The 56992-nt window shown below is 67.7% G+C and carries 49 protein-coding genes and 2 pseudogenes (2 of these 51 cut by a window edge); 34 read left to right on the forward strand and 17 right to left on the reverse strand.

All coding sequences use genetic code 11. From position 1 onward, the window contains the following. Together hpnA and O1Q03_RS10845 are read right to left on the reverse strand one after the other, a co-directional pair. Positions 1–476, reverse strand: partial view of a hopanoid-associated sugar epimerase gene (hpnA, locus tag O1Q03_RS10840; protein ID WP_124826714.1) — the 5' end (the start) only. 532 nt of this gene lie to the left of the window's left edge; 476 of the gene's 1008 nt are visible here — the first part of the coding sequence; the start codon lies at positions 474–476; the stop codon falls past the left edge of the window. Then, a complete protein-coding gene (locus tag O1Q03_RS10845) occupies positions 469–927 on the reverse strand; it encodes a hypothetical protein (protein ID WP_269503317.1) in 459 nt (152 codons plus the stop codon). Before O1Q03_RS10845 ends, hpnA begins: the two co-directional genes overlap by 8 nt. A gap of 92 nt (positions 928–1019) precedes the next feature. On the opposite strand from O1Q03_RS10845, the gene O1Q03_RS10850 reads away from it, so the two are divergent. The 3 genes from O1Q03_RS10850 (at position 1020) to O1Q03_RS10860 (ending at position 3738) form a co-directional block, all read left to right on the forward strand. Further along, on the forward strand, positions 1020–1316 hold the full coding sequence (locus O1Q03_RS10850; protein ID WP_040140867.1) for an acylphosphatase: 297 nt from the start codon (positions 1020–1022) through the stop codon (positions 1314–1316). A gap of 12 nt (positions 1317–1328) precedes the next feature. Continuing rightward, positions 1329–2228, forward strand: a complete 900-nt coding sequence (gene rarD / locus O1Q03_RS10855) for an EamA family transporter RarD (RefSeq protein WP_269503320.1) — start codon at positions 1329–1331, stop codon at positions 2226–2228. 385 nt (positions 2229–2613) lie between these two features. Further along, on the forward strand, positions 2614–3738 hold the full coding sequence (locus O1Q03_RS10860) for an OpgC domain-containing protein (protein WP_269503322.1): 1125 nt from the start codon (positions 2614–2616) through the stop codon (positions 3736–3738). Positions 3739–3793: 55 nt separating this feature from the next. Here the strand turns inward: O1Q03_RS10860 and O1Q03_RS10865 are convergent, their stop codons facing one another. Next, positions 3794–4000: a hypothetical protein gene (locus tag O1Q03_RS10865; RefSeq protein ID WP_269503323.1), complete on the reverse strand. Its 207-nt coding sequence runs from the start codon at positions 3998–4000 to the stop codon at positions 3794–3796. Positions 4001–4120: 120 nt separating this feature from the next. Continuing rightward, positions 4121–5644 (reverse strand): peptide MFS transporter, encoded by a 1524-nt coding sequence (locus O1Q03_RS10870; protein ID WP_269503325.1) that lies wholly within the window; start codon positions 5642–5644, stop codon positions 4121–4123. Positions 5645–6143: 499 nt separating this feature from the next. Here O1Q03_RS10870 and O1Q03_RS10875 point away from each other — a divergent pair, with 499 nt between their 5' ends. From O1Q03_RS10875 to O1Q03_RS10905, 7 genes are all read left to right on the forward strand, one after another. Then, entirely contained in the window at positions 6144–6722 is a 579-nt protein-coding gene (locus O1Q03_RS10875) for a cupin domain-containing protein (protein WP_269503326.1), read from the forward strand. Between the two features lie 178 nt (positions 6723–6900). Beyond that, positions 6901–8514: a peptide ABC transporter substrate-binding protein gene (locus tag O1Q03_RS10880; RefSeq protein WP_269503327.1), complete on the forward strand. Its 1614-nt coding sequence runs from the start codon at positions 6901–6903 to the stop codon at positions 8512–8514. Positions 8515–8525: 11 nt separating this feature from the next. Continuing rightward, complete coding sequence (locus tag O1Q03_RS10885) at positions 8526–9464, forward strand: ABC transporter permease subunit (RefSeq protein WP_269503328.1); 939 nt, start codon at positions 8526–8528, stop codon at positions 9462–9464. Positions 9465–9477: 13 nt separating this feature from the next. After that, positions 9478–10380 (forward strand): ABC transporter permease, encoded by a 903-nt coding sequence (locus O1Q03_RS10890; RefSeq protein ID WP_269503330.1) that lies wholly within the window; start codon positions 9478–9480, stop codon positions 10378–10380. A 1-nt stretch (position 10381) separates the two neighbouring features. Further along, positions 10382–11374 (forward strand): ABC transporter ATP-binding protein, encoded by a 993-nt coding sequence (locus tag O1Q03_RS10895; protein WP_269503331.1) that lies wholly within the window; start codon positions 10382–10384, stop codon positions 11372–11374. Continuing rightward, a complete protein-coding gene (locus tag O1Q03_RS10900) occupies positions 11371–12411 on the forward strand; it encodes an ABC transporter ATP-binding protein (protein ID WP_269503332.1) in 1041 nt (346 codons plus the stop codon). The genes O1Q03_RS10895 and O1Q03_RS10900 overlap by 4 nt, the downstream gene beginning before the upstream one ends. 159 nt (positions 12412–12570) lie before the next feature. After that, positions 12571–14040: an OprD family porin gene (locus tag O1Q03_RS10905; RefSeq protein ID WP_269503333.1), complete on the forward strand. Its 1470-nt coding sequence runs from the start codon at positions 12571–12573 to the stop codon at positions 14038–14040. Positions 14041–14115: 75 nt separating this feature from the next. On the opposite strand, the gene O1Q03_RS10910 is transcribed toward O1Q03_RS10905, so the two are convergent. Together O1Q03_RS10910 and O1Q03_RS10915 are read right to left on the reverse strand one after the other, a co-directional pair. Beyond that, a complete protein-coding gene (locus O1Q03_RS10910; protein ID WP_269503334.1) occupies positions 14116–15108 on the reverse strand; it encodes a DedA family protein/thiosulfate sulfurtransferase GlpE in 993 nt (330 codons plus the stop codon). Positions 15109–15264: 156 nt separating this feature from the next. After that, a complete protein-coding gene (locus O1Q03_RS10915; protein WP_096507826.1) occupies positions 15265–15534 on the reverse strand; it encodes a hypothetical protein in 270 nt (89 codons plus the stop codon). A 1057-nt stretch (positions 15535–16591) separates the two neighbouring features. On the opposite strand from O1Q03_RS10915, the gene O1Q03_RS10920 reads away from it, so the two are divergent. After that, positions 16592–17092, forward strand: a complete 501-nt coding sequence (locus O1Q03_RS10920) for a GNAT family N-acetyltransferase (protein ID WP_269503336.1) — start codon at positions 16592–16594, stop codon at positions 17090–17092. Between the two features lie 253 nt (positions 17093–17345). Here O1Q03_RS10920 and O1Q03_RS10925 read toward each other — a convergent pair whose 3' ends face one another. Together O1Q03_RS10925 and O1Q03_RS10930 are read right to left on the reverse strand one after the other, a co-directional pair. Further along, positions 17346–17603, reverse strand: a complete 258-nt coding sequence (locus O1Q03_RS10925; protein ID WP_269503337.1) for a DUF4148 domain-containing protein — start codon at positions 17601–17603, stop codon at positions 17346–17348. Between the two features lie 502 nt (positions 17604–18105). Beyond that, a complete protein-coding gene (locus O1Q03_RS10930) occupies positions 18106–19509 on the reverse strand; it encodes a GntP family permease (protein ID WP_269503338.1) in 1404 nt (467 codons plus the stop codon). 325 nt (positions 19510–19834) lie between these two features. Here O1Q03_RS10930 and O1Q03_RS10935 point away from each other — a divergent pair, with 325 nt between their 5' ends. The 6 genes from O1Q03_RS10935 (at position 19835) to O1Q03_RS10960 (ending at position 25572) form a co-directional block, all read left to right on the forward strand. Next, complete coding sequence (locus tag O1Q03_RS10935; RefSeq protein WP_269503339.1) at positions 19835–21304, forward strand: sigma-54 interaction domain-containing protein; 1470 nt, start codon at positions 19835–19837, stop codon at positions 21302–21304. A 66-nt stretch (positions 21305–21370) separates the two neighbouring features. Continuing rightward, positions 21371–21904, forward strand: coding sequence for a BON domain-containing protein (locus O1Q03_RS10940; RefSeq protein ID WP_269503340.1), 534 nt, complete (start codon positions 21371–21373; stop codon positions 21902–21904). Between the two features lie 54 nt (positions 21905–21958). Continuing rightward, positions 21959–22243, forward strand: coding sequence for a hypothetical protein (locus tag O1Q03_RS10945; protein ID WP_269503341.1), 285 nt, complete (start codon positions 21959–21961; stop codon positions 22241–22243). Positions 22244–22345: 102 nt separating this feature from the next. Next, positions 22346–22642, forward strand: a complete 297-nt coding sequence (locus O1Q03_RS10950; RefSeq protein WP_059467298.1) for an H-NS histone family protein — start codon at positions 22346–22348, stop codon at positions 22640–22642. 37 nt (positions 22643–22679) lie between these two features. Continuing rightward, entirely contained in the window at positions 22680–22988 is a 309-nt protein-coding gene (locus O1Q03_RS10955) for a hypothetical protein (protein WP_269503346.1), read from the forward strand. Between the two features lie 226 nt (positions 22989–23214). Further along, complete coding sequence (locus tag O1Q03_RS10960) at positions 23215–25572, forward strand: bifunctional acetate--CoA ligase family protein/GNAT family N-acetyltransferase (RefSeq protein WP_269503347.1); 2358 nt, start codon at positions 23215–23217, stop codon at positions 25570–25572. A 700-nt stretch (positions 25573–26272) separates the two neighbouring features. Here O1Q03_RS10960 and O1Q03_RS10965 read toward each other — a convergent pair. Together O1Q03_RS10965 and O1Q03_RS10970 are read right to left on the reverse strand one after the other, a co-directional pair. Further along, complete coding sequence (locus O1Q03_RS10965) at positions 26273–26824, reverse strand: hypothetical protein (protein WP_269503349.1); 552 nt, start codon at positions 26822–26824, stop codon at positions 26273–26275. A 199-nt stretch (positions 26825–27023) separates the two neighbouring features. Further along, positions 27024–27845: an IclR family transcriptional regulator gene (locus O1Q03_RS10970; protein ID WP_269503351.1), complete on the reverse strand. Its 822-nt coding sequence runs from the start codon at positions 27843–27845 to the stop codon at positions 27024–27026. A 654-nt stretch (positions 27846–28499) separates the two neighbouring features. Here O1Q03_RS10970 and O1Q03_RS10975 point away from each other — a divergent pair. After that, positions 28500–29348, forward strand: a complete 849-nt coding sequence (locus O1Q03_RS10975; protein ID WP_269503352.1) for an ureidoglycolate lyase — start codon at positions 28500–28502, stop codon at positions 29346–29348. 191 nt (positions 29349–29539) lie between these two features. Here the strand turns inward: O1Q03_RS10975 and O1Q03_RS10980 are convergent, their stop codons facing one another. Further along, positions 29540–29923: a VOC family protein gene (locus tag O1Q03_RS10980; RefSeq protein WP_269503353.1), complete on the reverse strand. Its 384-nt coding sequence runs from the start codon at positions 29921–29923 to the stop codon at positions 29540–29542. A gap of 260 nt (positions 29924–30183) precedes the next feature. On the opposite strand from O1Q03_RS10980, the gene O1Q03_RS10985 reads away from it, so the two are divergent. Beyond that, entirely contained in the window at positions 30184–30831 is a 648-nt protein-coding gene (locus O1Q03_RS10985) for a CGNR zinc finger domain-containing protein (RefSeq protein WP_269503426.1), read from the forward strand. A 130-nt stretch (positions 30832–30961) separates the two neighbouring features. Here O1Q03_RS10985 and prpR read toward each other — a convergent pair whose 3' ends face one another. After that, positions 30962–32950, reverse strand: a complete 1989-nt coding sequence (gene prpR, locus O1Q03_RS10990) for a propionate catabolism operon regulatory protein PrpR (protein ID WP_269503354.1) — start codon at positions 32948–32950, stop codon at positions 30962–30964. 170 nt (positions 32951–33120) lie between these two features. Between prpR and prpB the strand changes: the two genes are divergently transcribed. From prpB to O1Q03_RS11025, 7 genes and pseudogenes are all read left to right on the forward strand, one after another. Beyond that, a complete protein-coding gene (prpB, locus tag O1Q03_RS10995; protein WP_269503356.1) occupies positions 33121–34014 on the forward strand; it encodes a methylisocitrate lyase in 894 nt (297 codons plus the stop codon). Between the two features lie 114 nt (positions 34015–34128). Continuing rightward, entirely contained in the window at positions 34129–35301 is a 1173-nt protein-coding gene (prpC, locus tag O1Q03_RS11000; RefSeq protein ID WP_269503357.1) for a bifunctional 2-methylcitrate synthase/citrate synthase, read from the forward strand. A gap of 81 nt (positions 35302–35382) precedes the next feature. Next, positions 35383–37980 (forward strand): Fe/S-dependent 2-methylisocitrate dehydratase AcnD, encoded by a 2598-nt coding sequence (gene acnD, locus O1Q03_RS11005; RefSeq protein WP_269503358.1) that lies wholly within the window; start codon positions 35383–35385, stop codon positions 37978–37980. A 120-nt stretch (positions 37981–38100) separates the two neighbouring features. After that, complete coding sequence (prpF, locus tag O1Q03_RS11010) at positions 38101–39291, forward strand: 2-methylaconitate cis-trans isomerase PrpF (RefSeq protein WP_269503359.1); 1191 nt, start codon at positions 38101–38103, stop codon at positions 39289–39291. Between the two features lie 334 nt (positions 39292–39625). Continuing rightward, positions 39626–40678 carry a CaiB/BaiF CoA transferase family protein gene (locus O1Q03_RS11015; protein ID WP_269503360.1) on the forward strand — a complete coding sequence of 351 codons (1053 nt, stop codon included), beginning with the start codon at positions 39626–39628 and terminating at the stop codon, positions 40676–40678. Between the two features lie 128 nt (positions 40679–40806). Continuing rightward, a complete protein-coding gene (locus O1Q03_RS11020) occupies positions 40807–41055 on the forward strand; it encodes a type II toxin-antitoxin system Phd/YefM family antitoxin (protein ID WP_269503361.1) in 249 nt (82 codons plus the stop codon). Further along, positions 41045–41326 (forward strand): annotated as a pseudogene (locus O1Q03_RS11025) (type II toxin-antitoxin system RelE family toxin). The gene O1Q03_RS11020 and the pseudogene O1Q03_RS11025 overlap by 11 nt, the downstream one beginning before the upstream one ends. Before the next feature lie 40 nt (positions 41327–41366). Here the strand turns inward: O1Q03_RS11025 and O1Q03_RS11030 are convergent. Continuing rightward, positions 41367–41810: a PaaI family thioesterase gene (locus tag O1Q03_RS11030; RefSeq protein ID WP_011353771.1), complete on the reverse strand. Its 444-nt coding sequence runs from the start codon at positions 41808–41810 to the stop codon at positions 41367–41369. Positions 41811–41899: 89 nt separating this feature from the next. Between O1Q03_RS11030 and O1Q03_RS11035 the strand changes: the two are divergent. Both O1Q03_RS11035 and O1Q03_RS11040 read left to right on the forward strand, forming a co-directional pair. Next, positions 41900–42043 (forward strand): annotated as a pseudogene (locus tag O1Q03_RS11035) (RNA-guided endonuclease InsQ/TnpB family protein); the annotation flags it as partial. A gap of 276 nt (positions 42044–42319) precedes the next feature. After that, a complete protein-coding gene (locus O1Q03_RS11040) occupies positions 42320–43936 on the forward strand; it encodes a methyl-accepting chemotaxis protein (RefSeq protein WP_269503375.1) in 1617 nt (538 codons plus the stop codon). Here the strand turns inward: O1Q03_RS11040 and O1Q03_RS11045 are convergent. After that, positions 43909–45018, reverse strand: coding sequence for an AGE family epimerase/isomerase (locus O1Q03_RS11045; RefSeq protein WP_269503377.1), 1110 nt, complete (start codon positions 45016–45018; stop codon positions 43909–43911). The genes O1Q03_RS11040 and O1Q03_RS11045 overlap by 28 nt on opposite strands. 111 nt (positions 45019–45129) lie before the next feature. Between O1Q03_RS11045 and O1Q03_RS11050 the strand changes: the two genes are divergently transcribed. The 3 genes from O1Q03_RS11050 (at position 45130) to O1Q03_RS11060 (ending at position 47881) form a co-directional block, all read left to right on the forward strand. After that, positions 45130–45828 carry an MgtC/SapB family protein gene (locus tag O1Q03_RS11050; RefSeq protein WP_269503379.1) on the forward strand — a complete coding sequence of 233 codons (699 nt, stop codon included), beginning with the start codon at positions 45130–45132 and terminating at the stop codon, positions 45826–45828. Between the two features lie 103 nt (positions 45829–45931). Next, the gene (locus O1Q03_RS11055) at positions 45932–47551 is read left to right on the forward strand and encodes a flagellar hook-length control protein FliK (RefSeq protein WP_269503381.1); all 1620 of its coding nucleotides are present in this window, start codon (positions 45932–45934) and stop codon (positions 47549–47551) included. 174 nt (positions 47552–47725) lie between these two features. Further along, a complete protein-coding gene (locus O1Q03_RS11060) occupies positions 47726–47881 on the forward strand; it encodes a hypothetical protein (protein WP_006481665.1) in 156 nt (51 codons plus the stop codon). Positions 47882–47933: 52 nt separating this feature from the next. Here O1Q03_RS11060 and O1Q03_RS11065 read toward each other — a convergent pair whose 3' ends face one another. Next, positions 47934–49142 carry an MFS transporter gene (locus tag O1Q03_RS11065; RefSeq protein ID WP_269503382.1) on the reverse strand — a complete coding sequence of 403 codons (1209 nt, stop codon included), beginning with the start codon at positions 49140–49142 and terminating at the stop codon, positions 47934–47936. Positions 49143–49333: 191 nt separating this feature from the next. On the opposite strand from O1Q03_RS11065, the gene O1Q03_RS11070 reads away from it, so the two are divergent. Further along, a complete protein-coding gene (locus O1Q03_RS11070) occupies positions 49334–49813 on the forward strand; it encodes a GNAT family N-acetyltransferase (protein WP_269503386.1) in 480 nt (159 codons plus the stop codon). A 185-nt stretch (positions 49814–49998) separates the two neighbouring features. Here O1Q03_RS11070 and O1Q03_RS11075 read toward each other — a convergent pair whose 3' ends face one another. Further along, the gene (locus O1Q03_RS11075; RefSeq protein WP_269503387.1) at positions 49999–52785 is read right to left on the reverse strand and encodes a heavy metal translocating P-type ATPase; all 2787 of its coding nucleotides are present in this window, start codon (positions 52783–52785) and stop codon (positions 49999–50001) included. 239 nt (positions 52786–53024) lie between these two features. Next, positions 53025–53213 (reverse strand): hypothetical protein, encoded by a 189-nt coding sequence (locus O1Q03_RS11080; protein WP_269503432.1) that lies wholly within the window; start codon positions 53211–53213, stop codon positions 53025–53027. On the opposite strand from O1Q03_RS11080, the gene O1Q03_RS11085 reads away from it, so the two are divergent. Together O1Q03_RS11085 and O1Q03_RS11090 are read left to right on the forward strand one after the other, a co-directional pair. After that, positions 53155–54582: a DUF1254 domain-containing protein gene (locus tag O1Q03_RS11085; protein WP_269503389.1), complete on the forward strand. Its 1428-nt coding sequence runs from the start codon at positions 53155–53157 to the stop codon at positions 54580–54582. The genes O1Q03_RS11080 and O1Q03_RS11085 overlap by 59 nt on opposite strands. 163 nt (positions 54583–54745) lie before the next feature. Continuing rightward, positions 54746–56992, forward strand: partial view of a DUF748 domain-containing protein gene (locus O1Q03_RS11090; protein WP_269503391.1) — the 5' portion only. The gene runs 1551 nt beyond the window's last position; 2247 of the gene's 3798 nt are visible here — the first part of the coding sequence; its start codon is at positions 54746–54748; its stop codon lies off the right edge, out of view.

The raw sequence follows: 56992 nt of genomic DNA on the forward strand, positions 1-56992 counted from the left end.
TCGACCGCGCGCTCGGCCAGCACCTTGCTGCGCTTGTACACGCCGATCGCCTGTTCCGCCGTGAGCGGCCGGTTCTCGTCGGACGGATCGCCCGCGCTCGTGACCTTCAGCGTCGCGACGCTGCTCGTGTAGACGATCCGCTCGACGCCTTCGGCGCGCGCGGCGCGCATCGTCGCGACCGCACCTTCGAGGTTCGCGCGCTCGATCTCGTCCGGATCCGGCGCCCACAGCCGGTAGTCGGCGGCCACGTGCAGCAGGTAGCGCACGCCGCGCAGCGCGGCACGCATCGACGTCTCGTCGCGCATGTCGCCGGTCACGATCTCGGCGTCGAGGTCCGCGACGTTCGTGCGCGGGCTGGTCGGGCGCACCAGCACGCGTACCGCATAGCCTTTTTGCTGCGCGATGCGGGCGACGGCCGAGCCGACGAAACCGGACGCGCCGGTGACGAGAACGAGATCGCGGGAGGTATCAGTCATGCGTTTCCTTCAGGGCCGCGCGCGAGCGGCGCGGCAGTTGTGCGTCGGCGAGATTGTACGTGGTCGGCGCAGGCGGCGACGCGAGTGCCGCGCGGGCGGGCGCGCCGGGCTGCACCAGGCCGCACCGTCCGCACCGAGCCGCACCGAGCCGCACCGAGCCGAGTCGAGCCGAGTCGAGCCGAGTAGCCGAGTAGCCGAGCCGAGCCGAGCCGAGCCGAGTCGAGCCGAGTCGAGCCGAGTCGAGCCGAGTCGAGCCGAGTCGAGCCGAGTCGAGTCGAGCCGAGCCGAGTCGAGCCGAGCCGAGTCGAGCCGAGCCGAGCCGAGCCGAGCCGAGTCGAGTCGAGTCGAGTCGAGCCGCACCGAGCCGCACCGAGCCGAGCCGAGCAGCGCCGAGCAGCGCCGAGCGCCGAGCGCCGAGCAGCGCCGAACGCCGAGCCGCGCCAAGTCGCACCGCACTGCACCGCCCGCCGCACCCGTGTGCGAAGCCGCCGACGCGACTACAATGCCGGGCTTGAATGGCATGCACTACGGGAGGGCGACGCGATGAGCCGCAATGAACTGGACGAACGGATCGAGACCTACTACGTGCGGGTGCGCGGCGTCGTGCAGGGCGTTGGATTCCGTCACGCGACGGTGCGCGAGGCGCATGCGCTGAAGCTGCGCGGCTGGGTCGCGAATCTCGAGGATGGCAGCGTCGAGGCGATGATCCAGGGCCCCGGCGCGCAGATCGACCGGATGCTCGCGTGGCTGCGCCACGGGCCGCCGTCCGCGCGCGTGACCGAAGTGACGTTCGAGGAGCGTCAGATCGAAAAGCGCTTCGAACGTTTCCAGCAGCAGTAAGGCGAAAACAACATGACGGGGTATCCGGAGGCCGGGCGCGGCCTCATGCTGTCGGCGATGGCGTCGACGCTGTTCGCGCTGATGTCGGTGTACGCGAAACTGCTCGCGCCGCTCACGGGGCTCGACATCTTCGCGTGGCGCGTGTTGTGGACGGCGCCGGGCGCGCTCGCGCTGATCGCGCTGCGCGGCCGCTGGCCGGCGCTCGTCGAGCTCGTGCGGCGCAGCGTATGCGACTGGCGCCTGCTGATCGCACTGCCGGTGAGCGCCGCGCTGCTCGGCCTGCAGCTGTGGCTGTTCCTGTGGGCGCCGCTGCACGGGCGCATGCTCGAAGTATCGCTCGGCTATTTCCTGCTGCCGCTGACGATGGTGCTCGTCGGCCGCTACTACTATCACGAACGGCTCGATCCGCTGCAGTGGGCGGCGGTCGCGTGCGCGGCGCTCGGCGTCGCGCACGAGGTGTGGGCGACGCGCGCGTTCGCGTGGCCGACGCTCGTCGTCGCGCTCGGCTATCCGCCGTATTTCGTGCTGCGCCGACGAATCAACGCCGATTCGCTGGCCGCGTTCGCGCTCGAGATCGTGCTGCTGTGTCCGATCGCGTTCGCGATGGTGTCGACGAGCCCGACGCCGATCGCCAGCCATTCGCTGCTGTGGGCCGTGCTGCTGCCGGGGCTCGGCGTGCTCAGCACGCTCGCGCTCGCGAGCTACCTGAAGGCGAGCCGGATGCTGCCGATGGCGCTGTTCGGCATCCTCGGCTACGTCGAGCCCGTGCTGCTGGTCGCGGTGTCGCTGCTGCTGCTCGGCGAGACGCTGAGCGTCGCGCAGCTCGCGACGTACGGGCCGATCTGGGTCGCCGTCGCGCTGACCGCGTGGCACAGCGCCATGCTGATGCGGCGCCTGCCCGCACGCGGCTGAGCGTCGTCACGCACGACGCGGACGCAGCGCGCAGCGTGCGGCGTATCCCGCGTTCCTTCGGTCGAATCTGGCGATGCTGTCGTCGAACTGGCATCGCGCTGACATCAGGCTGGCCACGCTGCCAATTCTGTATCGCCGTTGTCATCCTCGTAATCGAACCGAAGATTCCGTTGCACTTTGTTACTGAGGGTATCCCCGCGCGACCGCTAGACTGATCTGACCGTCTTCTCTTCGTATGCAGCTTTTCCATGAACGGTCATCTCCGTGCCGGGCCAGCCGGGTCGGCGCGATGCGAGCATACGCGTATCGCCGCTGACGGCGCTCGCCCTCTTCTTTCCGATTGTTCCACCGGCGCATACCGCGCCTTCGCCGCGCAGGTGCGCTCATGTCGTTGAGCGCGCCACCCTCGGCTCCGGTTCCGCCCGCGCGCAGCGGCCGCCTGATCGAAGTCGATTTCTTCCGCGGAATCGTGCTGCTGATGATCGTCGTCGACCACATCGGCGCGAGCGTGCTGTCGCGCGTGACGCTCCACGCGTTCGCGCTGTGCGACGCGGCCGAGGTGTTCGTATTCCTCGGCGGCTTCGCGACCGCGAGTGCGTACGGCGCGATCGCCGACCGGCACGGCCCGCGTGCCGCGCAGCGGCGGTTCGTGCGCCGCGCGATGCAGATCTACCGCGCGTTTCTCGCGACGTCGACGCTGATGCTGGTCGCGTCCGTCGTGCTCGACCATTGCGGGATCGACGCGCCGAACCTCGCGCTTGACGACGTCAGCGTGATGCTCGCGTCGCCGCTCACCGGCCTCGCCGAGTTGCTGACGTTCCAGCGCCAGCCGTATCTCGCGGCGGTGCTGCCGATGTACGTGCTGTTCGCGCTCGCGTCGCCGGTGATCGTACCGTTCGCGCGCCGCCATCCGTGGCTGCTCGTCGGCTTCAGCGCGGCGTCGTGGCTCGCCGCTGGCTGGCTCGGTCCGGAACTGCTGGACACCGACGGGTTCCGCTGGAGCTTCAATCCGTTCGCGTGGCAACTGATGTTCGTCGCCGGCGTGCTGGCGCGCTGCCAGCCCGTCTACCGGCGCATCGCACTCGGCCGCTGGGGCGCCGCGGCGACCGGCGTCGCATGCGCGATCGTGATCGGCTGCGCGAGCTACAAGCTGCTGTCGGGGCTGCCGGTGCCGGAAGGCGTGCTCAAGCGCGATCTCGCACTGCCACGGATCGTCAGCTTCGCGGCGATCGCATGGCTGATGGCCGATTTCGTGCGCTACGGCTGGATCGCCCGGCTCGCGCGCGCGGTGCAGCCGGTCGTCACGGTCGGCCAGCGCGGGCTGATCTGCTTCGTCGCGGGTGCCGCGATCTCACTCGTCATCGATTCGCTGCTGCACCCGGTCGCGCACGGCGTCGAGCTGCGGCATCTCGGCGTGGGCCTCGTGGCCGACGCATGCGCGGTCGGACTGATGATCGCCGTGGCGGGTTCGGGAACGTGGTTCGCGCGATGGCGCGGCGCGGCCGCGTAAGCGGCGGCGGACGGCGCGCACGCGGCACGGAAGGCGCCGCGCGGCTGCGGTGACGTCAGTGAGGTGAGCCGATGCGGGAGCGGGGGACGGCGTTCGGATCGTCGGGTTCGTCGTCGTCGCGTTCGTCGGACTTCGGATCGTCGTGCTCCGCGAGCACCGCGTCGGCTTCGGCTGCCGCCCGGGCGGCGCGCAGCGCGGTGCAGCGCTGCGCGTGCCGGATGTCGGACAGTATCCTCAACAGCCGTGTCGTTCTGCTTTTCATGGCTTTCTCCCGCCAGTGCGCATCGCGACCGATCGGATGCGCTGTTGGAACCAGTGTAGAACGTGCTGGCCGCGCCGGCGGGAGAATGTGGCGTGCATGCCGCACGCCGAGGGATAGTACTTACTGCGCCGAGGCCATCGCCTGCGCCTGCACCGCTGCTTCTTCGCGACGTTCTTCCGCGCAGCGCTGATGCTGGCGCGACAGGCGGTTCATCATCGGCAGCAGCAGCAGCGCGAGCAGCATGCCGATCGCGGCGAGCCAGCCGAGCTTCTCGAACAGCGACAGGTAGAGCGGCAGCGATTCGGTGGCCGGCAGGTCGTGCGACGGCATCTGCGCGAAGTTCGCGACGACGCTGCCGAGGTACTGCGACACACCCGTCGCGACGAAATACGCGCCCATCATGAAGCCGCTCATGCGTGCCGGCACGTAGCGGGCGATCATCGCGAGGCCGAGGCCGCTCACCAGCAGTTCGCCGAGCGAGTAGAGGCCGTAGCCCCACACCATGAACCACGACGACACGCGGCCATCCACCGCGTAGCGGCCGCTGACCGTGAACACCAGGTAGCCGGCGGCCACTGCGCCGAAGCCGAGCGCGTACTTCGCTGCGACCGGCAGGTCACGGCCGGCCTTCGAGAACGCGTTGTAGACCCACACGAGCACCGGGCTCAGCATCATGATCCAGATCGGGTTCAGCGCCTGGAACTGCGCGGCGCTCCACGTGAACAGCGTCGTGCCGAACAGCATGAAGCGCGGATCGACGTTGCGCAGCGCGAACAGCGTCAGCGACGTCGACATCTGCACGTAGAAGATGAAGAACAGGATCACCTGGCCGATCAGCACGAGCGCGGCGATCAGGCCTGCACGCTCGGAGCGCTCCGACTTCGCGATCATGTACGCGAAGATCGCGAGGATCGCGAATGCCGCCGTCCACACGCTCGCGACTGCGAGCTGCTTGTGCTGCAGCACGTACAGCGTGACCAGCGCGAGCGCGACACCGCCCGCCGCCACGCCGCCGAGGCGCTTCCAGCGGATCGGCTGGTCGTCGGGCTGCGAGCCGATGTGCGCGAGCGTGCGGTGCATCAGCATGAAGTTCAGGATCGCGAGCAGCATGCCGGCGCAGCAGACCGCGAACGCGGTGTGCCAGCCCCAGTGATCCTTGATCCACGGCGTCGCGAGCATCGACACGGTCGAGCCGATGTTGACCGCCATGTAGTAGATCGTGAACGCGCTGTCGATGCGCGCATCGTCGCCTTCATAGATGCGGCGCACGAGGTTCGCCGCGTTGGCCTTGAACAGGCCGTTGCCGACGACGATCACGCCGAGCGACGCGTACATGTACGACAGCGCATCGTTCGGAAACGCCAGCATCAGGTAGCCGGCGCACAGCACGGCCGCGCCGATGATCATCGTGCGACGGGCGCCGAGCACCTTGTCGCCGATCCAGCCGCCGATCGACGGCGACGCGTAGACGAGCGCGGTGAACGCGCCCCAGGTCAGGTTCGCATGGCTGTCGGTGAAACCGAGCCTGTCGACCATGAAGAGGACCAGGAGCGCGGCCATGCCGTAGTAGCCGAAGCGCTCCCACATTTCGATGAGGAAGACCGTCGTAAACGATCGGGTTTGAGAAACAGGTGCGTGCATCATCAATCTCGTTTGAAACAGACGGCGCGGATCGCGCGTCGCCTTGGGGTCGAACTGGCGCCGGAGCACAGTGGCCGGGTAGGCTTTGCGTCGGCGATGGAGCAGCCGGGCGGGTTAGCCCGGGCCGGGGTGGGACTCCGCATCGAAAGGCGGAGCGCGCCCCCGACCGGCGCGCGAGTGGTAACGTTTGCCGGTCCGGTGCGTCAGGTCCGCGCCACTCAGGGAAACTCCCGATATGGCAGCAGCTTTCAGGAACATTTGTCTCATCATCTATTTGTAAGCTTGGCGCCCGTTCTCCGCAAATTCCCGGAGAGCCGCTTGCAGCCTGCCTGTGAAGCCGGCGAGTCTGGCAAGATAGCGCGTCGTTTCGCTCGCCTCGGGCCCTGTTTAGTCGCACCGGGCTCAACACCGAAGACGTGTGCGAACCCGAAGATTAAGCTATCTCGGATTAACTTAGTTACTTTCCATCAAACATTTTTTGACGACCACTTTTCGGCCTGCTATGGTTCCCCCCACTGAAAACTCGCGAGCGGCAGACGCTGTCGCACTGGGCAGCAAGATTCGCGCGTTGCGCCAACGACTGAAGCGCACGCTCGACGACACCGCTACCGCCGCGGGGATTTCGAAGCCGTTTCTGTCTCAAGTCGAACGCGGGCTCGCGTCGCCGTCGCTGACGTCGCTGGCCGGTATCGCCCAGGCGCTCGGCGTGACGGTGCAGTACTTCGTGGATACGCCGAGCGAGGAACGCTCGGTGTGCAGAGGCGAGCAGTTGCGCTTCTTCGGATTCGCCGACTCGGCGAACCTGTTCGCGAGGCTGACGAACGTGTCCGAAGGGCGTCAGCTCGAGGCGATCCTCGTGCGGATGCCGCCGGGGCAGAAACGGTCGGAGGTGACGACACATGCGGGAGAAGAGTTCCTGTATGTGATTGAAGGGGAAGTGTCGCTGACGTTGGAAGGCAAGACGTTCGTCCTGCAGGCCGGCGACAGTTCGCACTATCAGTCGACGGTCCCGCACAGCTGGGTCAACACCGCGAGCATCGAGTCGGTGGTGGTCTGGGTCGGTACACCGAGACTGTTCTAACGCACAGGTATTCCTTCGTTTCGAAGACGGGATACCTGTCGAAAGAAACGTAAGGAATACTAATATGCAATACGAGAATCACGGGCCTCCTCAATCGCTGTACCCGTCAGCGTCTCACGCGTAAGCCGCGGCATCCGCCGCGCGACGCTCACCGAAAAACCTTCTCAAGACTGCCACGATGAAATCCTTGCATGCCATGTCGGCCGTGCTGGCCGCGCTCGCCCTGACGACGCCCGCCGCCCACGCCGTGAACGTTCCTTCGAATGTCGCGCTCGCTCCTCAACAGGACCTGACGCGCCAGGTGCCCGCCGAAGTCGAGTCGCTCGACCCGGCGCACATCGAATCGTGGACCGGCAACACGATCGGCCTCGACCTGTTCGAAGGGCTCGCCCGCATCGACGCGGCCGGTCAGGTCGTGCCGGGCGTCGCGCAATCGTGGGAACGCAAGACGCCGCAGACGTGGATCTTCAAGCTGCGCCACGACGCGAAGTGGAGCAATGGCCAACCCGTGACGGCCGCCGATTTCGTCTATTCGTGGGAGCGCCTCGTCGATCCGAAGACGGGCTCGAAATACACGATCCTCGTCGAGTTCGTGAAGAACTCGAAGGACATCATCGCGGGCAAGGCCGCGCCGACGACGCTCGGCGTGCGCGCGATCGACCCGTACACGCTGGAAGTGACGACCGACGTGCCCGTCGCGTTCTTCCCCGAGCTGACCGCGATGGCGCCGCTCGCACCGGTGAACAAGGACACCGTCGCGAAGTTCGGCGACGCGTGGACGCGCCCGGGCAACATCGTCACCAACGGCGCGTACCAGTTGGTCGACTGGCAGCCGAACAACCGCATCGTGATCTCGAAGGATGCGAAGTACTGGAACGCGCCGAAGGTCGTGATCAACAAGGTCACGTACCTGCCGATCGAAAGCGACGAAACCGCGATGCGCATGTACCAGGCCGGCCAGATCGACTACAGCTACTCGATCCCGTCGGGCATCTTCCAGCAGGTCAGCAAGCAGTTCGGCGGCGAACTGCGCCCGGGCCTGCAGCTCGCGACCTACTACTACTACCTGAACAACAGCGACGCGGCGCTGAAGGACAAGCGCGTGCGTCAGGCGCTGTCGATGGTGATCGATCGCGACGTGCTGACGTCGAAGCTCACGCAGGCCGGCGAGAAGCCGATGTACGGCCTGATGCCGAACGGCACGAAGGGCGTGCAGCCGTTTACGCCGGAATGGGCGGCGTGGCCGATGGCCAAGCGCGTCGCGGCGGCGAAGGACCTGCTGAAGCAGGCCGGCTACTCGGACGCGAAGCCGCTGTCGTTCACGCTCACGTACAACACGAATGACCTGCACAAGAAGGTCGCGCTGTTCACCGCATCGGAATGGCGCACGAAGCTCGGCATCAACACGAAGCTCGAGAACGTCGAGTTCAAGGTGCTGATGAAGGAGCGTCATGACGGCAAGGTGCAGATCGCGCGCGACGGCTGGTTCGCCGACTACAACGACGCGATGACCTTCTTCGACCTGCTCCGCTGCGGCAGCTCGCAGAACACCGTCGGCTACTGCAACAAGCAGGTCGACACGCTCGTCGACGAAGGCAACCAGAAGCTCGACGACAAGGCGCGCGCCACGCTGCTCACGCAGGCGCACGACCTGGCGCTGAACGACACGCCGATGGTGCCGCTGTTCCAGTACTCGGCCGACCGCCTCGTGAAGCCCTACGTGGGCGGCTATTCGCTGAAGAACGTGATCGACATGCGTGCTTCGCAGGACATGTACCTGATCAAGCACTGAGCGGAGCGATCATGCTGGCCTACGCATTGAGACGCACGTTGTGGGCGGTGCCGACGATTCTCGCCGTCATCACCGTCTGCTACCTGCTGCTGCATTTCACGCCCGGCGGTCCGTTCGATACGGAGAAGCAGCTGTCCGCGGCGACGCTCGCGAACCTGAACGCGAAGTACCACCTCGACGAGCCGCTGTGGAAGCAGTACCTGCTGTATCTCGGTTCGCTGCTGCAAGGCGATCTCGGCCCGTCGTTCCGTTACGTCGACTGGTCGGTGAACGATCTCGTGAAGAAGGCGCTGCCCGTGAGTCTCGGCGTGGGCGGCGTGTCGATCCCGGTCTCGATCGTGGTCGGCGTGCTGCTCGGCACGGTCGCGGCCGTGCGCCGCGACAGCGTGATCGATCGCTTCGTGATGCTGATCGGCAACTTCGGCAACGTCGTGCCGCCGTTCGTGCTCGGCCCGGTGCTGGTGTGGATCTTCGCGATCCTGCTGAAGACGTCGGCCGGCAACGGCTGGCTGCCGGCCGGCGGCTGGGGCGACGGCAGCTGGCAGTACCGGCTGCTGCCGATCGTGCTGCTGACCCTCATCAACGTGTCGCTGCTCGCTCGCGTGATGCGCGGCTCGATGATCGAGACGCTGTCGAGCAACTACATCCGCACCGCGCGCGCGAAGGGCCTGCCGGGCTCGACGATCGTGCTGCGCCATGCGCTCAAGCCCGCGCTGATGCCGGTCGTATCGCTGTTCGGCACGGTCTGCATCACGTCGATCACCGCGGCCGTCGTCACCGAATCGGTGTTCGCGCTGCCGGGGCTCGGGCAGCTCGTCGTGAACGGCGCGATCAACCGCGACTACACGCTGGTGCTCGGCCTCGTCGTGCTGACGACCGTCTGCGCGGTGCTGTTCAACCTGCTGGTCGACCTCGCGTACGCGTGGCTCGATCCGCGTATCCGTTATTGAGCGAGGTACCGCGATGATTCCGACTACTCCCGTCGTCAGTCTGCCCGTGCAGACCGATTCGCCGCCGCGTTCGCGCTCGCCGCTGGCGCTCGCGTTCGCGCGCTTCCTTCACAACCGCGCGGCCGTGTTCAGCCTCGTGCTGCTCGCGCTGATCACGCTCGCCTGTTTCGTCGGCCCGTGGCTGCTCGCGGCCGATCCCGCCGCGAGCGACTGGGCCTCCATCAGCCTGCCGCCGACGCTCGCGAACCAGCACTGGTTCGGCACCGACGAGCTCGGCCGCGACCTGCTCGTGCGCACGCTGATCGGCGGCCGCGTGTCGATCGAGGTCGGCCTGCTCGGCACGCTGGTGTCCGGCCTGTTCGGCGTCGCGTGGGGCGCGACCGCCGGCTTCGCGGGCGGCCGCGTCGACTCCGCGATGATGCGCGTCGTCGACATGATGTACGCGATCCCGTACCTGCTGATCGCGATCCTGATGATGACCCTGTTCGGCCGCTCGTTCATGCTGGTCGTGCTGACCATCAGCGCGTTCTCGTGGATCGACATGGCGCGCGTCGTGCGCGGCCAGACGCTGTCGCTGCGCAACCGCGAGTTCGTCGATGCGGCGCGCGCGATCGGCGTGTCGCCGGCGTCGATCGTGCTGCGCCACGTCGTGCCGAACCTGCTCGGCGTGGTCGTTGTGTATGCAACTGTATCGGTGCCGAACATCGTGCTGACCGAATCGGTGCTGTCGTTCCTCGGCCTCGGCGTGCAGGAGCCGATGACGAGCTGGGGCGTGCTGATCCAGGACGGCGCGCAGAAACTGGAATCGATGCCGTGGCTGTTGCTGGCACCGGCCGTCATGCTCTGCGTGACGCTCTACTGCGTGAACTTCGTTGGCGACGGCCTGCGTGACGCGCTCGACCCGAAGGATCGCTGAAATGGCCGCCCTCCTAGAAGTTGAAAACCTCGGCGTGCGCTTCACGCGCAAGGACGCGCCGCCGATCGACGCCGTGAGCGGCGTGTCGTTCTCGCTCGAAGCCGGCAAGACGCTCGGCATCGTCGGCGAATCGGGCTCGGGCAAGAGCCAGACCGTGATGGCGATGCTGGGGCTGCTGGCCGCCAACGGCACGACGACGGGCGCCGCCCGCTATCGCGGCGACAACCTGCTCGACATGGATACGCGCGCGCTGAACGCGGTGCGTGGCGACCGGATCGCGATGATCTTCCAGGATCCGATGACGTCGCTCAATCCGTTCCTGACGATCGAGCGGCAGATGACCGAGACGCTGCAGCTGCACCGCAAGCTGTCGCGCAAGGAAGCGATCGAGCGCGCGATCGAGGCGCTCGAATCGGTGCGCATTCCCGATGCGGCGCGCCGCATCCGCATGTATCCGCACGAGTTCTCGGGCGGCATGCGCCAGCGCGTGATGATCGCGATGGCGCTGCTGTCCGAGCCGGAAATCCTGATTGCCGACGAGCCGACCACCGCGCTCGACGTGACCGTGCAGGCGCAGATCATCGACCTGCTGCGCGAGCTGAACCGCGAGCGCGGCACCGCGATCGTGCTGATCACGCACGACATGGGCGTGGTCGCCGGCCTCGCGGACGACGTGATGGTCATGTATGCGGGCCGCACCGTCGAATACGCGCCGGCCGAATCGATCTTCGCGGCGCCGTCGCATCCGTACACGATCGGCCTGCTTAACGCGCTGCCGCGCCTGACCGATGCGGACGATGCGCCGCTCATCGCGATTCCCGGCAATCCGCCGATGCCCGGCACCGCGCCGGCCGGCTGCGCGTTCGCGAAGCGCTGCACCTATGCGGAGGAGCGCTGCGGTGCCGCGCGCCCCGCGCTCGAAACCTATGGCGCCGCGGGCGCGGTGCGCGCGTGCCACCGGCCGCTGGCCGATCTGACGGGAGGCCTGCGATGAGCGTCAATGAACGCCGCGATGCCGGCGCGACGGGCACGACCAGCGACACGCTGCTGTCCGTCGAGGATCTGAAGGTGCATTTCCGCGTGCCGCTCGGCGGCTATCCGTGGTCGCCGAAGGGCACGCTGCGTGCCGTCGACGGCGTGTCGTTCGACGTGAAGCGCGGCGAGACGGTCGGGCTCGTCGGCGAGTCGGGCTGCGGGAAGTCGACGCTCGCCCGTGCGCTGATCGGCCTCGCCCCGATGACCGCCGGCACCGTGCGCTGGCGCGGCGAAGCGGTGGCGTCCGACCACCTGCGCGGCACCGCGATGCGCCGCGAGGTGCAGATGATCTTCCAGGATCCGCTCGCGTCGCTCGATCCGCGCATGACGATCGAGCAGATCGTCGCGGAGCCGCTCGTCACGCATCACGCGGGCCTCGGCCGCACCGAAGTGCGCCGCCGCGTGATCACGATGCTCGAGCGCGTCGGCCTGAATGCGCATCACCTGCTGCGCTATCCGCATGAATTTTCCGGCGGGCAGTGTCAGCGCGTCGGGATCGCGCGTGCGCTGATCGGCGAGCCGAAGCTCGTGATCTGCGATGAACCCGTGTCGGCGCTCGACGTGTCGATCCAGGCGCAGATCGTGAACCTGCTGCGCGATCTGCAACGCGAGCTGTCGTTGTCCTATCTGTTCGTCGCGCACGATCTGGCGGTGGTGAAGGCCATCAGCCAGCGCGTGCTCGTGATGTATCTCGGCCGCGTGATGGAGTTCGGCACGCGGCATGACGTGTACGGCGTGCCGCAGCACCCGTACACGCAGGCGCTGCTCGATGCGGCGCCGACGCCGGAGCCGGCGCGCGAGCGTGCTCGCCGTCCGATGCTGCTGGCGGGCGAGATGCCCTCGCCGCTGAACCCGCCGTCGGGCTGCGCGTTCCGCACGCGCTGCCCGGTTGCGATCGACGCATGCGCGCGGGACGTGCCGCTGCCGGAAGTGCGGCACGGCTCGGCCGCGCGGGTCGCATGCATCCGCGCGGGCGTGGCGGCCGAAGTGGACTGAAGTGCCGCGGCAAGCATAACCAGGCAGGTCAACAGGGGTAGGTGCGGCGCGAATGATCTTCGCGCCGCGTGTAAAGGCGCGTCCTTAGCCGGGCTCGCCGGGGGGCCGGAAGCGGATCGCAACCGGCGTGGACGACATCAACACAAGACGAGAATCACGATGAAAAAGCAGAAGACGATCGGGACGGCATCGAAGATGCTGCTTGCATGGGGCCTGCCGGCGCTCGCCGGCGTATCGCTGAGCGGCGTCGCGCACGCCGACGACGCGGCCCCCGCGCCACTGACGGTCGCGCAGGCCGCACCGGCCGCGGGCGCGAGCACCGTTGCGCAGGCAACGACCCCGAACGCCATTGTCAACGCCGAGGCGACCCAGGCCGTCACGCCGCCCGACGAGCCGTCGGCGCAGTCGAAGTCGAACGGCTTCATTGCCGACAGCCACCTGAACTTCCTGTTCCGCAACTATGCAGACACGCTCGACAACAAGGGCGGGCCGCATCGTCACGCGTGGGTCCAGGGCGCGATGGCGAACTTCGAGTCGGGCTACACGACGGGCCTGATCGGCATCGGCTTTGACGCGTCGCTGTATGCGGCGTTGAAGCTCGACGGCGGCGCCGGCGCCGGCAGCATGGTGCACATCGCGAAGGGCGGCGGCGGTTCGAACCAGCTCGCGTGGGCCTATCCGGGCATCTACGACGTGAAGGCGCGCATCTCGAACACGGTGGTCAAGTACGGTCTGCAGGCCGTCGACAACCCGTTCATGGAACAGCACGACAACCGTGCACTGCCGCCGACGTTCCTCGGCGCGACGCTCGTCAGCAACGAATTCAAGAACGTGATGCTCGAGGCCGGCAGCTTCACGAAGACCGATGCGCGCGGCCACACGACGCTCACCAACCTCACGACGCAATACGGCGGCACGCGCATCAATCGCCTGACCTACGTCGGCGGCACGTGGGACTATTCGCCGGACGGTGAAGTCGCGCTGTACGCCAACCAGGCCGACGACGTGTGGCACCAGTACTACGCGTCGGTGAAGCACAGCATCGGCGATACGAAGTCGATCAAGTGGACCGGGTTTGGTAACGTTTACTCGACGCACGACACGGGCGACGCGCTGCAGGGCAAGATCAACAACAACGCGTACAGCCTGTCGCTGGCCGCGCAGCACGGCCCGCACGAACTGCTGCTCGGTTATCAGCAGGTGCTCGGCGACCAGTTCTTCGACTACCTGAATGAAACGAACGGCATCTTCCTGACCAACTCGATGGACGTCGACTACAACGCGCCGCACGAAAAGTCGCTGCAGCTGCGTTACACGTTCTATGGCAAGGAAGCGGGCCTGCCGGGCTTCAAGGCGATGCTCTGGGGCGTGACGGGCTGGGGCGCGGATGCGAGCGCGGGCGCGGCGGCCGATCCGAGCAAGTCGAGCATCTACTGGAGCAACGGCGCGCCGGTTCAGGGCCGTCACCACGAGTTCGGCTTCATCCCGTCGTATACGTTCCAGAGCGGCAAGCTGAAGGACACGAAGGTCACGTTCATCGCGATGTGGCACAACGGTTCCGCACACTACTCGGATGCGACCAACAAGGAGTACCGCCTGGTCGTGAACGTGCCGCTGCACGCGTTCTGATGGTCTGATCGAAGGGGGGCGCAACGTCCCCCGCGGTATTGTCCGGTTCGCGCGGACGGCCTGCGGCCGGATCGATCAGGCCGGCTTGTGCAAGCCCGCGACCGGATCGTTCGCGGCGGGCATGTCTTCCACCAGCGACGTGAGCTGGCGGCCCGTGTCGCGCCATGCGTCGAGGCCGCCGCGCAGCGGCAGCGCATCGGTGAAGCCTGCATCGAGCAGGCGCTTGGCCATCAGCGCGGCCGTCACTTCGTTCGGGCACGAGCAGTACACGACGAACTTCTGCGACAGCGGGTAGCGCGCGATGATGTCTTCGATGTGCCGCTCGTCCGCGAACTGCGCACCGGGAATCGTGAACGGATCGAGCTTGCGGTGCTCGGGCGAGCGTACGTCGAGGACCACCGGCGCCACCGGATCGCGCAGCAGCCGCTCGAGCTCGTCGACGCCGATCCGCGCGCTCGCGAGCTGGCGGATCAGCGCGCGGCGGCGCATCCAGCGCACGCCCGCATAGATCGCCAGCAGCGCGACGATCACCAGCAGTACCGCGCGGCCCAGCCGGCTCGCGCCGGCGAACAGCCAGTCGATCTGCCGGTAGAACACGAGCCCCGCACCCAGCCCGACGATCGTCCACAACGCGGCGCCGAGCGCGTCGTAGCCGGCGAACGTGCGATAGCGCGTGCCGAGCGCACCGGCCATCGGCACGGAGACGAGCGACAGTCCGGGAATGAAGCGTGCTACTGCGAGCACGCGCACGCCGTAGCGGCCGAAGAAGCGTTCGGTCTTCTTCACGCAGGTGTCGCGCGACAGCGACAGCCGGCAGATCGTCTTCAGCGTCGTGCCGCCGTAGCGCCGTCCGGCGAGATACCACGCCGTGTCGCCCAGCAGCGCACCGAGCACCGACAGCGCGACCACCGTCACGAGCTGCGAGCCGATCATGCCCGGATGCATCGCGGCCATCGCGCCGAACAGCACGAGCGTCGGCATCGCCGGCACCGGCAGGCCGATGGCCGCCGCGAACACGTTGGCGAAGACGAGAAGCGGCCCGTATTGGGCGACGAGGTCACGGAGCATGACGGCTGGCCGAAAAGGATGTGCGCGAGAGAGGATGCGCAGATGGGCCGATTATCGGCCATTTTCAAGCCGGTGGCGGGGAATGACGGAAAGCGCCTGGCGGCAGCAGGGGGATGTCGGTGAGCCGGCGCGCTGGGCGCGGCTCACCGATTGGAATCAGGACGGGGTGCGGGCGAGCGATGCGGCGCCGTGGTTTTCGCCGGGCAACTCGGCGCCGTGCGAGCGGATCGCCGCGATCAGTTCGGCCGGCGTGATCTCGTAGCGGACCTCGCGGTGGATGCCGGGCTTGCGTTCGTCGATCTCGATCAGCAGCACGCTTTTGCCGTCGCCGGTCGCTTCGAGCCGGAGCGAGCGCAATTCGCGGCCGTCGGCCGGGTCGTGTTCGGTGAGCAGGGTCATTGCCCCGGATGAGCCGGAAGTGCGCATCGAACCTATCCTCGTGTCGTGGATGTCGGGTTGGCGAAGATGTCGTTGTCCAGTACAGCGTTGAGGAAGTTTAACGCGAACGGGCCGGAACACGGAGCATTTTCGTGGACCCGAAATGAGGGCTGCACCACCGATCCTTCTGATCTTTGGGCGCGCCGGGCGGGCGTTTCAGCCGGATCGGGCCGCGCCGTGAGTGGCGCCAGGCCGGGCGTTGTCGGACCGGCAGCGGCGGCGGCGTCGGAAACGGTCGGCGAGCCCGGTTGGTGGGTCGCTGACCGAGTGGCGGCCCGTTTCCACGCGGTCGGGCACACGGCGCGAGAAGCTCGCATCGCTGTCGGCGGTGGCGATGAAGCCGTACCCGTGCCGGTCGAGTCTTGCTTGACGTCCTTGATGGTCCCCATTTCGAGGAACACGGGGGAATCGCGAGCGCGCGGCGGAGGCTCGGCGGAAACCCGGATAGCGCGGCGGCGGCGAGGCCTGAAGTGGCGGTCTACCCGAGGAATGTGCGGCGTGACGTCATGGCGCTCGGATCCGGCGATGGTGGACGCTTGCGTGACTGGGTCGGGCTGCACGTCTTGCGTCGTCCCCCGGGGGACGATCCGCGATGCATATGCGTTCGAATGCGTCGGCCGTTGTCTCGATCCTGCGCACCGCACGCATCGCGATGCGGAGCGGTGGATGTCGGCACGTACCGGCCCGTTGAGTGACGATCAGGGGGCGGCCCAGTCCAGGGAGCGCAGATGGCGTCGACGCGATGCGGAAATGACATGGCATGCCTGTGCAGATGAAGTTGCGTGCGCAACTGACAGGCTGTTGTCGAGATGGCGTCGAGGCGGCAGGCAGGAAATCACCGGTTTGCGCGAGCGGTATCGCGCAGGAATTGCCAATTGCGTGATGGCTGCGTGAAGCGGTCGCGTGACGCACATGTCGTTGTGCATGCAACGGCGTCGGGTTGTTCAGTGGCTATGTTTGATTCGCGTCAAATCGGATAAGCTCGATGCGTTGTCGCGTACCCGCAGCAGCGTCCTCCGATCGATACTTTCGACTCTACCCAGTCATGACCGATATCACCATTCGGCACAGCGAGATGCACGACATCGACGCGATCCTGCGAATCGCCGCGCACCCCGCGGTGTACCTCAACACGCTGCAGCATCCGTATCCGTCGCATGAGAAATGGCGGCAGCGGCTCGAACGCATTCGCGAGCACGGCGTGAGCCTCGTTGCCGAAATCGACGGCACGGTGGTGGGCCATCTCGGGCTGCATCCCGAACAGAATCCGCGCCGCCGTCACGCCGCGTCGCTCGGGATGATGGTCGATGCGTCGCATCACGGCCGCGGCGTCGGCACCCGGCTGCTCGCGGCGGCGATCGAACTTGCGGAGAAATGGCTGAACATCACGCGAGTCGAACTGACCGTGTTCGTCGACAACGTTGCGGCGATCGCACTCTACGAAAAGCAAGGATTCCGCATCGAAGGCGAAGCGCCGGACTACGCGTTGCGCGACGGTGCGTATGCGTCGGTGTACCGAATGGCGCGGGTCACGCAGCGACGGTAAAGGAAGCGCGCGTGCGCGATGCCGCGCGTCAGCGTCATATTCATTCGAGAATTCGTTCGTTTTCAAGCGGTCGAGCGAATCGTATCGTCGAGCGATCTGCCGGCTCGCCGCGCGGTGCCGTCGCGTGCGTGCGCATATGCGGCGGCGGGCCGTGGCTTTCTGGTTTTCTGCGTCGATACCTGTGTGACGTGCCGCGGTTTGGGCTGCGTCGACGTGCGCGCCGTCGGGCGGCCCGGGCGCCGCGCGGTTTCGGTTACTGGCCTGAGTCCGACGACGGCGACGCGCCGCGCGCGCTGCCCGAGCCGGCACCTTGCTGCCGCGCGATCTTCGCTTCGGCGGAAATGATGCTGGCCGGGTAGAACCAGTCGCTCGACTGGAAGCCGGCCTGCTTGAGCGCCTTCACTTCGGCGTGAACCTGTGCGCGCGTGAGCGGCGCGTTGGACTGCGCTTGCGCAGCGAGCGGGGCGGATACGGCCAGGGCGATGGCAACTGCATGGATCAGGCGCTTCATGATCGGGACCTCCATGTATTTGACGGGGCGGCCGGCCTTCGTTCGACGAAGCGGCGGCGGTTGAAAAGAGTGTAGGCCTGGCCGCGTGCTGGAAAAATGCGATCGCTCCTAACGCAGTGTTCTGCTGCCGGCAACAATGCGCGGGTGGTGGTGGTGGTGGTGGTGGTGGTGGTGGTGGTGATGGTGATGGTGATGGGGTGGCGGGCGGGGCCGCATGGCGGAGCGTGGCGCGGATGCCGGGATGCTGGTCGCGCAGTAGCGGGCGGAGGTGCTTGAGGTGCTCGAGGCGGTAGGGCCGGGCCGGCTGGATGCCAATTCCGGGTGGCCTGCCGGCGTTTGCCGGCAAACCCGTCCGCAAGCGCTGCGCTGTATTGCGATGCACGCGTGTCGAATCGACGGAAAGGAAGGGAGCGGGAAGGGTACGGGAGGAGCGGAGTGCCGGCCGCGTCGGCGTGGCCGGCCGAGGTGGGGCGGCGCGTGTTGCGCCGCCCGATACGGATGCTTACACGAGGCCCGTGGTGTAGTACACGGCGATCACGAAGAACACCGCGAGCGTCTTGATCACGGTGACCGCGAAGATGTCGCGATACGACTCGCGGTGCGTGAGGCCCGTCACCGCGAGCAGCGTGATGACCGCGCCGTTGTGCGGCAGCGTGTCCATGCCGCCGCTGGCCATCGCGACGACCCGGTGCAGTACTTCCAGCGGAATGTTGGCCGCTTGCGCGCCCTTGATGAACAGGTCCGACATCGCGGCGAGCGCGATGCTCATCCCGCCCGACGCCGAACCGGTGATGCCGGCGAGCGAGCTGACCGACACGGCCGCGTTCACGAGCGGGTTCGGAATGCTCTTCAGCGCATCGCTGACGACGAGGAAGCCCGGCAGCGCGGCGATCACGCCGCCGAAACCGTATTCCGACGCCGTGTTCATCGCGGCGAGCAGCGCGCCGGCGACGGCGGCCTTCGAGCCTGTCGCGAAGCGGCCGCTGACGCGCTTGAACGCCGTGAGGACCACGAGCACGATGCCGAGCAGCAGCGCGGCCTCGACCGACCAGATCGCGACGACCGTCTTGATCGACGTCGTGACCGGCGCATGCACGCCGGGCAGCACCTCCGGCGCGACCGTGTACGACGCGGCGCCGTACCACTGCGGGATCAGCTTCGTGAACGCGAAGTTCGACACGCCGACCAGGATCAGCGGCAGGATCGCCAGCGCCGGACTCGGCAGTGTCTTCGCTTCGACGCGCTCCGGTTCGTTGACCAGCGCCGTGCCGTAGCCTTCACCCTTCGCCATCGCCGAACGACGGCGCCATTCCAGATACGTGAGGCCGACGACGACGATGAACAGCGAGCCGACCGTGCCGAGCACCGGTGCGGCCCAGGCGGTCGTCTTGAAGAACGTGGTGGGGATGATGTTCTGGATCTGCGGCGTGCCGGGCAGCGAGTCCATCGTGAACGAGAACGCGCCGAGTGCGATCGCGCCGGGCATCAGCCGTTTCGGAATGTTGCTCTGGCGATAGAGTTCGGCCGCGAACGGATACACCGCGAACACGACGACGAACAGCGACACGCCGCCATAGGTGAGCAGTGCACACACCGCGACGATCACCGCATTCGCGCGCGAGCGGCCGATGTAGCGGATCGCGGCATGGACGATCGACTCGGAGAACCCGGACAGTTCGATCACCTTGCCGAACACGGCGCCGAGCATGAACACGGGGAAATACAGTTTGACGAAGCCGACCATCTTCTCCATGAAGATCCCGGAGAAGACCGGTGCGACGGCGGCGGGTTCGGTCAGCAGGACCGCGCCGAGTGCGGCGATCGGCGCGAACAGAATCACGCTGTAGCCGCGATACGCGGCGAACATCAGGAACGCCAGCGCGGCGAGGACGATCACGAAAGACAAGGAAGTCTCCTAATGGCTTGGAATGGCTTTGGTTGTTGTTCGATCGCGACGCGTCGCGGACCGGCTCAGGTTCGTGCAGGTTTCGTGCCATAGGCCGGATTGCGCCGCCGGACAAGGGCCCGGCATGGACCGGCGGGCCCGCGCCGGCCAATGTCTGATGATTCTACATAAAACGTCTCCGAATGGAGACGACGCCAGCCGTCATGGCAGCCCTTCGAATCGGGCAGGGCTTTCCCCGACAACGCGTTCCGGCATGTCTCCATAATGAGATAATCCGTCTCGATCCGGAGACATTCGGCCCAGCATACGAGGAGACGACGACACGATGATGAACGACTGGGTTCGCCTGCCCGTCAATTACGGCGACGTGCTGCGGCGCGCCGCCGAGTCGTTGTTTCGAACCTTCGAGGATTCGAGTGCGGGCACGGTGGTCGTCGATCGTGACGCGCGCGTCGTTTGGATGAACGAGCGTTACGCGGCGCGCTTCGGTTTCGCCGATCCGCAGCAGGCGATCGGCCTCGACTGCGAAACGGTGATTCCGAACAGCCTGATGCGCGAGGTGGTGTCGACCGGGCAGCCGATCCTGCTCGACATCATGGAGACGGGCCGCGAGCCGCTCGTCGTCACCCGGCTGCCGTTGAAGAACGAGGCGGGCGAGACGGTCGGCGCGATCGGCTTCGCGCTGTTCGACCAGTTGAAGACGCTCACGCCGATCTTTTCGCGCTACGCGCAGCTTCAGCAGCAACTGATCGCGACGCAGCGTTCGCTCGCGCAGGCGCGTCGCGCAAAATACACGTTTGCGAGCTTCATCGGCACGAGCGCCGCGAGCCTCGAAACCAAGCGCCAGGCACGGCGTGCCGCGCAGGTCGATTCGCCGGTGCTGCTGCTCGGCGAGACGGGTACCGGCAAGGAGTTGCTCGCGCATGCGATCCACGCGGCTTCGGCGCGCGCGCTGCAGCCGCTCGTGACCGTCAACGTCGCCGCGATTCCTGACACGCTGCTCGAAACCGAATTCTTCGGTGCGGCGCCGGGCGCGTATACCGGTGCCGACCGCAAGGGGCGTGTCGGCAAGTTCGAGCTGGCCGATCGCGGCACGCTGTTTCTCGACGAGATCGGCGACATGCCGTTGCCGCTGCAGGGCAAGCTGCTGCGCGTGCTGCAGGACAAGGAGTTCGAACCGGTCGGCTCGAACCGGATCGTGCGCGCGGATGTCCGGATCATCGCCGCGACGTCGGCCGACCTGCCCGCGCTGGTCGCGGCCAGCCGCTTTCGCGCCGATCTCTATTACCGGCTCAACGTGCTGACCATTCACGCGCCGCCGTTGCGCGATCGCGCGTCCGACATTGCGGCGCTCGTCTACGCGACGCTCGAGGAGCTGGCCGCGCAGCACGGCCGCGCCGCGCACTGCGAGCTGACCGACGATGCGCTGCGGATGCTGTGCGCATACCCGTGGCCGGGCAACGTGCGCGAACTGCGCAACACGCTCGAGCGTGCGCTGATGCTGTCGGATCGCTCGGTGATCGATGCGGGTGCGCTCGCGACGTTCCTCGGCCCGGTACGCGTCGCGCCGGACGCCACGCCGGCGGGCACGCTGCCTGCTGCGCCGGGGGCCGCCCGGGACGCGGGCGACGCGCCGGTCGTTTCGTATGCCGATGCATTGGCCGCGTGGGAGCGTCAGTTCCTGACCGATGCCCTCGCGGCTTGCAACGGGAAGGTGGTGGAAGCGGCCGCGCGCATCGGCATCGGCCGCGCGACGCTTTACAAGAAACTGGTGGCGCTCGGCATCGACCGATAGCGCCGCGCGGCGGAGCGTGTCGCGACCAAGCGGCCGAACCGTGGCAGTACCGGACAGGAGACAACGATGAAGTGCATCGGCATCGCCGGATGGATGAGCGTCCTCGTCGCGGCGTCCGCGTTCGCGCAGTCGGGTGATGCCGACGCGCCCGCGGCGCGGCGCAATTGGTACAACGATCCTTTCGTGGCGCTGTCGCGGGACTTTGCCGAATGCCCGCTGCCGCTCGGCCCGTGGATGACCCGGGCCGAGATGGAGGACGATGCGCACTACCGCGCCGAGCGCGGGACGACCTGCTGGCTCGCGCACCGCTGCACGAAGCCGAATTCGTATATGTACGACGCGCCGATCGCCGCGGCCGCGAAGGCTCATTTCGACGGCACCGGCCGCCTGCGGGGCACGAGCCTGTGGATCACCGTGCAGCGCCGCTTCATTTATGTCGAAGGGTGCGCCGATTCGGCATTCGATCGGCAGGCATTGCAACGCGAAGTGGAGGCCCTTCCCGACGTCGAGCGGGTTTTCGTTCGCATCACCGACGATCCACACGGAGCGCTGCCATACAAGACACGAGGCCAGCCCGACAGGACGCCTACTGAACGCTAAAAGACGGTGCATGGCATACTCGCGGGATTCAGAAAAAGGTTGACGGAAAGAACAATGAAACACATGCTTGCGTCGGTCTGTCGGTGGCCTCGAACGCATTGGCGTCAGGCCGGATTGTTGGTCCTTGTCGCGGGGCTCGGCGGGTGTGGCGGCAGTGCGCCGCTGTTTACTTCAGACGGGCGCCCGACCACGCAGGTGCAGTGCACGGGTAACGACTGGAGCAATTGCACGGACAATGCCCGAGCCATCTGCAACGGGGAATTCGACATCGTCCATCGATCGACCGATGACGCCGTGCGAAATCTTCTCTTCGCATGCAAGAAGAAGAGCGGCTATTGATCCCGAAATGACCGGGTGACGACACTGAATCGGGAGAAGCGCTTTTCTATTCGCTTGGAGTCGGCTATTTTTCATGAATAACACTCAGGGAATCCCATCCATATGGCGACCTACAGGCAACTGACTGCGCAGCTCGAAAGGCTTCAGCAAAAAATCGACAAGGAACGCGAAAAGGCAATCGCCGATGCGATTGCCGCCATTCGGGCCAAAATCGAGGAATTCGACATTACGGCAGAGGAACTCGGCTTTCGTCCGATAGGCGCCGCTGCTGCCGCAAAGCCGAAGCGTCCGTTGCCGCCGAAATACCTGAATCCGAAGACAGGCGAAACGTGGAGCGGCCGCGGCCGCGCCCCGGCGTGGCTCGGCAAGAACCGCGCGCGTTTCCTGATCAAGGACTGACTCCCGAAAATCCTCACCTTTCGTGCGTCGACTGACGGTGCGAACGGCCAAACGGCCGTCGCACCGTTTTGTTTTTGTGTCGTTGCGGCGCGCACTCGGCCCGCGAACCGAACCGCAATGCCGCGCGATTAACGGATTGCGTTTTGCGAATTCACTGCAATTCGACCGGATATCGCCGCGAATTGCGGTAAACAGCCCGGCAATTACGTTGCAGTCGCGCATCGGCATTCGCGCGCTTCGCGGTGGTGACGGACTGCCGACGACCATCACCGCTCGCGCATTTACGCAGCGCATCGCGCTATTCCCGAATGTGCTCACCATGGCTCCTGTAAATCCTCACCTTTGACGAGACGGCCGGATCGCCGCATCGTGTCGCTTTCGCGCGGACCTTCGTGCGAAGGCGTTGGTTACGGACCCATGTTGCAAGTGTTGATGCACGCCGCACAGTCGGCCGTTCGGCATATAGGCAGCCGCATCCGGTTCGCCTATGCTTGGAGTTCGCGTCGACCGGCGCACGGCCATCGGTGCTCGTGTACCGGTCGGGTCGTCTTCCGTTACCGTATGGAGCCGCTGTGACCGTCCGCCATCTCGATGCGTTGTTCCAGCCCAAGTCCGTTGCGGTCGTCGGTGCATCGTCGCGCGCGGGAAGTTTTGGCGCGATCGTATGGGCGCGCGTGATCGACGGCGCATTCGACGGGCCCGTATGGCCCGTCAATCCGAAGTATCGCGAGCTGAACGGGCATCCGGTCGTGGCCGATGTCGATCGATTGCCCGCGCCGCCTTCGGTCGCCGTGATCTGCACGCCGCCCGCCACGTGGGCCGGCATCGTGCGCAAGCTCGGCGAACTCGGCACGCGCGTCGCGGTGATCGTCGGCGAGGCGCGCACCGACGCCGATCGCGCGGCACTCGATCGCACGCTCAAGGCCGCGAAGCCGTTCGTCCTCCGTATCGTCGGGCCGGGCAGCCTCGGCGTGTTGTCGCCCGCGCGTCATGCGCATTTCGGCGCGCCAGCCTATACGGCGCGATCGGGTGGCGTCGCGTGGGTGTCGCAATCGAACGCGCTGACGAACGCCGTGCTGGGCTGGGCCGATGCACGGGGGCTCGGCTTTTCGCACGTCGTCGCGCTCGGCGGCGAGGCCGACGTCGATGCGGGCGACGTGCTCGACTATCTGGCGAGCGACCCGGGCACGCGCGCGATCCTGCTCGAACTCGACACCGTGTGCGCCGCGCGCAAGTTCATGTCGGCCGCGCGCGCGGCGGCGCGCAACAAGCCGGTGCTCGCGCTGCGCACCGGGCGCGCGGATCCCGGCGATGCGCTGTACACGGCCGCTTTCCAGCGCGCGGGGATGGTGCGTGTCGATGCGCTCGACGATCTGCTCGACGAGATCGAGACGCTCGGTGTCGGGCGGGTCGCCGCGCGCGGCGCGGCGACGCTCGTGACGAGCGACGCGGGCGTCGCGAAACTCGCGGTCGATGCGGTTGCCGAGGTGCGCGACGTGCTGGCCGACTGGCCGGCGGCGGCAACGTCGGCGGTAGCGGCGGCGTTGCCGCATCTCGCCGCTCCCGGCAATCCGCTTACGTTGGGCGACGATGCGCGTCCCGAGCATTTCGGTGCGGCCATCAAGGCGCTCGCACCGTTTCCGCAGACGGGCACGCTGTTCGTCGTTCATTCGACGTCCCACAGCGCGCCGGCCGATGCCGTTGCGCGCACGCTGATCGAATCGCGTCAGCATGCGTATCGCGGCATCCTTGCGTGTTTCTTCGGCGCGGTCGACGCGGCGACGCGCGACGCGTTGCACGCGAACGGCATCCCGGTACACACGACACCGCAGCGGCTGGCACGCGCATACGCGCGTCTCGTCGATTACCACCTCGGGCGGCAGTTGCTGATGCAGACGCCCGAGGGCACGCCGCCACAGCCGGCCGAGTGTGTCGCGTCCGCACAGGCCGACGCTCGCCGGATGGTCGAGGCCGGCGAACACGAGCTGGCCGGCGACGCCGCGTTGCGCTGGCTGTCGCACTTCGGCCTGCACGGCGAGCCGGCCGATGCCCCGGCCGGCGGGCGGGTCGTCGACGTCACGGTCGACATGTACGACGATGCGAACTTCGGCCCGGTGTTCCGCTATGCCGTGCCGCCCGTGGATGGTGTATCGGCGCCGTTCGTCGTACACGGGCTGCCGCCGTTGAATACCGTGCTCGCCCGCGCGGTGATGGAGCGTTCGCCGTATGCGCGTCGCGCGCCCGTCGAGCCGACGCTCGGCGCACTGACGGCGTTGTCGCAAGTGGTGTCCGACGTCCGCGAAGTGGTCGCGATGTCGATCACGCTGCGCGTGCTGTCCGATCGCGCGTACATCATCGCGCCGCGCGTCACGCTGGCCACCGGGCGCAGCCGGCTCGCGATCATGCCGTATCCGCGTCATCTTGAGCAGACGCTCGAATGGCGCGGCGAGACCGTGACGATCCGCCCGATCCGTCCGGAAGACGAGGAAGCGCACAACGAGCTGCTGCGTTTGATGACGCCGGAGGATCTGCGCATGCGCTTCTTCGGCGCGGTGCGCAGCTTCGATCACTCGCAAGTGGCGCGCATGACGCAGATCGACTACGACCGTGAGATGGCCTTCATCGTAGCGTTCACCGATGTGTCGGGCCAGTCGCACACGCTCGCGGTCGCGCGCGCGGTCGCCGACCCCGACAACGAGACCGCGGAGTTCGCGATCGCGGTGCGACCCGACCAGAAGGGCAAGGGGCTCGGCCGCCTGATGTTGACCCGCATCATCGACTATGCGCGATCGCGCGGCACGGCATGGATGATCGGCGAAGCGCTGCGCGAGAACACGGCGATGATCTCGCTGGCGAAGTCATGCGGGTTCACGACGTCGACGACGGAGGAGCCCGGCGTGGTGGGCTTCAGAATGAAACTGCAGCCTTAGCCGCGCATGACGCGCACCGGGCCGAGCGGCGATGCGCAGGCGTGCGACGCGGTACGGTGTGCACGGCATCCGCGATGCTCATTCACTGCCGTGCCGATTCGCAATACTTTGGGATGCAGAATATCGGCGCCCCACCGGATACGCGAAGCGGTGCGGCTCTCAGTGACCCGCTGGAAACGCGAATTCGTCGAGACACAGCATTCGCATCGGGCTTGCCGCGAGCGTCGACGGCGTCTGCGTGTGGACGATTCCGGCTGCGTATTCGAGCACGCTGCCATCCGCATTCGGCCCCTTCGGCAGCGGAAATATCGAAAGGTGAGATTTTTCGGGAGCAGCGGGTGAGCTTTTCCGGGACTCATGAGGTGAGCCGATACGGGAGCGATTCGGTGAGCCTTCCGGGGACCTGGCGGTGAGCGCTTGCGGGAAGCCCGGTGAGCCTTTCCGGGAGGGCTTGCAAAGCGTCTGCGCAACGCATCGGTGAGGGGTTTCGGGACACGCAGGTGAGCGTCTCCGGGAGCCTTCGGTGAGCTTTTGCGGGAGGTGCGGGTGAGCCCTTACGGGAGGTGCGGGTGAGCCCTTACGGGGCCCAAGGTGAGACTTTTCGGGAGCCCGAAAACGGAGCGCTCCGGCTGGCGCGGCGCCGGCGTTTGCCGGCGTCCGCGTCGGGGCGGGCATGCATGAACCGTGCCCGAGGAGGAATTTACGCAGCGAGCTTTGCCGCTGCGTCGTTCACCTGCTCGCGGGAAATCGCGAGCTCTTCGAGGTGCGTGTCGGCATAAACGCCGCCGGTTTCGCGCTCGAGGCGGGCGATCGTCAGCGCACAGCGTGCGGTGTCCTTCGGCATGGCGATGAAGCGCTTGATCGACTCGCCGGACGTGAATGCATCGAACAGCGCGGCGCGCACGTCGTCGGGAAGCGTCTTGGTCCACTGGTACGGCTTGCCGTTGAACGTGATCGACGGCGGCAGCGTGCGTTCCTTCTTCGTGGCGGTGATGAGCCCGTAGGTGCGGGCGGCGTCGCCGATCTGCTCGGGCGAGAAGAGTTCGTCGGGCGTGATGTCGAACTGTTCGATGTAGTTTTCGATCGCCTGCATCGCTGCGGCACGGTCGTCGCGCTTCTGCTGCGCGCGCGCGACGATGTCGCGCAGCTCGTCCGCTTCCTCGGGCGTGATCGTGAAGCTCGCCTGCTTCTGCTGAAGTTCGGAGAAACGCTGGAATTCTTGATCGTTCAGAAGTTTGGCCATGACATCCATCGGATACGGCAGCCGCGACAGCCGGCCGCCGTAGTTTTTGAGAGGGCCGCTATTTTAGCGTAGCGCCGGTGCCTGTCCGGTAACGACCTGCGGAACGCCCGCGCAGGCCGGCGCCACCGCAGCGCCTCGCGCGCATTGCGCACGACTGCCCGCCGGCCCGACCGCGCGCCCCTCCGGCAGCCTGCGACCCAAACCCGCGTCAGCACGTCTCCGCGCGGCACATCGACAGGCGGCCGGCCGTGTCGCGCAGCCGGTCGACGACCGTATCGACGGACGGCGCCGTGTGCGTATCGATCCGGCGCATGTACGGGCAGGTGAGCACCGCGATCGCATGGCCGGACGGGCCGAGGATCGGCGTGCTCAGGTCGGTGACGCCGTACGCCTGCCGGCTGTCCTGGCGTACGTAGCCGGACTGGCGGATCGACTGGCACGCGAACGCGAGCTCCTGCTCGTTCATCGGCGCTTCGCCTTTGACCTTGCGGTGCTCGGCCAGCATGTCCGCGCGCTGCTCGGAACTCTGGAACGACAGCATCACGCGGCCCGACGCCGTATCGGCGAGCCCGACCCGCGAGCCGAGCCGCACCGATACGCCCCACGCGCCGGGGCCGTCGACCTGCGCGATCACGAGCAGGTTGCCGCGATCGTAGACGGACAGATGGCACGACTGTTCGGCGGCATCGGCGAAACGCTGCATCAGCGGCAATGCCTCGGCGATCAGCCGGTTCATTGGCGGGTGCCGGTGCGCGAGCGCGAACAGCTTGAGGCTGAGGGTGTAGCGGTCGCCGCCGCTGGAGCGCATCACGTAGCGGCGCGCCACGAGACGTTCGAGCATCCGGTAGATCTCGCTCGCGTTGCGGCCGAGCTCCTTCGTGATCTCGGTGCGAGTGAGTCCTTCCTTCTGTTCCGACAGGAGTTCGAGAATGTCGAGACCCTTGTCCAGAGCGGGGGCGCGATAGCGGTCGGTCGCGCCCATCGACTCCCGTGCGTCGCTGCCTAGAAACGGGTTGTTGGTCGTTTGCATCGTGGGTATGAGGTCAGTGAGTTTCCGATCGACAGGCGACGCACGCTGCCGATATCACACACGGATCCGTTGGCTTCGGACGTTCAAGCACCATTCGTCCGAGCTTAACAATAAACTTTCAGTGTGCAATGCAGCGTCTTTTTACCGATCGTTACCGATCATGAACGGATCAACTGTCGTTTTCGATGACAGGGTCGCAACGGATATTGCCTATTCATTGTCGCGCGCCGCTGCGACGCGGATTTCGACGCCATATGAGCGGGGGTGCCGGCTCTGATGCTGCGCCGCAGCATCGGCGGTTGCACCAATAGTCGGTATCCGCCGCGGGCCATTTCATTGCGGGCGGCCGATGGTACAAAGAGCGGCGGGCCAGCGACGGCGCGGCCGCGCGTGAAGCCGGCCAATCGGGCCGACACATGCCGCGGATGCCGGGCCGTCGTCGCCGATGCGCAGACCGGCGGCCGCCCGTTCGATGCGCGTCGCACTTCGGTGCGGCGCCGCGATCGCTGCGCCCGCGCGAGCCTCGCGCGTCGAACGGCCTGCCGGCTACCGCGCCGACGCGTGCCATCGACGATCGACATTCAGTCCGGCGCGTGGCTGTGAACGGCTGCGTCGGCCGGTATCCTGTCACATTCGACAATGAGGTTGAGCACGATGAAACTGCTTCGCTATGGTCCGTCCGGCCAGGAAAAGCCCGGTATTCTCGACGCGGACGGCCGGATCCGCGACCTGTCCGCGCACGTGCCGGATCTTGCCGGCGACGTGCTGTCCGACGCCGGTCTCGCGCGGTTGCGCGCGATCGATCGGGCCACGCTGCCGCTCGTATCCGGCGAGCCGCGCATCGGCGCGTGCGTCGGCCGCGTCGGCAAATTCATCGGCATCGGTCTGAACTATGCCGACCACGCGGCCGAAGCCGGCATGCCGGTGCCGAAGGAGCCGGTGGTGTTCGGCAAGTGGACGAGTTCGATCTGCGGCCCCAACGACGGCATCGACATCCCGAAGGGCTCCGTGAAGACGGACTGGGAAGTCGAACTCGGCGTCGTGATCGGCGCGACCTGCAAGGACGTCGACGAAGCGCGCGCGCTCGATTACGTCGCGGGCTATTGCGTCGTCAACGACGTGTCCGAGCGCGAATGGCAGATCGAGCGCGGCGGCCAGTGGGACAAGGGCAAGGGCTTCGACACGTTCGGCCCGATCGGGCCGTGGCTCGTCACGCGCGACGAGGTGCCGGATCCGCAGCGCCTCGACCTGTGGCTCGAAATCGACGGCCACCGCTATCAGAACGGCAACACGCGCACGATGGTGTTCAGCGTCGCGCAGCTGATCGCCTATCTGTCGACCTGCATGACGCTGCAGCCGGGCGACGTGATCACGACCGGCACGCCGCCGGGCGTCGGGATGGGCATCAAGCCGACGCCGGTGTTCCTGAAGCCCGGCCAGTTGGTGCGCCTCGGGATCGACGGGCTCGGCGAGCAACTGCAGAGCACGCGCGGCGCGCAGTAACCGCGGGTGCGGCGCGGGACGCGGTGCCGCCGCAACGCGGCTGCCTTCGCCCAGCGCATGCCGATACGATCTCCCGCACGATTGCGGCGGGATCGTCGCACACCGAACATCGATGCGGCAAAGACAAGGGCCCGATTCCGCGCGATGCGGAATCGGGCCCTTGTCGTTCGTCGTCGCCGGGACGCAGCGGCTCAGACGATGTTGTCGAGTTCGCAGTGCGCTTCGAGCCGATATCCGTCGGGATCGACGACGAACGCCGCGTAATAGCCGGGACCGTAGTGCTCGCGCTTGCCGGGGCCGCCGTTGTCCTGGCCGCCGTGCTGCAGCGCGGCGCGGTAGAACGCATCGACCTCCACCGGCGACGCCGCGCGAAACGATACGTGCAGCCCGGATTCGGGATCGGCGACGACCGGACGCTCGGCGTGCTGCAACCACAGCACGGGCTCGGTGGTGCCGTATCCGAGGGATCCGTCGTCGCTGTGCAGCCGTTTATAGCCGAGCGCACCGAGCGTGCTGTCGTAGAACGCGCGGCTGCGGTCGATGTGGGCAACGCCGAAGGAAAGGTGATCGATCATCTGTGGCTCCTTGAACTGAAGAGTGGGACGTCAGTGCAGCAAACCTTTTGCAGGCGCGCGGCGGGCCGCTCGGGCTCGGGGCGAACGCGTCCCGCCACGCTGTCGCGGGACGCACGGCCGCAATCGATCTGGATAACTCCGCAGCGGAGACGATCGAACATCTGTGGCCCTTTGAACCAAAGAGCACGGCCGTGCCGCAAACCCGTTTTTAACCACCATGCTGGTTATGTTAGGAAGCGACCTCACGCTTGTCAACCGGCATGGTGGTTAGATACGATCCGCACATGAACGATACGCAACCTTCCGTCACGACGGACTGCCTGATTCCCGCGCCGGCCGAAACGCTGAGCATCGATTTCGCGAACACGCTGTACTGGCGCGGCGCCGACGCGCCGACGGAAACCTTCGGCACGCTCGACGACCTGTTCGTGTGGTGCCGCGAGCAGGCGCGCGTGCCGGCCGGCCTGGCCGACGCGTGTCGCGCTGCGGAGAAGGAGAAAGACGACGAGCCGGCGACGCTCGCGCGCGCACTCGCGTTGCGCGAGGTGCTGTATCGGCTTTTTCACGCGCAAGCCGAGCGGCGCGAGCCGCACGCGGACGATCTCGCGCTGCTTGCCGGTTTTCTGGCGGAAGCCGCGCCGCGCGTCGCGCTGACGCGGATCGACGGCGGTTATGCGTGGCGGATCGGGAGCGCGGGCGCGACGCTCGCAGGCATGCTGAGCCCCGTGCTGTGGTCGGCGATCGACCTGCTGGGCGGCGCACGGCTCGCAAAGGTCAAGCGCTGCGCGAACGACGCATGCCAGTGGCTGTTCATCGACGACAGCAAGAACGGTAGCCGCCGCTGGTGCTCGATGTCGTCGTGCGGCAACCGTGCAAAGGCGTACCGCCACTATCACAAGGCTGAATGAAGCGTCGGGTCAAACCCGCTTCGCGCCCGTCCGCCCGGAAACTATTCCGCCGACAGCTTGCGCCACAGAGCCGCCTTGCTGACGCCAAGCGTTGCGCATGCGCGAACGCGATCGCCGCCGCCGCCGACACCTATTTCGCCGACAGCTTGCGCCACAGCGTCGTCTTGCTGATCCCGAGCATCGCGCATGCGCGATCGCGGTCGCCGCCGCACGCATCGAGCACCGCGCGGATCTCGTCGGCTTCAGCACGGCGGCGGCGCGCCTGCAGCGTTTGTGCATCGTCGGCGCTGCCACCGGCCGCATCAGGCGGCGCGGCGAACAGCTCGGGCGCGATCGCCTGCAGCGCGTCGGGCGCGAGCGCGCCGCACGCGGCGCCCGGATCGTTCTCGTCGACTTCCTCGGCCAGCTCCACCGCGATCCGCTCGACCACGTTCTGCAATTCCCGCACGTTGCCGGGCCACCGGTAGCGCGCGAGCGTCGCCTGCGTCGCGTCGAGCACGCGCATCGCGTCGCCGGCATCGCGCACGCGCTCGGCCAGCCGCGGCTCGCGTCGCGCGGCCTGCACGAGCAGCGTCGCGGCGAGCGCCGGAATATCGGCCGCGCGATCGCGCAGCGGCGGCAGGCCGATGTTCAGGATGTTGAGCCGGTAATACAGATCCGCGCGGAACGTGCCGGCTTCGACGGCGGCGAGCAGCGGACGATGCGTCGCGGCGATCACGCGCACGTCGATGCGGATCGGCTCGGTCGAGCCGAGGCGAATCACCTCGCGCTCCTGCAGCACGCGCAGCAGCCGGCTTTGCAGCGACGGCGGCATTTCGCCGATCTCGTCGAGAAACAGCGTGCCGCGATGCGCGGCCTCGAACAGCCCGGTCTTGCCGCCGCGCCGCGCGCCGGTGAACGCGCCTTCCTCGTAACCGAACAGCTCGCTCTCGAGCAGCGCCTCCGGAAACGCGCCGCAGTTGACCGCGACGAACGGATAGCTGCGCCGCGCGGACAGCGCATGCAGGCTCTGCGCGATCATCTCCTTGCCGGTGCCGCTTTCGCCGAGCACGAGCACGGTCGCGTCGGAGCGCGCGTAGCGGCGCACCAGCTCGCGTACGCGCGCCATCGGCGCGGACGTGCCGACCACGTCGTCGAGCGCGTAGCGCGCCGCGAACTGCTGCGTGTTCGGCTGCGAGCGCAGCGCGCGGTCGAGCCGCTCGACCGCGCGCGATTCCTGGAACGTCAGCACGCTGCCCGACGTGACGCCACGGTCGACGAGCGGCCCGCGATGCACGACGTAGCGCACGCCGCGCACGGTCGCGAGCGCGTCGCCGTCCTCGCCGCGCAGCGTGCGCAACTCCGGCCGCAGATCGACGAGCGCACGGCCGACGGCCGCCGCCGGTTCGACCCCGAGCGCCGACGCGAGCCGCTCGTTGATCGCCTCCACGCGGCCGCGCGCATCGAGCGCGACCACGCCGTCGCGCAGGTGCTGCAGCAGGTTGTCGAGCCGCTGGCGGCGAAACGCCTCGGCGTGCGTCGCGTACGCGACTTCGAGCGCCGTCTCGACCGCCTTGCGCACCGACGCGTGCGAATACAGGAACACCGCGCCCATGCCGGCGCCGGCCGCGAGATCGGTGACGAGGCCCGGGCCGACGATCGTCTCGATGCCGCGGTCGTGCAGGTCGTGCACGCAGGCTTCCGCTTCCTGCGCGGACTGATATGACGCAAACTGCACGTCGAGGCCGTATGCGGCGACGAAGCGGCGCACCTCCGGCGGCGTCTCGCCGGCGCTGACGAGCGCGATCCGCGACGCGTCGCGCCGGGCGCGCGCGAGCGCCTGCATCACGTCGAAGCCGGTCGGCGACACGACCACCACCGGCACCTGCGCCCGCGTTTTCAGGAAGCCGCCGTTCGAGCCGGCCGCGACGATCACGTCGGGCCGCGCGGTGCCGGCCTCGGCGATCGCGCTCAACGCGTCTTCATAGGCGCGCGTGACGATGCGCACGTCCGCGCGTTCGTCGAATTCGCCGGCGATCTCGCGAAACAGCTCGCGCAGGCGGCTGATGCCCATCGCCCAGATGCGCGGGCGCACCGTTCGGTCGGCCGGGCCGACGGGTTTGGTCGAGGAGAGGTCCATGGCGACCGATTATGCGCGTGAGATTTCATTTTTGAAACATGAAATTACCGAATTGAAATCACAGGGCGCTGACCCGCCCACGCCGCTTGCTTAAGAATCAGTGGGTTAGCGGCGATCCGCAAGCTGGCCCGGTCCTTGCTGTTGATGGTCATTCCTTCAGGAGGCCGTTCATGAGCAACACGCATCTTCAGAGCGCCGGCGCGAAATTCCGCGCGGCAGTCGCGGCCGAGCAGCCGCTGCAGGTGGTCGGCGCGATCACCGCGTACGCGGCCAAGATGGCGCAGGCCGTCGGCTTCAAGGCCGTGTACCTGTCGGGCGGCGGCGTCGCCGCGAACTCGCTCGGCATCCCGGACCTCGGCATCAGCACGATGGAAGACGTGCTGATCGACGCAAGCCGGATCACCAACGCGACCGATCTGCCGCTGCTGGTCGACATCGATACCGGCTGGGGCGGCGCGTTCAATATCGCGCGCACGGTCCGCTCGTTCATCAACGCCGGCGTCGCGGCCGTGCACCTCGAGGACCAGGTCGGCCAGAAGCGCTGCGGCCACCGTCCGGGCAAGGAAGTCGTGCCGACCGAGGAAATGGTCGATCGCGTGAAGGCCGCGGTCGATGCGCGTACCGACGACCAGTTCGTGATCATGGCGCGCACCGATGCGGCCGCCGCGGAAGGGATCGACTCGGCGATCGAGCGCGCGGTCGCGTACGTGGAAGCCGGCGCGGACATGATCTTCCCGGAAGCGATGAAGACGCTCGACGACTACCGCCGCTTCAAGGCCGCGGTGAAGGTGCCGATCCTCGCGAACCTGACCGAGTTCGGCTCGACGCCGCTCTTCACGGTCGACGAACTGCGCGAGGCGAACGTCGACATCGCGCTGTACTGCTGCGGCGCGTATCGCGCGATGAACAAGGCCGCGCTGAATTTCTACGAGACGCTGCGTCGCGACGGCACGCAGAAGGCCGCTGTGCCGACGATGCAGACCCGTGCCGAGCTGTACGACTTCCTCGGCTATCACGAATACGAGCAGAAGCTCGACGCGCTGTTCGCGCAAGGCAAGAAGTAACGTGCCCGCGCGCCGGGACGCGGTTCCCGGAACGCTTTGCATGAAGCCGGGCCGCGCGCGCCAGCGCCGCGCCCGGCCGACATGACACCCCGATACCCATTGGAGAAAGGAAACATGAGCGAGACGAAAGACGCAGCAGCACCGGCCGCCGCAGGCGCATTCAAGCCGAAGAAGTCGGTGGCGCTGTCGGGCGTGACGGCCGGCAACACGGCGCTCTGCACGGTCGGCAAGACCGGCAACGACCTGCACTATCGCGGCTACGACATTCTCGACGTCGCCGAATCCTGCGAGTTCGAGGAAATCGCGCATCTGCTCGTGCACGGCACGCTGCCGAACCTGACCGAACTGGCTGCGTACAAGACGAAGCTGCGCGCGCTGCGCGGCCTGCCGAGCGCGCTGAAGGTCGCGCTCGAGCAGATCCCGGCATCGGCCCACCCGATGGACGTGATGCGCACCGGCGTGTCGGTGCTCGGCACCGTGCTGCCGGAGAAGGACGATCACAACCTGCCGGGCGCGCGCGACATCGCCGACCGCCTGATGGCGTCGCTCGGCTCGATGCTGCTGTACTGGTATCACTTCTCGCACAACGGCAAGCGCATCGAGACGGAAACCGACGACGACTCGATCGGTGGTCACTTCCTGCACCTGCTGCACGGCAAGACGCCGTCGAAGTCGTGGGTCGACGCGATGCACACGTCGCTGATCCTGTACGCGGAGCACGAATTCAACGCATCGACGTTCACGGGCCGCGTGATCGCGGGCACGGGCTCGGACATCTACTCGGCGATCACCGGCGCGATCGGCGCGCTGCGCGGGCCGAAGCACGGCGGCGCGAACGAAGTCGCGTACGAGATCCAGAGCCGCTACAGCTCGCCGGACGACGCCGAAGCCGACATCCGCCGCCGCGTCGAGAACAAGGAAGTCGTGATCGGCTTCGGCCATCCGGTCTACACGATCTCCGATCCGCGCAACAAGGTGATCAAGGGCGTCGCGCACAAGCTGTCGAAGGAAGCGGGCGACACCAAGCTGTACAGCATCGCCGAGCGCCTCGAAGCGGTGATGTGGGACGCGAAGAAGATGTTCCCGAACCTCGACTGGTTCAGCGCGGTGTCGTATCACATGATGGGCGTGCCGACCGCGATGTTCACGCCGCTGTTCGTGATCTCGCGCACGTCCGGCTGGAGCGCGCACATCATCGAGCAGCGCGTCGACAACAAGATCATCCGCCCGAGCGCGAACTACACCGGTCCGGAAGACCTGCAGTTCGTGCCGATCGAGAAGCGCTGATCGCCGGCCGCGCGCGCCGGCGCCCGTGATGCGGGCCGCCGGTGCGCGCGCAACGTCTTACCCCGAATTCCGCCCCACATCATGAATACCGCCTACCGCAAACCCCTGCCGGGCACGTCGCTGGACTACTTCGACGCACGTGCCGCGGTCGAAGCGATCGCCCCCGGCGCGTACGACACGCTGCCGTACACGTCGCGCGTGCTCGCCGAAAACCTCGTGCGCCGCTGCGATCCGGCGATCCTCGCCGATTCGCTGAAGCAGATCATCGAGCGCAAGCGCGAACGCGATTTCCCGTGGTTCCCGGCGCGCGTGGTGTGCCACGACATCCTCGGGCAGACGGCCCTCGTCGATCTCGCCGGCCTGCGCGACGCGATCGCGGACGGCGGCGGCGACCCGGCGAAAGTGAACCCGGTCGTGCCGGTGCAGCTGATCGTCGACCACTCGCTCGCCGTCGAATGCGGCGGCTTCGATCCGGACGCCTTCGCGAAGAACCGCGCGATCGAGGATCGCCGCAACGAGGATCGCTTCCACTTCATCGAATGGACGAAGAAGGCGTTCGAGAACGTCGACGTGATCCCGCCGGGCAACGGCATCATGCACCAGATCAACCTCGAGAAGATGTCGCCGGTGATCCAGGCGCAGGATGGCGTCGCGTACCCGGACACCTGCGTCGGCACCGACAGCCACACGCCGCACGTCGACGCGCTCGGCGTGATCGCGATCGGCGTCGGCGGGCTGGAGGCGGAGAACGTGATGCTCGGCCGCGCGTCGTGGATGCGGCTGCCCGATATCGTCGGCGTCGAGCTGACCGGCAAGCGCCAGCCCGGCATCACCGCGACCGACGTCGTGCTCGCGCTGACCGAATTTCTGCGCAAGGAAAAGGTGGTCGGCGCATATCTGGAATTCCGTGGCGAAGGCGCGGCGAGCCTCACGCTCGGCGACCGCGCGACGATCTCGAACATGGCGCCCGAATACGGCGCGACCGCCGCGATGTTCTTCATCGACGGCCAGACGACCGACTACCTGCGCCTCACCGGCCGCAGCGACGAGCAGGTGAAGCTCGTCGAGACCTACGCGAAGGCCACGGGCCTGTGGGCCGATACGCTCGCGAACGCGCAGTACGAGCGCATGCTGACGTTCGACCTGTCGAGCGTCGTGCGCAACATGGCCGGCCCGTCGAACCCGCACAAGCGGCTGCCGACGTCCGATCTCGCCGCGCGCGGGATCGCCGGCCAGTGGGAAGAGAAGCCGGGCGAGATGCCCGACGGCGCGGTGATCATCGCGGCGATCACGAGCTGCACGAACACCAGCAACCCGCGCAACGTGATCGCGGCCGCCTTGCTCGCGCGCAACGCGAATGCGAAGGGTCTCACGCGCAAGCCGTGGGTCAAGAGCTCGCTCGCGCCGGGCTCGAAGGCGGTCGAGCTGTATCTCGAAGAAGCGAAGCTGCTGCCGGAACTCGAGAAGCTCGGCTTCGGCATCGTCGCGTTCGCGTGCACGACCTGCAACGGGATGTCGGGCGCGCTCGATCCGAAGATCCAGCAGGAGATCGTCGAGCGCGACCTGTACGCGACGGCCGTGCTGTCCGGCAACCGTAACTTCGACGGCCGCATCCACCCGTATGCGAAGCAGGCGTTCCTCGCGTCGCCGCCGCTCGTCGTCGCGTATGCGATCGCCGGCACGATCCGCTTCGACATCGAGAAGGACGTGCTCGGTCACGATCAGAGCGGGCAACCCGTCACGCTGAAGGACATCTGGCCGACCGACGATGAGATCGACGCGATCGTCGCGTCGAGCGTGAAGCCCGAGCAGTTCCGCAAGGTCTACGAACCGATGTTCGCGCGTACGGCCGATTCGGGCGAACGTGCGGCACCGCTGTACGACTGGCGCCCGCAGAGCACGTATATCCGCCGTCCGCCGTACTGGGAAGGCGCGCTGGCCGGCGAACGCACGCTGCAGGGCATGCGTCCGCTCGCGGTGCTCGGCGACAACATCACGACCGACCACCTGTCGCCGTCGAACGCGATCCTCGCGAACAGCGCGGCCGGCGAGTACCTCGCGAAGATGGGCCTGCCGGAAGAGGACTTCAACTCGTACGCGACGCACCGCGGCGACCACCTGACCGCGCAGCGCGCGACCTTCGCGAACCCGACGCTCGTCAACGAGATGGCGGTCGTCGACGGTGCGGTGAAGAAAGGCTCGCTCGCGCGTGTCGAGCCGGAAGGCAAGGTCATGCGGATGTGGGAAGCGATCGAGACGTACATGAATCGCAAGCAGCCGCTGATCGTGATTGCCGGCGCCGACTATGGCCAGGGCTCGTCGCGCGACTGGGCCGCGAAGGGCGTGCGGCTCGCGGGCGTCGAGGCGATCGTCGCCGAAGGGTTCGAGCGGATTCACCGCACGAACCTGATCGGGATGGGCGTGCTGCCGCTCGAGTTCAAGCCGGGCACGAACCGCACGACGCTCGGCATCGACGGCACCGAGACCTTCGACGTGATCGGCGAGCGCACGCCGCGCGCCGATCTCACGCTCGTGATTCACCGCAAGAGCGGCGAGCGTGTCGAGGTGCCGGTGACGTGCCGGCTCGATACGGCCGAGGAAGTGTCGATCTACGACGCGGGCGGCGTGCTGCAGCGCTTCGCGCAGGACTTCCTCGAATCGTCGCAGGCGGCGGCCTGACGGCGCGCTGATACGTTGAACTCGGGCGGTGCACAGGTGCATCGCCCGTCGTCATATGGCTTTGCATGGGACCGGGGCCGGCGTTCAGGCGCGGGCTCCCGTCGACAGGACAACACAGACATGGCTCACATTCCTCAAATCAGGATTCCTGCCACCTACATGCGTGGCGGCACCAGCAAGGGCGTGTTCTTCCGGCTGCAGGACCTGCCGGACGCCGCGCAGACGCCGGGCGCCGCGCGCGACGCGCTGCTGCTGCGCGTGATCGGCAGCCCCGATCCGTACGGCAAGCAGATCGACGGGATGGGCGGCGCGACGTCGTCCACCAGCAAGACGGTGATCGTGTCGAAGAGCACGCGGCCGGGGCACGACGTCGACTACCTGTTCGGTCAGGTCGCGATCGACCGCGCATTCGTCGACTGGACCGGCAACTGCGGCAACCTGTCGGCGGCGGTCGGCCCGTTCGCGATCGGCGGCGGGCTCGTCGATCCGGCGCGCGTGCCGCGCGACGGCGTCGCGACCGTGCGGATCTGGCAGGCGAACATCGGCAAGACGATCGTCGCGCACGTGCCGATCGTGAACGGCGCGGTGCAGGAGACGGGCGATTTCGAGCTGGACGGCGTCACGTTCCCGGCCGCCGAAGTGCAGCTCGAGTTCATGGACCCGGCCGCCGAGGAGGAAGGCGCGGGCGGGTCGATGTTCCCGACCGGCAACCTCGTCGACGATCTCGCGGTGCCGGGCATCGGCACGCTGAAGGCGACGATGATCAACGCGGGGATCCCGACCATCTTCGTCGAGGCCGAGGCGATCGGCTATACGGGCACCGAATTGCAGGACGCGATCAACGGCGATGCGAAGGCGCTCGAGAAGTTCGAGACGATTCGCGCGCACGGCGCGCTGCGGATGGGCCTGATCGATACGCTCGACGAGATCGCGACGCGTCAGCACACGCCGAAGGTCGCGTTCGTCGCGAAGCCGGCTGATTACGTCGCGTCGAGCGGCAAGCGCGTGAATGCGGGCGACGTCGACCTGCTGGTGCGTGCGATGTCGATGGGCAAGCTGCATCACGCGATGATGGGGACGGCGGCGGTCGCGATCGGCACGGCGGCGGCGATCCCCGGCACGCTCGTCAATCTCGCGGCGGGCGGCGGAGAACGCAACGCGGTGCGCTTCGGCCATCCGTCGGGCACGCTGCGCGTCGGCGCGGAAGCGCAGCGCGAGAACGGCGAATGGACCGTTACCAAGGCGATCATGAGCCGCAGCGCGCGCGTGTTGATGGAAGGGTGGGTGCGGGTGCCGGGGGATGCGTTCTGACACGCGCGTCGTATGCCGCTTGCGCGCGAGCGGCGGCGAACAGCAACCGATCCCTGCACAGCGAACCGCGCTGTGCAGGGATTTTTCGTTGACGCAGGCGCCAGTGCTGAAGGGCTGATGCGGGTCGATTGAGAAGCATGGGGCCAGCGTGAGCGCTGAAGCGCTAACGGGGGTGACCGCGACGTATGGGGCCAACTTGGGCGCTGAAGCGCTAACGCGGCGACCGCGACGCATGGGGCCAGCGTGGGGCGCTGAAGCGCTGACAGGGGGCGACCGCGACGCATGGGACTCATGCAAGCGCTGAAGCGCCAATGTAGGCAGACAGGAGAATCGCATGTCGCTTGATGCGCCGCTTTCCGGCATCCATATCGTTGAATTCGAAGGTCTCGGCCCCGGCCCGCTCGCGGCCTGGATGCTCGCCGGCATGGGCGCGCGTATCACGCTGATCGCGCGTCCGTCCGGCCGCACGAGCGCGCCCGACGCGCTGCGGGCCCGCGACGGCGACTTGCTGCGCGAAGGCAAGACGATCGTCGAACTCGATCTGAAGACACAGGACGGCCGCGCCGAGGCGCTCGCGTTGATCGCGCAAGCCGACGCGCTGATCGAAGGCTTGCGTCCCGGCGTGATGGAGCGCCTCGGCCTCGGCCCCGCCGATTGCGCGCGCGGCAACCCGAAGCTCGTCTACGGCCGCATGACGGGCTGGGGCCAGCACGGCCCGCTCGCGGCCGCGGCCGGGCACGACCTCAACTATGTCGCGCTGACGGGACTGCTGTCGCTGTCCGCGCCGCGCGATGGCCGGCCCGGGCTGCCACCGACCGTCGTCGGCGATGCAGGCGGCGCGCTCGGACTCGCGTTCGGGATCGTCTGCGCATTGCTCGACGTGCGCGGCGGCGGGCCGGGGCGCGTGGTCGACGGCGCGATCGTCGACATCGTGTCGATGCTCGGTTCGCTCGCACTATGGGCACGCGCGAACGGGCAGCTCGACGGCACGCAGCCGAGCCTGTTCCACGACGCGCCGTTCTACGACGTGTACCGCTGCGCGGACGGCGAATGCGTGACGATCGGCGCGCTCGAGCCGCCGTTCTATGCGCTGCTGGTCGAACGGCTCGGGCTGACCGACGTCGATCCCGCGTCGCAGTACGACCGGGCGCGCTGGCCCGCGCTGAAGGCGCGTTTCGCGGCGGTGTTCGCGCAGCAGCCGTCGGCGCACTGGCGCGCGCTGCTCGAAGGCACCGACGCGTGCTTCGCGCCGCTGCTGAGCGTGGCCGACGCGGCCGCGCATCCGCACAACGCGGCGCGCGGGATCTACCGGACGGATGAACACGGGAACGTGCGGGCGCGGGTGGCGCCGCGGTTTTTGCCGTTGGCCGGGGATGAAACGGACTAGGGCTGTCTTTCAGGAGGTTGTTTCCGCTCGTCGAAGGTCGAGTGCTGAGCGCATCCGAGTACCAATTTCGATACTGAATTTGGCGTCAAATGGAGCACAATCGACGCTCGATCGAAGGAGGTTCAGACATGCGCCACACCATTCTGGCAAGCGTGACGGCGAGCGTCTCGGAGCTGAAGCGGAATCCGACGGGAACCGTTGCTGCGGGCGAGGGTTTTCCGGTCGCGATCCTGAATCACAACGAACCCGCGTTCTACTGCATTCCTGCGAAGACATGGGAGGCGATGGTCGAACGTCTGGGAGACATCGAAGACAATGCGCCGGCCGATTCGCGCGCCAAGGAGCAGATCGTCAAGGTCAAGCTGAATGACCTTTGAACTCGTCTTTCTCGATCCCGCATTGAAGGGGTGGGAGAAGCTCGTTCGCAGCATGTGCGATCAATTCAAGGCTAGGCTCGCCTAGCGGCTCGAGCATCCTCGCGTCCCGTCAGCCAAACTGCACGGCCACCCGGACCGCTACAAGATCAAGCTGCGTGGTGCCGGCTATCGCCTCGTCTACGAAGTGCGTGACGCGGAAGTCATCGTGCTGGTGATCGCGGTGGGCCGTCGCGAGCGTGATGCGGTTTATCTGGCTGCGATGAAACGCTAGCGCGACACGCGTCGCGGCATCGATACCCGGACTCGGCCGCTCACGCCGTTTCCTCCGGCGCATCCGGCATCTTGCCGTCGCCGACGCGATTGATCGTGCCTTGCGCGATCGCGACGAGCCGCTCGTGATCGCCGTCGATGACGAACACGTGACACTGGCAGGTCGCCTGGTGCCGGCCCGCGTAGACGAGCTTCGCGCGGGCGACGAGCGTGCCGTTCACGGCCGGCCGCAGGTAGTTGATCTTGTATTCGGCGGTGATCACGCGCGGGCCGAGCACGAGCGCGCCGGCGAACGTCAGCGCGTTGTCCGCGAGATAGCTGATGACGCCGCCGTGCACGAAACCGTGCTGCTGCCGCAGCTCTTCGCGCACGGGCAGACACAGCGACACTTCGTTGTCGCCGATATGCATCAGCTCCGTGCCCAGCAGCATGCTGAACGGTTGCGCGCGCAATGCGCCGCGCGCGTGGTCCGTGATGTCGGTCATCAGTTGCTCCGAGAAACCCTGTCCTTCAGGACAGGGAGGAAAGGAGCGCCGCTGTTTGACAGCGGCATTCCACCGTTAAAATAGCCGGCATGATCCTTGTCTATCGCTACCGGGTGAAATCGCTCAACGGACTGCTTAACAAGCAGGGCCGCGCGGTGAACTACGTCTGGAACTTCTGCAACGACACGCAGAAGCACGCGCTCAAGTGGGACAAGAGGACGTCAACGAACTTTCCTTCGAAATGAGTGCCCGCTTGCGCTGAACTCTAGGAAGGGGGCTCCGGATAAGCAAGGAAATTCGTCCTCGTTTTCGTGTAAATCCCGGCGCGATGCGACGCGATTATTGCGTTGACTACCCAAGATCTCCGCGTCTGCGGGCGATTCGATGCGAATGCGCGAGTGAATCGCGCGATTGATCTGCGTTGTCGGCCGTTCCGCCTAAAGTCCGACGAAGAAATGCCGCTAATGCCGGGGCATTGCTTCATCGTCGGCTCTCCAGGAATCTCCCCCATGTTCGGAAAAATCAAGCTCGCGTCGGGTCTGCTCGGCGTGTTGACCGTGTTTTGCCTCTTTTTGTTCGCGATCGAGGCGCTCGGCTTCTGGGCGCTCGCGTCGACGCGCACGGGCGTCGACGATCTGTCGAACGTCGCGATCGCGCAGGTCGACGCCGCCAGCCAGGCGACCGAGCGCCTGCTCGACGCCCGCGTGAACCTGTCGCGTGCCGGCACGCGAATGGTGCGCGGCGGCCCGAAACCCGACGACATCATCCGCCATGCGAGCACGTCGCTCGCTGAAGCCGACAAGGCGTTCTCGGCATTGACGGCCGCGCAGGCCGTCGACGAAGCGAACCGCGCGCGCGTCGCGGCGCTCCGCGAGCGCTATCGCGCGCTGCGCGGCGCGCTGGGCGAACTCGTGCAGTTCCTCGACGCCGGCAACATCCAGGCGTTCCTCGACCAGCCGACGCAAGGCTTCCAGGACGCGTATCTCGCCGAACTGCACCGCTTCTCCGACTACGGCGGCGCGTCGAGCCGCGACGCGCTCGCCACGATCGACAGCGGGATGCAGTGGTTCAAGTGGGTCGGCATCGTGCTGCTGGTGGCGATGCTCGCGGCGAGCGCGGCCATTTACGCGGCCGCGCGGCGCGCGGTCGTTGCGCCGCTCGACGAAGCGGGCCGCCATTTCGAGCGGATCGCGCAGGGCCGGCTCGACGAAGCCGTGCGCGCAGGCGGCGTGTTCGAGATCGACCGGATGCTGCGCGGCCTCGCCGCGATGCAGGCGAGCATCGCCGATACGGTGCGCACGGTGCGCCACGCATCGGACGCGATCCACCTCGGCGCGGGCGAGATCGCCGGCGGCAACGCGGACCTGTCCGCGCGCACCGGCACGCAGGCCGCGTCGCTCGAGGAAACCGCCGCGAGCATGGAGGAGCTGACCGCGACCGTCCGTCAGAACACCGACAGCGCGCGCGCGGCCAGCGTACTGGCCGATGCGGCGCTCGACGCGACGCGCCACGGCGGCGGCGTGGTCGACAGCGTGATCGACCGGATGCGCGGCATCGCGCAGAGCTCGGGGCGGATCGCGGAGATCATTTCCGTGATCGACGGCATCGCATTCCAGACCAACATCCTCGCGCTGAACGCGGCGGTCGAAGCCGCGCGGGCCGGCGAGCAGGGCCGCGGCTTCGCGGTCGTCGCGGGCGAAGTGCGTTCGCTCGCGCAGCGCAGCGCGCAATCGGCGAAGGAGATCAAGGCGCTGATCGAGGAGTCGGTCGCGCAGATCGACGGCGGCTCGGAACTCGTCGAGCGTGCCGGCGACGCGATGCGGACCGTATCGGCGTCGATCACGCGCGTGGTGCAGACGATGTCGGAAATCACGGCCGCGTCGGTCGAGCAGAGCGTCGGCATCGAGCAGGTGAACCAGGCCGTCACGCAGATGGATCAGTTGACGCAGCAGAACGCGGCGCTGGTGGAGGAAGTCGCGGCGGCGGCCGCATCGCTGAACGACCAGACCTCGCACCTTATGCAGGCGGTGTCGGTGTTCGAACTGGGCGACGCGCACGCGGGCCGCGGGATGCACGACGCGCGCGCGGCGTCCGCGGATTATGCGCCGGTCGGCAGCGCCGCGTAGGCGGTCGCGAGGTGGTATGGCGTCGTCGACGGCATGTCGGCGCGCGATACCTGCCCGTCGGCCGCCTTGCACTCGAACCAGCCGCGCGGATGCAGGAAGCGCGCGGCGAAGCGTCCGATCTGCTGCGCGAGCGGCGCGGAGGCCGGCGTGCCGCCGTGCGTCGCGAGCGCGCGCAGGTATTCGGTTTGCGCCCAGATCCGCTGCGTCGCGTCGATGCAGGCGCCTTGCGCGTCGAGCGCCGCGCAGACGGCGCCCGTCTGCGTATCGACGCCGTGCTGCTCGGCAAACGCGAACGCACGCGCGAGCGCGCCGGGCAGGCCGGTCTGCGCGAGCCGTGCGCCGGCCGCGTCGACCAGATAGAACCATTCGAACTGATGGCCGGGCTCGAAGCGGTTGTCGGCCGCACCGAGCGGCAACTCGGCGACGCAGCCGGTCGCCGCATCGACGAACGTGCGCTCGACGGCCTGCGCGGTGCGCAGCAGCGCATCGTCGAACGCCGCGTCGCCGAACGCATCGGCAGCGGCGAGCCACGCTTCCGTCAGGTGCATCAACGGGTTTTGCAGCGCGCCGCTGCCCGATGACGAGAAATCGGCATGACGCGCGGCGTCGAGCAGCGCGTCGCCCGGCTGCGGCGCGAAGCGGTCCTGGATCAGTGCGGCGGTGTCCTCGGCGACCGTGCGCGCGGCGGCGTCGCCCGACGCCGCATGCCATGCGGCGCATGCGAACACGATGAACGCGTGCGTATAGAGGTCCTTCGTCGTGTCGAGCGGCGCGCCTTGCGCGTCGACGCTGTAGAACCAGCCGCCGTGGCGCGGGTCGCGAAAGCGGCTGCGCAGCGAGTCGAACAGCGTGGCCGCGTGCGCGGCGTTGCCGGCCTGCGCGAACACGAACAGTTGCCGTGCGCATGCCATTGCGCGATAACGCGTGACGGGCAGCGGTGCATGCGTGGCCGGATCGACGGCTTCGAACGGCAGCCGCAGCGTATGGTCGAACCCGGAACCCTGCCAGATCGGCAAGATGACGTGCGCGAAATTGTCGCGCAACTGGCCGGCTTGGGCGGAAGCGGAGTCGGGTGTGGACATGGCGGGGTAGAGCGCTTGGATCGGATCGAGTCGGCGTGGGCCGGAGCGGCGCGGCCGCGGCCAAGGATATAACATTCCGCGCGACCGGCACCAGAAAAGGAGGGAAATCGGATGCTCGGCAACCTGGAACTCGTGATGCGGCTGATTCTCGCGGCGGCGCTCGGCAGCGTCATCGGCTTCGAGCGCGAACGCCTTTCATGGGCGGCCGGCCTGCGCACGCACATGCTGGTGTGCGTCGGCTCGACGCTCATCATGATCGTATCGGCGTTCGGTTTCGCCGACGTGCTCGGCAGCAGCGACCATATCGTGCTCGATCCGTCGCGGATCGCCGCGCAGGTGGTGTCGGGCATCGGCTTCCTCGGTGCGGGGTCGATCCTGCTGCGCGGCGAGATCGTGCGCGGGCTGACGACGGCGGCGAGCCTGTGGTCGGTCGCCGCGATCGGCCTTGCGGTGGGCGGCGGCCTTTATGTCGCGTCGATTTCCGCGACGATCATCATCCTGATCATCCTGGCCGGCATCAAGCCGCTCGAGCGGCGTTACTTCACGGTGCGTCAGCGCCGCCAGCTCGCGTTGACGGTGGTGGGCGGCGCGCTGACGTTCGATTCGCTGCATGCGGCGCTGGGCCACGACAGCGCGCGCGTGAAGCAGTTCATCGTGCAGCGCGCCGATGACACCGGCGAGCATGACGAGGTGCGCATCGCGCTCGGGCGCGTGTCGGATCTCGAATACCGTGCGATCTGCGACAAGCTGCGCGCGCTGCCGTGCGTCACGCGATTCGAAGAAGGCAACGGACTGACGGGCGACGAATAGCCGGCATCGGATCGGTCGACGCGGGCAGCGGTCATGCGACAATGGCCGTCACTGATTCCGTTCGACATCCGGCGCCGCGTTCGCGAGCCCGCTATCCGACTCCATGACCGAATCCGTTTCCCCGCCTCGTTCCCGTTCTCGTTCCAATCGTTCGTCGGCCCGTTCGCGGCCGCGCTCAGCCGCGGCTGCCGGCAATACCGCGGCGCGCACTACCGCGCGGCCGGGCAATGCGCCGGCCGGCGATGCGCCGCGCGACGAACGCACGCTCGACCTGTTCGGTGATCCGGTGCTGGAGCCTGGCACGCGTGCGCCCGCCGTGGTGCGCGATGAAGCCGTTGCCGAGGGCGAGGCGGCGGGTGACGACGCCGCCGGGCGGCAGGCATCGCTGGACGGGTTCAGCGCGTCCGGCGGGGCGGTGCGTGGCGATGCGGCTGGTGCGGACGGTGCGGACGGCGCGGTGGAGCAGACCGCGGCCGGCGCGACGGTGAATGAATCGGCGGCGACGCTCGGGACGAGCAATGCGCTTGGCGACGATGGCATGCGCAGGGCCGATGACGGTGCCGATGCCGATGCGACGAAGGGCGCTGATGTCGCGCGGCAGTCGGCGGACGTCGTTGTGGTCGCCGCCGATGAGCCGGTAGTCGATGCCGGCCTGGCGGATACGCATGCCGAGTCCGATGCGTCCGCAACGAAAATCGATCATCCGACGGCGAACGCCGTTGCGACGGACGGTGCCGCCGACGATCGCTCCGTGAAGCCGGGCAATGACGCTGAACGCGTGGACGTGGCAGTCGTGCCGGCCGAAGCCGGGCGGATACCCGGCGCGACTACGAAGGGCCGCCGTGCATCGTCGAGTGGCAAGCGTCGTGCGACTGCCAGTGCTGGCGCAGCTGCGGCTGGTACCGCCGTGCCGGAATCGACTGGATCGACCGCTGCGCCGTATCCCGCGCCATCTTCTGAACAGCAAACGACTCCGGAGCCCGTCGAGGCCGCAATGACCGCGAGCACGCGCGACGCCGACCGACCGGTCGCGGCATCGGCTCCTGCTCCGGGTGCGGGCTCGGCTCCTGCTCCTGCTCCGAGCTCGGCTCACGGCTCCGCCTCGGGTTCGGGTTCGGCTCCGGCTCCGGCTCCGGCTTCGGGTTCGGCTTCGGCTTCGCCTGCGGCTCCGGCTCCGGCTTCGGGTTCGGCTCCGGGTTCGGCTTCCGCTACGGCTCCGGCTTTGGCTTTGGCATCGACTCTGGCATCGGCTTCTGTTTCGGCCGAGGTGCAGCCGGTGGCATCCGCGGCGTCTTTCGTGACGAAGCCGTCGGCGGACCGCGCACAACCGGCTGCGCCGAACGCCCCTGCCGCCGATCCGGACGCACATCTGCGCCCGCTGTCGGAGCGGCTTGCTGCGCTGCAGGGCGAGATGGCCGGCGTGAAGCGCGCGGCGGATCGCGAGATGCGTCGGGTCAACCGGCTGTTACTGGCGCTGGCGTTCGTCGTGTTCGCCGCGCTCGTCACGCTGGTGCTGCAAACGCGGCAGGTGGCGAACCTGAACCTGGAACTGGACGCCCGGCAACAGCGGGTCGATCGGCTGGCCGCTGATCTGTCGACGCAGCAGGCGACGCTGATGACGCTCGCCGAACATCACGAAGCGCTGCTGTCCCAGGTCGACCGGCTTCAGCGCAGCGCGAACCGCGAAGCAGCGGCCGCGAAGCGCACCCGGCGAAGCCGATAACTATCCGACCCTATCTGCAAACCCACGGCCCGCAAGAATCGTCATGTCGGGCGGCTGCGCGGGGCCCGCGGAGGTGCGGCAAACTGATGCGACTCGCTGGCAGAGTTTAGGGAAAACCCTTAGAATGGAGCGCATCTAAGGGGAAACCCTAGCACCCTCTGTCAGGAGTCTCACATGAGCTTCATTCTTGCCCTGCTGCAAAAGATCGACGACCTCTTCGTCTCCCCGCACCTGCCGCTCGACGCGGAATATTCGTACGCTGCCCGTCGCGCCGAAGCCGAGCGCGTGCGTCGTGCGCACCTCGTCCCGATCGTCCTGTACCGTCGTTGATTCGTTGATTCGTTGATCGACAGTCTCGCGCGGCCCGGTCGACTGCGCTGCGTCAGGCATCCAGTCCCTTCTGCACGTACCACGACAGCGGCAGCGTCAGCAGCAGAACCGCAGCGAGCGTAAGCAGTGCCGCAGGCACGCCCGCGACGTCGCCGAGTCGACCGAACAGAACCGGCGACAGTGCGCCGGCGCCGATGGTGCCCGTATAGAACAGCGCAAACGCCTGCTCGCGTTTTCCTTCGGCAGCCAGTTCGGGCACGGCGCCGTACAGCACCGACGACGTTCCGTTGAGTGCGAGCCCGAGCGACGGAAGCGCCGTCATCATCGCGACCAGCGGTGCAAACACGGCGAACACGATCAGCAGCGACGTGGCGGATTCGGTGAGCCACACAGTCTTCATCATGCCGATGCGCACGCCCAGATAGCCGCAGAGCAGCTTGCCGAACGCGCCGCCTACGAACAGGAGCGCCAGCGCGAGGCCGATACCGGCGGTGCCGGCGCCCTTGCTTTTCAGCAGGAACGGCAAGAACGTCAGGAAGCCCATCCGCACCGCGCTGTCCACGGTGCCGGTTGCGAGCAACGCGCGCAAACCCCACGCCGACCCACGCACAGCGACAGCCGCCGCCGCTTTGTCGCGCGGCGCGGCTGCCACGCCGTTCGACGGAATCACCCACGCGATCAGGCCGGCCGAAGCGACGCCGATCAGCCCGATCAGCAGGGTGCCCGTGCGCCACGTCACGACCGTCAGCAGCAGGCCGATCACGCCGGGAATGAGCGTCTTGCCGATATCGCCGGCGAAGTTGTATTGGGACAGCGCTGCCTTCACGCCGGCGCCCGCGTCATAGGCGTCGCTGACCATGGACGACGCGAGCGGATGCTGCGTGCTTGCGCCCAGTCCGGCCAGCACCAGCGCAATCATCAGCGCCGCCAGGCCGCCCGCCTGGCCGGCGATCAGGTAAGCGATGCCGGCCAGCGCCGTTCCGCCCACCAGCATGCGCTCGCGCCCCCAGCGCCTGGCTGCCCGGCTCGCGAGCAGCTGAAAACCCGCCATCACCCCGGAATAGGATCCTCGCAGCAAGCCGACCTGCGCGAAGTTGAGCGCGAACTGTGCCTGCCAGATCGGCAGCAGCACATAGATGACGTCCGTCAGGCCGTCATGCACCGCGTGCGCGCCGCAGGCGGCCCACAACGTGCGGCGGCGGCGGGTGGTGTCAGGGCTGTGCGTGTTCCCGATGGAAATTTCGCCTTTCAGATCGCTCATCGTTATTGTTCTGTGCAAGGTCGGGCCGGCCATTTAATCAGAACGTTGCGGGGATGCATAGGGAACGGGCGCCGTGCGAGAGCGGTTTTCCGATCCGGCCGCCAGGGCGGCGGCCTTCGCGATCGGCATCGCGCGCGGGTGCGATCGTCCCGCTACACTGGAAGTTCGATTGACCTCGCGACCTCCGGGCCATGCTGAAGATGCGGCCGATGACGGCCGGCGAATTCCACGCATACCGCACGCGCGCCATCGACGGCTACGCGCGCGATCTCGTGGCGTCCGGGCAAAACGCGGCCGACGACGCGGCGGCCCGCGCCTGTGCGTGCTTCGACACGCTGCTGCCGGATGGCCTGCTCACCGCCGGCCAGACGCTCGTCCAGTTGATCGATGCCGCCAGCGGCGACACCGTCGGCGACCTCTGGTACGCGATCGTGCCCGAAGGGCCGAACCGCACGCTGTTCATCTACGATCTGGACATCGTCCCGTCCCGGCGCCGCCAGGGTTGGGCGACGCGTGCGCTCGACGCACTCGAGGCCGAAGCGCGTGCCCATGGCGTCACGGAGATCGGGCTGTCGGTGTTCAATCACAACGCGGCCGCCCGTGCGCTCTATCGGGCCTGCGGCTTTGTGCCGATCACGACGACGCTGATCAAGCCGGTCGTGCCGGGCTAGCGACGACGATTCGGACACGGCACGCGCATCGCTTGCGGTTCGCTACGCTTTCGCGAGCGCGCGGTTGACGGGTGGTGCGTTCCGGATTCGTCGAAGCCGGTGAATCCGGAGTGGCGGCGGTAGGCGGGCCAGTTGCTGTCCCGCTGTCCCGCCCGTTTGCGCGCCGCGCTACCTCGCACGCTCCCTCATCGCGCGCGCCCCTTCCATCTGCGCAACAGCAACGCGTTCGTCACCACGCTGACGCTGGAGAACGCCATCGCCGCCCCCGCGATCACCGGGTTCAACCAGCCGAGCGCCGCGAGCGGCACACCGATCAGGTTGTAGACGAACGCCCAGAACAGGTTCTGCTGGATCTTCCGGTACGTGCGCTTCGAGATGTCGATCGCGTCGGCGACGAGCGCCGGATCGCCGCGCATCAGCGTGATGCCGGCCGTATGCATCGCGACGTCGGTGCCGGTCGCCATCGCGATGCCGACGTCGGCGGCGGCGAGCGCCGGCGCGTCGTTGATCCCGTCGCCGACCATCGCGACGATTCCGCCATGGCTGCGCTTCAGTTCCGCGACCACGCGCGCCTTGTCGTCGGGCAGCACTTGCGCATGCACTTCGCCGATCCCGAGCGCCGCCGCGACGGCCGCCGCGCTGCCGCGATTGTCGCCCGTCACGAGCGCGCTCGAGATGCCGCGCGCCGACAGTGCCGCGATCGCGTCGCGGGCGCCGGGCTTCACGGTGTCGCCGAACGCGATCAGCGCGAGCAGCGCACGCGGCGCGTCGGCACGCATCAGCCACGAAATGGTGTTGCCCGCGCGTTCGAGCTCCGCGGCACGGGTGTCGAGTTCGGCCGGCACGACGATGCCGAGTTCGTCGCGCCAGCGCGTGCTGCCGAGTGCGAGCAGTTGCCCGTTCACGCGTGCTTCGACGCCGCGTCCGGCCACCGCGCGCGCATCGGCGGCGACGGGGTTGTCGGCCGAGCCGGCCGCGCCGCGCCGCGTCGCGACGTCCGCATCGTGCGCGGCGACCACCGCGCGCGCGAGCGGGTGATCGCTGTGCCGCTGCACCGCCGCGGCGAGCGCGAGCGCCTGTTCGCGCGACACGCCGACGGCTTCGAACGCCGTCACGGACGGCTTGCCTTCGGTCAGCGTGCCGGTCTTGTCGAATGCGATCACGGTGGTGCGCTGGGCGAGTTCGAGCGCCTGCGCATCCTTGATCAGCACGCCGTGGCGCGCCGCGACGCCGGTGCCGGCCATGATCGCGGCGGGCGTCGCGAGGCCGAGCGCACACGGACACGCGATGACGAGCACCGCCACCGCGTTGAGGATCGCCGTTTCGGTGCCGGCGCCGGCGATCAACCAGCCGATCAGCGTCAGCACCGCAATGGCGAGGATCGCCGGCACGAATACTTCGCTGACGCGATCGACGAGCCGCTGGATCGGCGCCTTCTCCGCCTGCGCGGATTCGACGAGGCGGATGATGCGGGCGAGCGTCGTTTCCGCGCCGATCGCGGTGGTTTCGACCACGAGCGCGCCTTCGCCGTTGATCGAACCGGCGGTCACCGGATCGCCGTCGTCCTTCGGCACCGGCAGGCTTTCGCCGGTGATCAGCGATTCGTCGACGTGCGAGCGGCCCGACACGATCCGGCCATCGACGGGCACGCGCTCGCCGGGGCGGATGCTGACCGTCGTGCCGACGCGCACCTGCGCGAGCGGCACGTCGCGCTCGACGCCGTGCTCGACGACGCGTGCGCGGTCGGGGCGCAGCGCGTTCAGCGCGCGGATCGCTTCGGTCGTCTGGCGTTTCGCGCGCGCTTCGAGCCATTTGCCGAAGCGCACCAGCGTGATGATGACGGCCGATGCCTCGAAGTACAGGTGGCCCGGCTCCGCCGGGTCGCGCAACAGCATCCACAGGCTCAGGCCGAACGCGGCCGACGTGCCGAGCGCGACGAGCAGGTCCATGTTGCCGGTGCGCGCCTTCACCGCGTGCCAGGCCGCGCGGTAGAAGCGTGCGCCGAAGCCGAACTGGACGATCGACGCGAGTACGAGCTCGAGCCAGCCGGGCAGCATCGCGTCGATACCGAGGGGCGCGACGAGCATCGGCACGACGAGCGGCGCGCTCAGCACGGCCGAGCCGATCACGAGGTTGCGCTCGCGGATCGCTTCGCGGCGCTTGCGGGCGTCGGCGGTTTGCGCCGGGGCGGGGGCCCGTGAAGTAGTGTCTGCGCCGACTGCGGCGTCGGCTTCCGGCGCGGCGGCGAGCGCTGCGCGGTAGCCGGCCGTCGTGACCGCCGCGATCAGCGTGGCGGCATCGAGCGGGCCGGCGCCATGTACCGAGGCGCGCTCGGTCGCAAGATTGACCGACGCGCGCGCGACGCCCGGCACGGCGGCCAGCGCTTTCTCGACGCGGCCGGCGCAGGATGCGCACGTCATGCCGCCGATGTCGAATTCGAGATCGGTCGAGGCGGACGAGGCAGCGGAAGCCGGCGGTGGGGTAGTCGCGACGGGCGTCGCGCCATAGCCGGCTTGCGTGACGGCATCGACCAACTGCGAAGCGGAAACGCCGGGCGCGGCGTCGACGGAGGCACGCTCGGTTGCCAAATTGACCGATGCACGCGTGACACCCGGCACCTTCGCCAACGCCTTTTCGACACGTGACACGCACGACCCACAGGTCATCCCGTCGATGTCGAGCTCGGTCGTCGCAACGACCGGCGCATCCGACGCCCCCGCGGCATCCAGAGCCGGCTCACGCACCGTCGCGCGATATCCCGCCGCGCCGAGCGCCTCGACGAGCCGCGCCGGGTCGACCGTGTCGTGCACGGTCGCCGTCGCGGCATGCGCATCGAGATCGACCGTGGCCTCGACGACGCCCGGCACGGCGGCCAGCGCGCGCTGCACGCGGCCCGTGCAGCCGCCGCAATGCATGCCGTCGACGCTCAGCTCGATCGTTTGCAGCGCCGCGGACGCCAGTGATTCAGTCATGTCGGATTCCCCAGAAGCGCGGTTCGTGCCGCGAATGATCCCAGTATCAACATTCCCATGATGGGAAGGTCAAGCGCCGGCGACGATTCGACGCACGGATGGACGTCTGCCGCGCCTGTCGCCCCGTACGAATGGCCGACGCGCGCGGCTCGGGAGGCCGGATCGACGCGATTTCCGGCTGACGACGGCCGCCTGCCGCCCCGCCCGCTATTCGGCAAATTGGGGGATGCCCTTAGGCGCTATGATACCGGCCTGAAATCAGCGGCCGCCGTCGCAAAGCGGCGCTCGGCCGGCTGAGGTGCCTTGCTTTCGCCGGTCGCGCGACGAACAGGGCGTTGACTGAAAAGAACGATATTCGGCCAGTAATCGATGATTGAAAACCTACGAGAATCAATTTCTCTGCGCCGCGCCGGTGTGTCGCTGGTCATGGCGGCGCTGCTGACGGGGTGCGCGTCGCAACCCGATGCGATCCAGCGGAAAACCGGCTGGATGCGCGCCGAAGTGGCCGACTCCTATGTGTATGCCTATCCGCTCGTGCTGATGGATGTCGCGAAGGAAGCCGCGACGGGCGGCGACGGCGCGCAACCTGGGCAGGCGCCGCTCAATACGCTGCGTCATGCACAGGCATTGCCGCCGGTCGGCGCGCTGAACCCGCCGCTGCCGGGCGTCGACACGCTCGACTCGACCGGCTGGCTCGACGTCGGCGCCGAGCCGGTGGTCGTCACGCTGCCCGACACCCGCGGCCGCTATTGGGATGCCCGCGCGCTCGACATGTGGACGAACGTACTGTGGTCGTCGTCGAGCGTGGCCGCGCGTACGGCTCGCGGCGGCGCGCGATCGCAAACGATTGCCTTTGCGACGAAGGACTGGCAAGGCACGCTGCCCAAGGGCGCCGTGCGCATCGACGTGCCGTCGGCCAACGTGTGGCTCGAAGTGCGGCTGCAGACGAGCGGCGGCCGCGACCTGACCAACGTGAAGAAACTGCAGCGCGCGATTCGCGTGCTGCCGCTGTCCGTTTATACGGGCGCCACACGCGGCGCGTCGGTCGCGGTCCATGCGGGCAGCGCGCCGTCGGAGGCCGCGAGCGGCGGCACGCCGGCCGAGCAGGTGGCTGCGCTCGATCCGAAGGCGTTCTTTACGCGCTTCGCGCAGGCGCTGCAGGACAATCCCGCCCCGGCCGACGACGCGCATGCGCAGGAACTGCTGAACGACATCGGCGTGTCGGCCGGCTACCCGGTGCTGTGGAGGGGCGACCGCCTGACCGCCGCGACGGCTGGCGTCGCCGAAGCGCGCGCGCGGCTCCCGGCGCCGCCGCCGAATCTGCTGAACGCGAACGGCTGGAGCTGGATCGGCGACACGGCCGGCAAGTATGGCCAGGATTACGCGCTGCGCGCCTATGCGGCCTATACGCAGTTCGGCACCGCGACGCGCGACGACGAGACGCTCGCAGTCGTGCGCGTCGACAGCGACGGCCATTCGCTGAACGGCGCGAATCGCTACGTGCTGCATTTCGCGCCGGGCGCGCTGCCGCCGGTGCGCGGATTCTGGACGCTCACGCCGTACACGACGGGCGGCGCATTGCCCGACGTCGGCGCGGCGCGCCGCTCGCTCGGCGATCGCGACCGCCTGCGCCGCAACCACGACGGCTCGATCGACGTGGTCGTGTCGGGCTCGCCGGGCGGCGCCAACTGGCTGCCCGCGCCGCGCACGGAGTTCATGCTCGCGCTGCGGCTGTACGCACCGAAGCCGCAGGCAAGCGACGGGTCGTGGATGCCGCCCGTCGTCGTGCGGAAATAACATCCGAAATGAACCGCCGACGGCCGCCGCTGTCCGAACGGCGGGCGCGGCGGCCGCGCCCATCGGCCGTTCCGTCACCACCTGAGCCTATACTTTCGGGATAGCGTGCGCGGCCGTGCCGGTTTTCCGGTGCGGCCGGCATCCATTCCCGAGGCATCCCAGCATGGCAAGCGCAGACAAAGCAACCGTACCCTCGACCCTCCATGCCCTCGGCGGCGTTGCACGCTCCCGCCGGACCCGGCGTATCGGCCTCGGCGTGCTGATCTTTCTCGTTTTGTTCGGACTGCTCGGATTCTTCGCGGCGCCGCCGCTGATCCGCCACATCGCCGAACAGCAACTGAGCCAGCAGCTCGACCGGCCGGCCAGCATCCAGCGCATCGCGCTGAATCCATACACGCTGAACCTCGAGGCCGACGGCGTCCGCGTCGGCGAGCGCGGCGGCCGCGGCGACTTCGTCGACATCGGCAAGCTCGTCGTGCGGCCGTCGTGGTCGTCGCTGTTCCGCGGCGCGCCGATCGTCGACGAACTGCGGATCGATTCGCCGCGTTTTCATATCGTTCGCTACGACGCGCAGCGCTTCAACTTCACCGATCTGATCGAGAAGTTCTCGACGCCGTCCAAGCCTGACAGCAAGCCGACGCATTTCTCGGTATCGAACATCCAGGTCAACGATGGCCGGATCGACTTCGACGATCGTCTGCTGAACGAAAAGCACGTGGTCGACAACTGGACGCTCGGGATCCCGTTCATCGCGACGCTGCCGTCGAAGACCGACATCTTCGTGCAGCCGAAGCTGCGCGCGCGGTTCGACGGCAGCCCGATCGCGATCGACGGCAGGACCAAGCCGTTCGCGCCGTCGCGCGAATCCGAAGTCGCGCTGAAGTTCGATCGCCTCGACGTGCCGAAGCTGGTTTCGTACGCGCCGTCGAAGCTGCCGGTGATCGTGACGAGCGGCCTGCTGAGCAGCGACCTCACGCTGAACTTCGTGATGAGCGGCGATTCGCCCACGCTGCGCGTGTCCGGCACCGTCGACCTGAACGACGCGAAGGTGACCGGCCCGGCGTCCGAGCCGCTGTTCGCGGCGCGTGGCGTGCACGTCGCGGCGGCCGGCCTCGAGCCACTGCGCAACGTGCTGCATTTCGACGAGATCCGCATCGACCAGCCAGTCGTCGACCTGTCGCGCGACAAGCAGGGCGTGCTGAACGTCGAGAAGCTTGCCGGCCAGCCCGCCGCCGCGCCGAAGGCCACCGCGGCCAAACCGGTTGCATCGGGCGCATCGGCCACCACCACCGCCGCCGATGCGGCGAGCGGCGCAAAGGCCGAAGCCGCTGCGAAGAAAGCACTGCCGCTCGACCTCACGATCCGCCATTTCGCGATCGACGGCGGCACGGTCAACGTCGACGACCGCGTGCCGGCGACGCCGACCGCGATGTCGCTGACCAGGCTCGCCGCGACGCTCGACGGCTTCACGCTGCAGGGCAAGACGCCCGCGAAATACACGCTGTCGACGTCGCTGTCGCATGGCGGCGACGTGAAGGCCGAAGGTGCGCTCAACCTCGCGGCGAAGCAGGCCGACACGAAGCTGACGATCGATGCGCTCGCGCTGCCGGCGTTCCAGCCGTACCTCGGCGAAGCGACCCGTGCGCGCGTGCTCGACGGCACGCTCGGCGCGCGCGTCAACGCGAAGGCCGACTGGGGCAAGACGCCGCTCGACGCGCAGGTTGCCGACAGCACGTTGAGCCTGAAGTCGCTGAAGCTCGCGACGCCGGACGCGAAGGCGCCCGCGATCGCGCTGTCGGATGCGACCGCGACGATCGCGAAGATCGACGTCGCCGCGCGCAGCGCGGAACTCGCGAGCGTGGATGCGACGGGCCTCGGGCTCGACGTGAAGCGCCTGAAGGACGGCAAGATCGACCTCGCCGCGCTGGCCGAACCCGCGCAGGCGGCGGTGCCCAAGCGCACGGTCGCGCGCAAGGCCGAAGCGGTCGCGCCGTCGTGGCATTACCGGATCGACGCGCTGAACGTGAAGGATTCGTCCGCGAACTTCACGGACCTGTCGACGCCGCGCCCGGTGAAGCTCGCGATCAAGCCGCTCGACCTGTCGGTGCAGAAGATCAGCGACGACCTGACTAAGCCGCTGCCCGTGCAACTGAAGGCGACGCTGAACCGCAAGGGTTCGCTGGACGTGTCGGGCGACGTGACCGCGCAGCCGCTGAAGCTCGGCCTGAAGATCAACGGCAACCGCGTCGACGCGGCCGCGTTCGAGCCGTACTTCGGCAGCGCGCTGAACGCGACCATCGCGAGCGCGCTGCTCAACGCGCAGGGCAACCTGACGTTCGCGCAGGTGAAGGACGCGCCGCGCGCGACCTATCGCGGCGATGCCGCGCTGGTCGACGTGCGGATGCTCGAC

This window comes from Burkholderia sp. IMCC1007 (assembly GCF_027257875.1).
Classification (GTDB): Bacteria; Pseudomonadota; Gammaproteobacteria; order Burkholderiales; family Burkholderiaceae; genus Burkholderia.

What these genes read in the sequence shown, in the direction of transcription:
- O1Q03_RS10925 (WP_269503337.1), bottom strand. Translation starts at nt 17,603, where the DNA reads ATGAAGCGCCTGATCCATGCAGTTGCCATCGCCCTGGCCGTATCCGCC.
- O1Q03_RS10970 (WP_269503351.1), bottom strand. Translation starts at nt 27,845, where the DNA reads ATGCAAACGACCAACAACCCGTTTCTAGGCAGCGACGCACGGGAGTCG.
- O1Q03_RS10880 (WP_269503327.1), top strand. Translation starts at nt 6,901, where the DNA reads ATGAAATCCTTGCATGCCATGTCGGCCGTGCTGGCCGCGCTCGCCCTG.
- O1Q03_RS11030 (WP_011353771.1), bottom strand. Translation starts at nt 41,810, where the DNA reads ATGACCGACATCACGGACCACGCGCGCGGCGCATTGCGCGCGCAACCG.
- O1Q03_RS10910 (WP_269503334.1), bottom strand. Translation starts at nt 15,108, where the DNA reads ATGCTCCGTGACCTCGTCGCCCAATACGGGCCGCTTCTCGTCTTCGCC.
- prpF (WP_269503359.1), top strand. Translation starts at nt 38,101, where the DNA reads ATGGCTCACATTCCTCAAATCAGGATTCCTGCCACCTACATGCGTGGC.
- O1Q03_RS11045 (WP_269503377.1), bottom strand. Translation starts at nt 45,018, where the DNA reads ATGTCCACACCCGACTCCGCTTCCGCCCAAGCCGGCCAGTTGCGCGAC.
- O1Q03_RS11070 (WP_269503386.1), top strand. Translation starts at nt 49,334, where the DNA reads ATGCTGAAGATGCGGCCGATGACGGCCGGCGAATTCCACGCATACCGC.
- prpC (WP_269503357.1), top strand. Translation starts at nt 34,129, where the DNA reads ATGAGCGAGACGAAAGACGCAGCAGCACCGGCCGCCGCAGGCGCATTC.
- O1Q03_RS10900 (WP_269503332.1), top strand. Translation starts at nt 11,371, where the DNA reads ATGAGCGTCAATGAACGCCGCGATGCCGGCGCGACGGGCACGACCAGC.
- O1Q03_RS10980 (WP_269503353.1), bottom strand. Translation starts at nt 29,923, where the DNA reads ATGATCGATCACCTTTCCTTCGGCGTTGCCCACATCGACCGCAGCCGC.
- O1Q03_RS11050 (WP_269503379.1), top strand. Translation starts at nt 45,130, where the DNA reads ATGCTCGGCAACCTGGAACTCGTGATGCGGCTGATTCTCGCGGCGGCG.
- O1Q03_RS11080 (WP_269503432.1), bottom strand. Translation starts at nt 53,213, where the DNA reads ATGACCAGCGACACACCGGCGCGGCGCAGAGAAATTGATTCTCGTAGG.
- O1Q03_RS10915 (WP_096507826.1), bottom strand. Translation starts at nt 15,534, where the DNA reads ATGCGCACTTCCGGCTCATCCGGGGCAATGACCCTGCTCACCGAACAC.
- O1Q03_RS10985 (WP_269503426.1), top strand. Translation starts at nt 30,184, where the DNA reads ATGGTGGTTAGATACGATCCGCACATGAACGATACGCAACCTTCCGTC.
- O1Q03_RS10875 (WP_269503326.1), top strand. Translation starts at nt 6,144, where the DNA reads ATGGTTCCCCCCACTGAAAACTCGCGAGCGGCAGACGCTGTCGCACTG.
- O1Q03_RS10890 (WP_269503330.1), top strand. Translation starts at nt 9,478, where the DNA reads ATGATTCCGACTACTCCCGTCGTCAGTCTGCCCGTGCAGACCGATTCG.
- O1Q03_RS10920 (WP_269503336.1), top strand. Translation starts at nt 16,592, where the DNA reads ATGACCGATATCACCATTCGGCACAGCGAGATGCACGACATCGACGCG.
- O1Q03_RS10935 (WP_269503339.1), top strand. Translation starts at nt 19,835, where the DNA reads ATGATGAACGACTGGGTTCGCCTGCCCGTCAATTACGGCGACGTGCTG.
- rarD (WP_269503320.1), top strand. Translation starts at nt 1,329, where the DNA reads ATGACGGGGTATCCGGAGGCCGGGCGCGGCCTCATGCTGTCGGCGATG.
- O1Q03_RS11015 (WP_269503360.1), top strand. Translation starts at nt 39,626, where the DNA reads ATGTCGCTTGATGCGCCGCTTTCCGGCATCCATATCGTTGAATTCGAA.
- O1Q03_RS10905 (WP_269503333.1), top strand. Translation starts at nt 12,571, where the DNA reads ATGAAAAAGCAGAAGACGATCGGGACGGCATCGAAGATGCTGCTTGCA.
- O1Q03_RS11060 (WP_006481665.1), top strand. Translation starts at nt 47,726, where the DNA reads ATGAGCTTCATTCTTGCCCTGCTGCAAAAGATCGACGACCTCTTCGTC.
- O1Q03_RS11055 (WP_269503381.1), top strand. Translation starts at nt 45,932, where the DNA reads ATGACCGAATCCGTTTCCCCGCCTCGTTCCCGTTCTCGTTCCAATCGT.
- O1Q03_RS10895 (WP_269503331.1), top strand. Translation starts at nt 10,382, where the DNA reads ATGGCCGCCCTCCTAGAAGTTGAAAACCTCGGCGTGCGCTTCACGCGC.
- O1Q03_RS11075 (WP_269503387.1), bottom strand. Translation starts at nt 52,785, where the DNA reads ATGACTGAATCACTGGCGTCCGCGGCGCTGCAAACGATCGAGCTGAGC.
- O1Q03_RS10885 (WP_269503328.1), top strand. Translation starts at nt 8,526, where the DNA reads ATGCTGGCCTACGCATTGAGACGCACGTTGTGGGCGGTGCCGACGATT.
- O1Q03_RS10850 (WP_040140867.1), top strand. Translation starts at nt 1,020, where the DNA reads ATGAGCCGCAATGAACTGGACGAACGGATCGAGACCTACTACGTGCGG.
- O1Q03_RS10950 (WP_059467298.1), top strand. Translation starts at nt 22,346, where the DNA reads ATGGCGACCTACAGGCAACTGACTGCGCAGCTCGAAAGGCTTCAGCAA.
- prpR (WP_269503354.1), bottom strand. Translation starts at nt 32,950, where the DNA reads ATGGACCTCTCCTCGACCAAACCCGTCGGCCCGGCCGACCGAACGGTG.
- prpB (WP_269503356.1), top strand. Translation starts at nt 33,121, where the DNA reads ATGAGCAACACGCATCTTCAGAGCGCCGGCGCGAAATTCCGCGCGGCA.
- O1Q03_RS10945 (WP_269503341.1), top strand. Translation starts at nt 21,959, where the DNA reads ATGAAACACATGCTTGCGTCGGTCTGTCGGTGGCCTCGAACGCATTGG.
- O1Q03_RS10870 (WP_269503325.1), bottom strand. Translation starts at nt 5,644, where the DNA reads ATGATGCACGCACCTGTTTCTCAAACCCGATCGTTTACGACGGTCTTC.
- O1Q03_RS11040 (WP_269503375.1), top strand. Translation starts at nt 42,320, where the DNA reads ATGTTCGGAAAAATCAAGCTCGCGTCGGGTCTGCTCGGCGTGTTGACC.
- O1Q03_RS10965 (WP_269503349.1), bottom strand. Translation starts at nt 26,824, where the DNA reads ATGGATGTCATGGCCAAACTTCTGAACGATCAAGAATTCCAGCGTTTC.
- O1Q03_RS11065 (WP_269503382.1), bottom strand. Translation starts at nt 49,142, where the DNA reads ATGAGCGATCTGAAAGGCGAAATTTCCATCGGGAACACGCACAGCCCT.
- O1Q03_RS10865 (WP_269503323.1), bottom strand. Translation starts at nt 4,000, where the DNA reads ATGAAAAGCAGAACGACACGGCTGTTGAGGATACTGTCCGACATCCGG.
- O1Q03_RS10940 (WP_269503340.1), top strand. Translation starts at nt 21,371, where the DNA reads ATGAAGTGCATCGGCATCGCCGGATGGATGAGCGTCCTCGTCGCGGCG.
- O1Q03_RS10975 (WP_269503352.1), top strand. Translation starts at nt 28,500, where the DNA reads ATGAAACTGCTTCGCTATGGTCCGTCCGGCCAGGAAAAGCCCGGTATT.
- acnD (WP_269503358.1), top strand. Translation starts at nt 35,383, where the DNA reads ATGAATACCGCCTACCGCAAACCCCTGCCGGGCACGTCGCTGGACTAC.
- O1Q03_RS11020 (WP_269503361.1), top strand. Translation starts at nt 40,807, where the DNA reads ATGCGCCACACCATTCTGGCAAGCGTGACGGCGAGCGTCTCGGAGCTG.
- O1Q03_RS11085 (WP_269503389.1), top strand. Translation starts at nt 53,155, where the DNA reads ATGATTGAAAACCTACGAGAATCAATTTCTCTGCGCCGCGCCGGTGTG.
- O1Q03_RS10860 (WP_269503322.1), top strand. Translation starts at nt 2,614, where the DNA reads ATGTCGTTGAGCGCGCCACCCTCGGCTCCGGTTCCGCCCGCGCGCAGC.